General features: G+C 45.4%; 49 protein-coding genes (1 of these 49 running past the window's edge). 25 read left to right on the top strand and 24 right to left on the bottom strand.

The genetic code is table 11. From position 1 onward, the window contains the following. Window positions 1–246 precede the first annotated feature (246 nt). Together speB and OV592_RS01455 are read left to right on the top strand one after the other, a co-directional pair. Window positions 247–1,170, top strand: a complete 924-nt coding sequence (gene speB, locus OV592_RS01460) for an agmatinase (RefSeq protein ID WP_406610162.1) — start codon at window positions 247–249, stop codon at window positions 1,168–1,170. Window positions 1,171–1,286: 116 nt separating this feature from the next. Continuing rightward, window positions 1,287–1,490, top strand: a complete 204-nt coding sequence (locus tag OV592_RS01455) for a hypothetical protein (RefSeq protein WP_016399833.1) — start codon at window positions 1,287–1,289, stop codon at window positions 1,488–1,490. On the opposite strand, the gene OV592_RS01450 is transcribed toward OV592_RS01455, so the two are convergent. Further along, complete coding sequence (locus OV592_RS01450; protein WP_406610161.1) at window positions 1,468–2,985, bottom strand: aldehyde dehydrogenase; 1,518 nt, start codon at window positions 2,983–2,985, stop codon at window positions 1,468–1,470. The two genes, OV592_RS01455 and OV592_RS01450, sit on opposite strands and share 23 nt — an antisense overlap. A gap of 114 nt (window positions 2,986–3,099) precedes the next feature. Between OV592_RS01450 and OV592_RS01445 the strand changes: the two genes are divergently transcribed. The 4 genes from OV592_RS01445 to OV592_RS01430 all read left to right on the top strand — a co-directional run bounded on the left by OV592_RS01445 (window position 3,100) and on the right by OV592_RS01430 (window position 9,705). After that, on the top strand, window positions 3,100–3,822 hold the full coding sequence (locus tag OV592_RS01445; RefSeq protein ID WP_406610160.1) for a glutamine amidotransferase-related protein: 723 nt from the start codon (window positions 3,100–3,102) through the stop codon (window positions 3,820–3,822). Between the two features lie 113 nt (window positions 3,823–3,935). Next, window positions 3,936–5,333 carry an efflux transporter outer membrane subunit gene (locus OV592_RS01440; protein ID WP_406610159.1) on the top strand — a complete coding sequence of 466 codons (1,398 nt, stop codon included), beginning with the start codon at window positions 3,936–3,938 and terminating at the stop codon, window positions 5,331–5,333. A 17-nt stretch (window positions 5,334–5,350) separates the two neighbouring features. Next, window positions 5,351–6,514, top strand: a complete 1,164-nt coding sequence (locus OV592_RS01435; protein WP_406610158.1) for an efflux RND transporter periplasmic adaptor subunit — start codon at window positions 5,351–5,353, stop codon at window positions 6,512–6,514. A gap of 47 nt (window positions 6,515–6,561) precedes the next feature. Next, entirely contained in the window at window positions 6,562–9,705 is a 3,144-nt protein-coding gene (locus tag OV592_RS01430; protein WP_016399838.1) for an efflux RND transporter permease subunit, read from the top strand. Between the two features lie 84 nt (window positions 9,706–9,789). Here OV592_RS01430 and OV592_RS01425 read toward each other — a convergent pair whose 3' ends face one another. Then, entirely contained in the window at window positions 9,790–10,614 is an 825-nt protein-coding gene (locus OV592_RS01425; RefSeq protein WP_016399839.1) for an HDOD domain-containing protein, read from the bottom strand. 172 nt (window positions 10,615–10,786) lie between these two features. Here OV592_RS01425 and OV592_RS01420 point away from each other — a divergent pair, with 172 nt between their 5' ends. Beyond that, the gene (locus tag OV592_RS01420; RefSeq protein WP_016399840.1) at window positions 10,787–10,999 is read left to right on the top strand and encodes a hypothetical protein; all 213 of its coding nucleotides are present in this window, start codon (window positions 10,787–10,789) and stop codon (window positions 10,997–10,999) included. Here the strand turns inward: OV592_RS01420 and OV592_RS01415 are convergent. After that, entirely contained in the window at window positions 10,991–11,647 is a 657-nt protein-coding gene (locus OV592_RS01415) for a TetR/AcrR family transcriptional regulator (RefSeq protein WP_016399841.1), read from the bottom strand. The two genes, OV592_RS01420 and OV592_RS01415, sit on opposite strands and share 9 nt — an antisense overlap. Window positions 11,648–11,899: 252 nt before the next feature. Here OV592_RS01415 and argA point away from each other — a divergent pair, with 252 nt between their 5' ends. After that, a complete protein-coding gene (gene argA / locus OV592_RS01410; protein ID WP_016399842.1) occupies window positions 11,900–13,231 on the top strand; it encodes an amino-acid N-acetyltransferase in 1,332 nt (443 codons plus the stop codon). Window positions 13,232–13,354: 123 nt separating this feature from the next. On the opposite strand, the gene OV592_RS01405 is transcribed toward argA, so the two are convergent. The 6 genes from OV592_RS01405 to OV592_RS01380 form a co-directional block, all read right to left on the bottom strand. Beyond that, window positions 13,355–14,374 (bottom strand): porin, encoded by a 1,020-nt coding sequence (locus OV592_RS01405; RefSeq protein WP_406610157.1) that lies wholly within the window; start codon window positions 14,372–14,374, stop codon window positions 13,355–13,357. Between the two features lie 476 nt (window positions 14,375–14,850). After that, the gene (locus tag OV592_RS01400; protein WP_406610156.1) at window positions 14,851–15,444 is read right to left on the bottom strand and encodes a hypothetical protein; all 594 of its coding nucleotides are present in this window, start codon (window positions 15,442–15,444) and stop codon (window positions 14,851–14,853) included. A 58-nt stretch (window positions 15,445–15,502) separates the two neighbouring features. After that, on the bottom strand, window positions 15,503–15,697 hold the full coding sequence (locus tag OV592_RS01395) for a DUF4250 domain-containing protein (protein ID WP_016399845.1): 195 nt from the start codon (window positions 15,695–15,697) through the stop codon (window positions 15,503–15,505). A gap of 165 nt (window positions 15,698–15,862) precedes the next feature. After that, window positions 15,863–16,120 carry a GrxA family glutaredoxin gene (locus OV592_RS01390; protein ID WP_016399846.1) on the bottom strand — a complete coding sequence of 86 codons (258 nt, stop codon included), beginning with the start codon at window positions 16,118–16,120 and terminating at the stop codon, window positions 15,863–15,865. 140 nt (window positions 16,121–16,260) lie between these two features. Beyond that, window positions 16,261–17,559: a condensation domain-containing protein gene (locus OV592_RS01385; RefSeq protein ID WP_406610155.1), complete on the bottom strand. Its 1,299-nt coding sequence runs from the start codon at window positions 17,557–17,559 to the stop codon at window positions 16,261–16,263. 45 nt (window positions 17,560–17,604) lie between these two features. Continuing rightward, entirely contained in the window at window positions 17,605–18,804 is a 1,200-nt protein-coding gene (locus OV592_RS01380; RefSeq protein WP_406610154.1) for a multidrug effflux MFS transporter, read from the bottom strand. Window positions 18,805–18,904: 100 nt separating this feature from the next. Between OV592_RS01380 and OV592_RS01375 the strand changes: the two genes are divergently transcribed. Then, window positions 18,905–19,801, top strand: coding sequence for a LysR family transcriptional regulator (locus OV592_RS01375; RefSeq protein ID WP_406610153.1), 897 nt, complete (start codon window positions 18,905–18,907; stop codon window positions 19,799–19,801). 38 nt (window positions 19,802–19,839) lie between these two features. Here OV592_RS01375 and OV592_RS01370 read toward each other — a convergent pair whose 3' ends face one another. The 4 genes from OV592_RS01370 to OV592_RS01355 form a co-directional block, all read right to left on the bottom strand. Continuing rightward, a complete protein-coding gene (locus OV592_RS01370) occupies window positions 19,840–20,259 on the bottom strand; it encodes an Hsp20/alpha crystallin family protein (protein WP_406610152.1) in 420 nt (139 codons plus the stop codon). Between the two features lie 272 nt (window positions 20,260–20,531). Then, window positions 20,532–20,657 carry a hypothetical protein gene (locus OV592_RS01365; protein ID WP_016399851.1) on the bottom strand — a complete coding sequence of 42 codons (126 nt, stop codon included), beginning with the start codon at window positions 20,655–20,657 and terminating at the stop codon, window positions 20,532–20,534. Between the two features lie 521 nt (window positions 20,658–21,178). Next, entirely contained in the window at window positions 21,179–21,340 is a 162-nt protein-coding gene (locus tag OV592_RS01360; protein WP_016399852.1) for a hypothetical protein, read from the bottom strand. A 300-nt stretch (window positions 21,341–21,640) separates the two neighbouring features. Further along, window positions 21,641–22,084: a hypothetical protein gene (locus OV592_RS01355; RefSeq protein WP_406610151.1), complete on the bottom strand. Its 444-nt coding sequence runs from the start codon at window positions 22,082–22,084 to the stop codon at window positions 21,641–21,643. 412 nt (window positions 22,085–22,496) lie between these two features. Here OV592_RS01355 and OV592_RS01350 point away from each other — a divergent pair, with 412 nt between their 5' ends. The 3 genes from OV592_RS01350 (at window position 22,497) to OV592_RS01340 (ending at window position 27,224) form a co-directional block, all read left to right on the top strand. Then, window positions 22,497–24,056 carry a Re/Si-specific NAD(P)(+) transhydrogenase subunit alpha gene (locus tag OV592_RS01350; RefSeq protein WP_016399855.1) on the top strand — a complete coding sequence of 520 codons (1,560 nt, stop codon included), beginning with the start codon at window positions 22,497–22,499 and terminating at the stop codon, window positions 24,054–24,056. Window positions 24,057–24,070: 14 nt separating this feature from the next. Continuing rightward, window positions 24,071–25,471: a Re/Si-specific NAD(P)(+) transhydrogenase subunit beta gene (pntB, locus tag OV592_RS01345; protein WP_406610149.1), complete on the top strand. Its 1,401-nt coding sequence runs from the start codon at window positions 24,071–24,073 to the stop codon at window positions 25,469–25,471. An 838-nt stretch (window positions 25,472–26,309) separates the two neighbouring features. Continuing rightward, complete coding sequence (locus OV592_RS01340; RefSeq protein ID WP_406610148.1) at window positions 26,310–27,224, top strand: hypothetical protein; 915 nt, start codon at window positions 26,310–26,312, stop codon at window positions 27,222–27,224. Window positions 27,225–27,275: 51 nt separating this feature from the next. Here the strand turns inward: OV592_RS01340 and OV592_RS01335 are convergent, their stop codons facing one another. Together OV592_RS01335 and OV592_RS01330 are read right to left on the bottom strand one after the other, a co-directional pair. After that, entirely contained in the window at window positions 27,276–27,797 is a 522-nt protein-coding gene (locus OV592_RS01335) for a DUF2058 domain-containing protein (protein ID WP_221075631.1), read from the bottom strand. Between the two features lie 122 nt (window positions 27,798–27,919). Further along, window positions 27,920–28,447 carry a RodZ domain-containing protein gene (locus OV592_RS01330; RefSeq protein ID WP_016399861.1) on the bottom strand — a complete coding sequence of 176 codons (528 nt, stop codon included), beginning with the start codon at window positions 28,445–28,447 and terminating at the stop codon, window positions 27,920–27,922. 95 nt (window positions 28,448–28,542) lie between these two features. On the opposite strand from OV592_RS01330, the gene recG reads away from it, so the two are divergent. Next, the gene (gene recG / locus OV592_RS01325; RefSeq protein ID WP_406610147.1) at window positions 28,543–30,624 is read left to right on the top strand and encodes an ATP-dependent DNA helicase RecG; all 2,082 of its coding nucleotides are present in this window, start codon (window positions 28,543–28,545) and stop codon (window positions 30,622–30,624) included. Window positions 30,625–30,641: 17 nt separating this feature from the next. Here the strand turns inward: recG and OV592_RS01320 are convergent, their stop codons facing one another. Beyond that, window positions 30,642–31,583, bottom strand: a complete 942-nt coding sequence (locus tag OV592_RS01320) for a LysR family transcriptional regulator (RefSeq protein ID WP_016399863.1) — start codon at window positions 31,581–31,583, stop codon at window positions 30,642–30,644. 180 nt (window positions 31,584–31,763) lie between these two features. Next, window positions 31,764–33,278 (bottom strand): glycerol kinase GlpK, encoded by a 1,515-nt coding sequence (gene glpK / locus OV592_RS01315; protein WP_016399864.1) that lies wholly within the window; start codon window positions 33,276–33,278, stop codon window positions 31,764–31,766. Window positions 33,279–33,505: 227 nt separating this feature from the next. Between glpK and OV592_RS01310 the strand changes: the two genes are divergently transcribed. Next, window positions 33,506–34,285 carry a DeoR/GlpR family transcriptional regulator gene (locus tag OV592_RS01310; protein WP_406610146.1) on the top strand — a complete coding sequence of 260 codons (780 nt, stop codon included), beginning with the start codon at window positions 33,506–33,508 and terminating at the stop codon, window positions 34,283–34,285. Here OV592_RS01310 and OV592_RS01305 read toward each other — a convergent pair. After that, on the bottom strand, window positions 34,274–35,020 hold the full coding sequence (locus OV592_RS01305; RefSeq protein ID WP_406610145.1) for an MBL fold metallo-hydrolase: 747 nt from the start codon (window positions 35,018–35,020) through the stop codon (window positions 34,274–34,276). The two genes, OV592_RS01310 and OV592_RS01305, sit on opposite strands and share 12 nt — an antisense overlap. 192 nt (window positions 35,021–35,212) lie before the next feature. On the opposite strand from OV592_RS01305, the gene glpD reads away from it, so the two are divergent. Continuing rightward, on the top strand, window positions 35,213–36,745 hold the full coding sequence (gene glpD, locus OV592_RS01300) for a glycerol-3-phosphate dehydrogenase (protein WP_406610144.1): 1,533 nt from the start codon (window positions 35,213–35,215) through the stop codon (window positions 36,743–36,745). A gap of 64 nt (window positions 36,746–36,809) precedes the next feature. On the opposite strand, the gene OV592_RS01295 is transcribed toward glpD, so the two are convergent. Further along, entirely contained in the window at window positions 36,810–37,199 is a 390-nt protein-coding gene (locus OV592_RS01295; RefSeq protein ID WP_040306589.1) for a hypothetical protein, read from the bottom strand. A 288-nt stretch (window positions 37,200–37,487) separates the two neighbouring features. On the opposite strand from OV592_RS01295, the gene arnB reads away from it, so the two are divergent. The 8 genes from arnB (at window position 37,488) to OV592_RS01255 (ending at window position 47,422) form a co-directional block, all read left to right on the top strand. Then, the gene (gene arnB, locus OV592_RS01290) at window positions 37,488–38,663 is read left to right on the top strand and encodes a UDP-4-amino-4-deoxy-L-arabinose aminotransferase (RefSeq protein WP_406610143.1); all 1,176 of its coding nucleotides are present in this window, start codon (window positions 37,488–37,490) and stop codon (window positions 38,661–38,663) included. Beyond that, entirely contained in the window at window positions 38,653–39,657 is a 1,005-nt protein-coding gene (arnC, locus tag OV592_RS01285) for an undecaprenyl-phosphate 4-deoxy-4-formamido-L-arabinose transferase (protein WP_016399870.1), read from the top strand. The genes arnB and arnC overlap by 11 nt, the downstream gene beginning before the upstream one ends. A 28-nt stretch (window positions 39,658–39,685) precedes the next feature. Beyond that, window positions 39,686–41,662, top strand: a complete 1,977-nt coding sequence (gene arnA / locus OV592_RS01280) for a bifunctional UDP-4-amino-4-deoxy-L-arabinose formyltransferase/UDP-glucuronic acid oxidase ArnA (protein WP_406610142.1) — start codon at window positions 39,686–39,688, stop codon at window positions 41,660–41,662. A gap of 2 nt (window positions 41,663–41,664) precedes the next feature. Further along, entirely contained in the window at window positions 41,665–42,579 is a 915-nt protein-coding gene (gene arnD / locus OV592_RS01275) for a 4-deoxy-4-formamido-L-arabinose-phosphoundecaprenol deformylase (RefSeq protein WP_406610141.1), read from the top strand. A gap of 13 nt (window positions 42,580–42,592) precedes the next feature. Beyond that, window positions 42,593–44,242: a lipid IV(A) 4-amino-4-deoxy-L-arabinosyltransferase gene (gene arnT / locus OV592_RS01270; RefSeq protein WP_406610140.1), complete on the top strand. Its 1,650-nt coding sequence runs from the start codon at window positions 42,593–42,595 to the stop codon at window positions 44,240–44,242. Between the two features lie 3 nt (window positions 44,243–44,245). Then, complete coding sequence (locus OV592_RS01265; protein ID WP_016399874.1) at window positions 44,246–44,605, top strand: EamA family transporter; 360 nt, start codon at window positions 44,246–44,248, stop codon at window positions 44,603–44,605. Then, the gene (gene arnF, locus OV592_RS01260; RefSeq protein ID WP_406610139.1) at window positions 44,602–45,024 is read left to right on the top strand and encodes a 4-amino-4-deoxy-L-arabinose-phosphoundecaprenol flippase subunit ArnF; all 423 of its coding nucleotides are present in this window, start codon (window positions 44,602–44,604) and stop codon (window positions 45,022–45,024) included. Before OV592_RS01265 ends, arnF begins: the two co-directional genes overlap by 4 nt. A 124-nt stretch (window positions 45,025–45,148) precedes the next feature. Continuing rightward, the gene (locus tag OV592_RS01255; protein WP_406610138.1) at window positions 45,149–47,422 is read left to right on the top strand and encodes an AsmA-like C-terminal region-containing protein; all 2,274 of its coding nucleotides are present in this window, start codon (window positions 45,149–45,151) and stop codon (window positions 47,420–47,422) included. A gap of 376 nt (window positions 47,423–47,798) precedes the next feature. Here the strand turns inward: OV592_RS01255 and OV592_RS01250 are convergent, their stop codons facing one another. The 3 genes from OV592_RS01250 to OV592_RS01240 form a co-directional block, all read right to left on the bottom strand. Beyond that, window positions 47,799–48,713: a LysR substrate-binding domain-containing protein gene (locus OV592_RS01250; protein WP_406610137.1), complete on the bottom strand. Its 915-nt coding sequence runs from the start codon at window positions 48,711–48,713 to the stop codon at window positions 47,799–47,801. A gap of 93 nt (window positions 48,714–48,806) precedes the next feature. Next, window positions 48,807–49,724, bottom strand: a complete 918-nt coding sequence (locus OV592_RS01245) for a YiiD C-terminal domain-containing protein (protein WP_406610136.1) — start codon at window positions 49,722–49,724, stop codon at window positions 48,807–48,809. Between the two features lie 100 nt (window positions 49,725–49,824). Then, a complete protein-coding gene (locus OV592_RS01240; protein WP_406610135.1) occupies window positions 49,825–50,259 on the bottom strand; it encodes a hypothetical protein in 435 nt (144 codons plus the stop codon). 268 nt (window positions 50,260–50,527) lie between these two features. On the opposite strand from OV592_RS01240, the gene OV592_RS01235 reads away from it, so the two are divergent. Then, entirely contained in the window at window positions 50,528–51,799 is a 1,272-nt protein-coding gene (locus tag OV592_RS01235) for a hypothetical protein (RefSeq protein ID WP_406610134.1), read from the top strand. Between the two features lie 131 nt (window positions 51,800–51,930). Here OV592_RS01235 and OV592_RS01230 read toward each other — a convergent pair whose 3' ends face one another. Next, window positions 51,931–52,896, bottom strand: a complete 966-nt coding sequence (locus tag OV592_RS01230) for a MalM family protein (RefSeq protein ID WP_406610133.1) — start codon at window positions 52,894–52,896, stop codon at window positions 51,931–51,933. A gap of 87 nt (window positions 52,897–52,983) precedes the next feature. Continuing rightward, on the bottom strand, window positions 52,984–54,180 hold the full coding sequence (locus OV592_RS01225; RefSeq protein ID WP_152783754.1) for a carbohydrate porin: 1,197 nt from the start codon (window positions 54,178–54,180) through the stop codon (window positions 52,984–52,986). Window positions 54,181–55,060: 880 nt separating this feature from the next. Between OV592_RS01225 and OV592_RS01220 the strand changes: the two genes are divergently transcribed. Next, window positions 55,061–57,671: the 5' portion of a GH116 family glycosyl hydrolase gene (locus OV592_RS01220; protein ID WP_406610132.1), read on the top strand. The gene runs 620 nt beyond the window's last position; the window shows 2,611 of its 3,231 coding nt (coding positions 1–2,611); the start codon lies at window positions 55,061–55,063; its stop codon lies beyond the right edge, outside the window.

The following is a 57,671-nucleotide window of genomic DNA, read 5'->3' as shown; positions in this document are numbered from 1 at the left end:
AAGGGGTATGAGTAAAAAGGTGAATGAAAATAATGGCCTAGGCATATAAACGTCCGTGTAACTAAAAGTAGTGAGAGCTTCATTTAGTGTAGGAAGAGTGCTCTTTAGTGTCTAGTGTTTGCTTGCTCAATTAGCCCGCTATTTTCTACTAATAAGCTAGCTATGTCATTTTATACAAAACACTTGTAGTAATTAGAGAAGCAATTCACAATGAATTGTTAACTATTTTATAGCAAGGAATAAATAATGAGCACGCTTGCCGATCATCCTGATTACTCGCTGTACTCCAACGCAAATACCTTTCTACGGCAGCGCTTAGATCATCGTCCCGAACAAAGTGATGCCGACGTAATAATCACCGGTCTGCCTTTTGACTTAGCCACAACCGGGCGATCCGGTGCTCGATTGGGTCCTGATGCCATTCGCCGCGCCTCAGTCAACCTAGCTTGGGAAGAAAAGCGCTGGCCTTGGGATTTTAGTTTGCTTGAGCGAGTAAGCTTGGTTGATGCCGGTGACTTAGTTTTTGATTGTGGTGAGCAAGCACAGTTTGTAGAAAGACTCGAAGTCTACGCCAAGCAACTGCTGCAAGCAGGCAAAACCATGCTGAGCTTTGGTGGCGATCACTTTGTTACGCTGCCACTATTGCGCGCTCACGCACACCATCATGGAAAGTTAGCCTTAGTGCATTTTGATGCCCACACCGATACCTACAGCGAAGGTAGCCGCTACGACCACGGCACCATGTTTTACCATGCGCCCAAAGAGGGCTTAATCGACGCTGCGCAATCAGTACAGGTAGGTATTCGTACCGAGTATGAGCGAGTTGGCCACCCATTCACGGTCATCGATGCTGACCAAGCTAATAACTTAAGCATTGAGCAAGTGGTAGAAAGCATACGTAAGCAAGTGGCGGATTTGCCAGTTTATCTTAGCTTCGACATCGATTGTTTAGATCCCGCCTACGCGCCAGGCACCGGCACGCCAGTAGCTGGCGGTTTAAGCAGCAATCGAATACTGCAAATCCTGCGTGGCTTAAAGGGTTTAAACCTTGTCGGCATGGACGTAGTAGAAGTAGCACCTGCTTATGATAATAGCGAAGTGACAGCATTGGCCGCAGCGACCATTGCAGTGGAATTATTACACCTTTGGGCTGATAAAAACCGCCCCTAACTATCTCTCTAGCCAATACAGCTATACTTATAGTGACAAGCTAAGATAACTGGCAACATTTTATTGCCAGTGACATCTTGGCTTAGCCACCTCATTAGGATGTATAGGAGGATGCTATGAGTGATTGTTGTTTATTGCCCAAGGGCACCGATCTGATTAGAGCGGTTAAGTATATCGGCGAGCACCATTGTCATGATGCTCGCTCCTTAAACGATGTAGCGTTTCGCTTTGACTTGAACCCACTCGATCAACAGTTCATTTTAGAACACTTTATCGAGCAGCCCGATCCCATTAACGCTAAGTCAAATCAATCCAAGTAGACTTAAGCTCGGTGTATTTTTCTAGCGCGTGCAAGGATTTGTCGCGCCCATTGCCAGACTGCTTAAAACCACCAAAGGGCATGGTCATATCACCGCCATCCCAATTGTTCACAAATACCGTACCCGCGCGCAGGGCACGTGAAGTGCGCACCGCAGTATTAATATCACTGGTCCACACTCCGGCGGCGAGGCCATATTCGGTGTCGTTGGCTAAGGCAATGCCCTGCTCAAGCTCGTCAAACACTTGTATCACTAACACCGGACCAAATATTTCTTGTTTCACAATATCCAGCTTGGCATCTACATCATCAAAAATAGTTGGCTTGATGAAGTAGCCACCACTTTCCGGTAGAGCTTGCTCACCACCACATAACAGCTTGGCACCCTGCGCTTTTGCTTGCTCTATAAATGCCAATACTCGCTGCATTTGTACTTCATCAACCATTGCCCCCATGCTGGTGTTGGGGTCCAGTGGGTTGCCCGGTTGCCAGTTATCAACAAGAGCTAGCATTTTATCTACTAAAGCTTTATGCACGCTGCGGTGCACGATAAGCCGAGAGCCCGCAGTACACACTTCACCTTGATTATAAAAAATCGCTGCAACTGCAGTAGCAGCGGCTTTATTTAAATCGGCAACATCAGCACACACCAGGTTCGGGCTCTTGCCGCCACATTCCATAAAGGCACGCTTTAAGTTTGATTGCCCAGTAAACTCCACCAATTTTTTACCCACAGCAGTAGAGCCAGTAAAGGTAATGCAATCTACATCCATGTGCAGCGCCAACGCTTGCCCAGCGGTGTGTCCATACCCTGGCAGCACATTAAACACCCCGTCTGGAATACCCGCCTGTTTCGCCAGTTGCGCCAAATACAGTGCACTTAAGGGGGATTTTTCCGAAGGTTTTAAGATAACCGAGTTACCAGTGGCCAAGGCAGGTCCAATCTTCCACGAGGCCATCACTAAGGGAAAGTTCCACGGCACAATGGCTGCCACTACACCCAGCGCCTCTCGTGTGACTAATGCGAGAGCTTCGCTGGTAACTGGCGCGACTTCATCATAAACCTTATCTATCGCTTCACCATTCCAAGCAACACAGCGCGCGGCGGCAGGTGCATCGTAGGACAGAGCGTCACCAATAGGTTTACCCATGTCTAGGCTTTCTAACAAAGCGAGTTGAGTTTGATGCTGCTCAATCAGTTGAGCAAAGGATTGTAGCTTTTGCTTTCGCTCGGCTGGCGGAAGGTTTGACCACACTCCACTTTGATAGGCTGTTCGTGCTGCGCTAACCGCCAATTCAACATCGGCAGCATCACACTCAGCTACCTCGGCTAGCACTTGTCCGGTCGCGGGGTTAATGCTGCTAAAGGTTTTTCCTGATTGCGCATCCACAAACGCTCCGTTAATAAATGCCTTAGTGGGGAATTCCAATTCCCGCGCTTGTTGTTGCCAATAAGCTAGATCCTGCTGCGCCATGTTCCCTCCGGATGAATCCATCAACTGTTACCCAATAATGAACAAAACTACACAAATATTAAATTTTATTCCATACTTGATACAGTTTATTTAACAGCTTATGGTCAATATATAGCTATTCTTTAGGTTTTTACTATGCAAATTGCGATTCTAAATTGTGACCGAGTTGATAAGCAACTTGCTGAAATTCATGGTGAATATCCCGACATGTTCATCAAGCACCTGAGCGAGCAAGATTCACAACTACAGTTTGAAGTGTTCAATGTACTGAACAGTGAGCTGCCTAAACTCAATCAATTTGATGGTTTTTTAATTACCGGCAGCCGACATAATGCCTACGATCAACAGCCGTGGATTTTACAATTAGTGGCTTGGGTACAGCAGTGTGAACAATTGCAGCGCCCCTTGGCAGGAATTTGTTTTGGCCATCAGATCATTGCTCGTGCACTAGAGGGCAAGGTTGAAAAATCAAGTGCGGGTTGGGGTTTAGGCGTGGCTAAAAACACCCTTATTCAAGCGCCCACTTGGGCAGAGCCGACTGAGCAAGATAGCTTATCCATCTTAGTGAGCCACCAAGACCAAGTAAGCGCTCTTCCAGCACAAGCCCAGTTGCTAGCCAGCAGTGACTTTTGTCCTAACTTTATGTTCCAAATAGGCCAACATACCTTTGCTATTCAAGGACATCCCGAGTTTCCGCTTGCCTACGCAGAAGCCCTTATTGATAAACGGCAAATGATCTTATCGCCTACTCAGTTCGTTTTAGCTAAGACAAGTTTGGTACGTCCACTGGATGCAAAACTGGTCTTCTCTTGGATTTTGCAGCTTTATCGCTTGGGTCAAGCTAAACACCAGGTTTAGCCAAAGCAACTGTAAATAAAGGTAAAAGCTTTACTAGAAGACTCGACAATGCAATCCAAGAAACGTTAAATAACACTAATAGTAAGGATTGAATCATAGGACATGGAATGCACGTGGCTAGTTGGGCTTGGATAACGCTACTTGTTGTAAGTTTAAGCGCTTGCAGTATGAACGATACGCCTGCTCATGAACCGCATACTGTGGCCACAACCACCAGCTGGACCAGCGAATATCAGCAAGGTCAATTCAATCAACAGCGATTTGAGCAAGCCTTACCTAGTGACCTCCAAACCTTGATCACTGAAGCGCTAAGCAATAATCCCGCGTTACAACAACAAGGCTTCGCCCTTGACCAACAGCTTTACCAAGTAAAAATCCAAGATTCACAAAGCTGGCCAAATGTTGAAGCCTTTTTAACCGGCCAACGCAGTGGCAGCGATAGTAGCACCGCCACTCAACTGCGCGCAGGCCTAGATATTAGCTGGGAAATTGATTGGCTAGGAAAACTTGATGCCTTGCAACAAGCCGCAGTGTTAGATGCCAAAGTAAGCTTTGAACAATGGCAACAAGCGCAAATTCGTTTAGCCGCAAACACAGCGCAACAATGGTATAACGTGATTGAGGCTCAGCAGCAGCAACAGCTCATAGAAGAGCGTTACAACAACCTCAAAGCCAACCTGCAAATTATTGAAGAAAGCTATCAAAGTGGTTTAAACAGTGCCTTAGATGTTTACTTAGCGCGTGCTGACTTAAGTGCTTCTCAGGCCCAGCTAAACTCACGAAACAATCAACTTACTCAAGCACAGCGCGAACTAGAGCTACTACTCGGGCGCTACCCCGGCGGTGACATTAAAGTAGCCGGGCAACTTAACGTGCCATTAGATGCTATACCAGCAGGTTTACCCTCAGAGTTATTAATTCGACGCCACGATATTAAAGCAGCTCAATATCGGCTAGCCGCTGCCGACTTACGGGTGTATGCAGCTTATCGTGACCGCTTCCCTAGCCTTACCCTCACTGCCAGTGGCGGCACGCAAAGCAGCCAACTCAACCAATTACTTAATGGTGAATCATTGGTGTGGTCTTTGTTTGCCGGAGTCACCGCGCCAATTTTTGATGCCGCTCGTCGCGAGAATCAGCAACTTCAACAGTACGCGGTTGCTCAAGGTTTAAACTCGGCATATTTAGAGCAAGTATTGGCAAGTTTTGGCGAAGTGGAAGAAAGCCTCACCCTCGAGCCTAGCCTGTACCAAAACGCTCAGCTACTCGCCACCGCAGCCGAAGACTCAAAACAAGCTGAGTCCTTAGCCTTTGAAAATTACTTAGCCGGCTTAAATGAATATGTCACGGTATTGGAGTCGCAGCGCCGCGCCTTTGATGCCCAAAGCAGCGCCATTACTGCGCTTAACTTGCAGCTACAAAATCGTATCGAGCTTTACCTCGCCCTAGGTGGGCATCTCGAACAAGCACAAACCACTCGCGAGGCCTTTGCCTCCGAGCCATTATTTTAACTGGAGTGATGCCAATTATGGCCAAACTGATACGACTTAGCCTGCCTCTGTTGGTGATTATTGTTGGCCTACTCATTAGCCAATACATCAAGGCAAACAAACCACAGGCTCAACGTAAACCGCAAGCAGAACTCGCTAAACTCGCGGTGGAAGTGAGTCCGCTCAGTTTACAGAGTTATCAGGCCAGTGTTAGCTCCTTTGGAACCATTCGCCCACATACCGAAAGCAACCTAGTCGCCCAAGTAGCTGGCAGTATTACCTATGTGTCGGATAATTTTCGCGAGGGCGCTTTTTTTGAAAAAGGCGAAGTGCTACTTAAAATTGATGCCAGAGATTACCAAAATGCCATCACTATCGCCGAAGCAGAGTTACAAACTACCCAACTGCAATTAGCCGAAGAACAAGCCAAAGTAGAACAAGCCCTGCGTGACTGGAAACGCTTAGGCAAAGGCAAACCGGCCAACGACTTAGTCTTACGCAAACCCCAATTGGCCGCCCAAGAAGCCGCCATGGCCTCGGCCAAAGCCAAGTTAACTCGCGCTAAATTGGATTTGGAACGCACCGTGATCCGCGCCAGTTACGCCGGAAGAATTTTAGAAAAAAATGTCGAGTTGGGTGAATACGTTAGCAGTGGGAAAAACCTCGCCAGTAGCTATGCGATAGACTACTTAGAAGTGCGCCTACCTTTAAGTTTGAACGAGCAAAGCGTACTAAATATTCCCGAAAATTATCGTCGTAGCCAAAGCCCAACCAGTAAACCTCTAGTAGATTTAAGCACTAACTTTGGCGCTAAAGAATACCATTGGCAAGCCAAGGTAGAACGCAGTGAAGCAGCTCTAGATAGCGCCAGTAGACAACTCTTTGTAGTGGCAAAAATTGATGACCCATACGGCCCCGCCAACGAAAACAAACCGGCACTTAAAATTGGCCAGTTTGTCAGCGCACAAATTCAAGGAAAAACCTTAGAGCAGGTATTTATTATCCCTCGCAGCGCCCTCTATTCGGGGCAACAAGTGATTGTATTGGAAGATGGATTACTACAAAGAAAATCAGTCAATATTCTGTGGCAAGATCAGCAAAGTTATATTGTGAACGGCGGTATTGAAGCCGGCCAAATGTTAGTAACTACGCCCCTTGGCAGGGTAATTAGTGGTACCCCCGCTAAGCCCATAGGAGCTTAAACCATGCAGCAAATTATTCAATTAATCCCCTTAGGGAGAGGCCTATTATGCATGGCTTAATTGCTTGGTTCACTCGCAATCATGTTGCCGCTAACTTGCTAATGGTGCTAATCGTCGGCTTAGGTTTATATTCGGCCAAATTTCGATTGCCGCTAGAAGTTTTCCCTGAGTTTGAATTAGACATGGTGAATGTGAGCATCGCTTTGCCGGGATCCAGCCCAGAAGAAAGCGAAGAAAGCCTAGCCATTCGCATAGAAGAAGCGATTAGCGACATAGAAGGTATCGACCAAATATCTTCAGTCTCGCAAGAAGGCGCTGCTCGGGTGAGTGCCGAAATTAACTCACGCTACGATACTCGCGACGTAATGAGCGATATTAAGTCACGTATCGATGCGATTAATACCTTCCCTAGCGATGCTGAGCGCCCAGTGGTAAGCCTTACCCAGCGTAAGCGAGAAACCATTACCGTTGCCGTCTCCGGCGACTTAGCCCATAGCGAATTGCGCTTAGTAGCGGAGTCGATTCGTGATGAGTTGTTGCAGCTACCCGAGCTCACTCAGGTCGAGCTGGACTCAGTCGCCCCGTACGAGATCTCTATCGAAGTCTCCGAGCAAAAGCTGCGCGAATATGGCCTAGAGCTAAGTAAAGTTGCTCAAACCATTAGCCAAGCTTCGCTAGATTTATCTGCAGGTTCGGTGAAAACTCAGGGCGGTGAGATATTACTGCGCACCAAAGGCCAAGCTTATGTAGGTGATGAGTTTGCCAATCTACTAATTATTAGTCGCGCCGACGGCACCCGCATTCGCTTATCAGACATTGCTACGGTGGTCGATGGCTTTGAAGAAACTCCCATCGAGAACCGCTTCAATAACCAACCAGCAGTAATGATTGAGGTGTATCGAGTTGGCGATCAAAGTGCCATTGCCATCTCCGATGCGGTGAAACAATACATCAGCGATAAGCAGTCTTATTTGCCACAAGGCATCTCACTCAACTATTGGCGAGACAGTGCCAAAATCGTAAAAGCTCGTTTAAACACCTTAAAAAACAGTGCTATTCAAGGCTGTTTATTGGTGGCCTTGTTACTGGCAATCTTCCTACGGCCCGCGATTGCGGTTTGGGTATGCATTGGTATTCCCATTAGCTTTATGGGAGGCTTGCTGCTGATGCCAACCATGGATGTCACCATCAATATTATCTCTCTATTTGCCTTTATCATGGTGCTGGGGATCTTAGTAGATGATGCCATTGTCACCGGTGAGAATATATATACTCATCTAAAAGCAGGTGAAGAGCCCTTGCATGCCGCAATTAAAGGCACGCAAGAAGTGGCTGTACCGGTTACTTTTGGCGTACTCACCACCATTGCTGCTTTTATGCCATTAATGATGATTGAAGGCGTACGCGGCAAAATATTTGCACAAATTCCACTGATTGTTATTCCGGTACTGCTGTTTTCTTTGGTGGAATCAAAGTTGATTCTGCCCGCCCACTTAAAACACATCAAACCGGCAAGTAATAATCCGGGGCGTTTTAGCTATTGGCAAAACCGCTTTGCCAACGGCTTTGAAGCGGCTATTTTAAAGTTTTATAAGCCGCTGCTAAAAGCTGCTCTATCTCGACGACTACTAAGTGCGGCCATCGCCATTAGTATCTTTGTGGTAGTGTTGTCTTTGGCCACAGCTGGCTGGGTACGTTTTATTTTCTTCCCTCGAGTGCCTAGTGAAACCGCCCGTGCCACCTTAGTAATGCCGGCGGGCACCGCCTTTAATACCACCGACGATTACATTAATCGCATGCTCGGTGCCGCCCTAGAATTACAAGAAAAATACCGTGACCAAGAAACTGGCGATAGCGTTATTTTGAATATTTTGGCCACCAGTGGTTCTAGCGGTGGCTCGGGTAGTGGCCAAAGTAATAAAGGCCGAGTGGTATTTGAAATAGAGCCGCCCGAGTCACGCACTAACCCAATTAGCAGTGGCGATTTAGTCAGAGAATGGCGACAACTCATCGGTAGCCTGCCTGGCGCAGAAAGCCTAACCTTTAGGGCAGAAATAGGCCGCGGTGGCTCGCCCTTAGATGTGCAATTCAGCAGTAACGATTTTGCAGCGATGGCGCAGGTTGCCGACCTTACCAAGCAAAAACTACAAGAATACCCAGCGGTATTTGATGTTGAAGACAGCCTGGCCGACGGCAAACTAGAGCTACAACTAAATATTAAACCACAAGCCCAAGCGCTAGGTTTGAGCTTAAATGATTTAGCCCAGCAAGTAAGAAGTGCATTTTTTGGTTATCAAGTGCAGCGCATTCAACGTGGCCGTGAAGATGTAAAAGTATACGTTCGCTATCCCGCCAGTGAACGTCGCTCTCAGTACAATCTCAATAACATGCTTATTCGTACCCCCGATGGGGCCGAACTACCTTTTAGTGAAGTGGCCAGCGTTACCCCTTCACAAAGCCCAGCAACGATTACTCGCATAGACCGCTTACGCACCCAAAATATCCGGGCTGACGTGAATAAAGAGCAAGCCAATATTGAGGTGATCAAAACTGAACTGCAACAGTGGCTCAGCCAAACCTTGGTGGCCTACCCACAGGTAAATGCTAGCTTAGAAGGCGAAGCCAAAGAACAACGAGAATCCTTTAGCAGTTTAGGCTTTGGCTTGTTGTTTGTACTGTTTGTTATCTACGGCTTATTGGCGATTCCATTTGGCTCTTACTGGCAACCCTTAGTAGTTATGTCGATCATCCCCTATGGCGCAGTGGGTGCAGTATTAGGTCACATGATTATGGGCATGCCATTAACCATTATGAGCATGATGGGCATGCTGGCACTGACCGGGGTGGTGGTAAACGACAGCCTAGTATTGGTGGACTACATTAATCGCCAACGTAAAAAAGGGGTGGACTTAATGAGCGCTGTAGCCAATGCCGGCGTGGCCCGTTTTAGAGCAGTAATTCTCACCTCGCTCACCACTTTTGCAGGTTTAATGCCGCTGATTTTCGAGAAAAGTACCCAAGCACAATTTTTGATCCCCATGGCGGTATCATTAGGCTTTGGCATTATCTTCGCCACCATGATCACGTTGTTGATTGTGCCAGTTAACTACCTGTTGTTAGAAGACGCCCAACGAGCACTGAAACAAGCCAAGCAGTGGTGGCTACGAGGGTTTGAATCTCCCACTAACTAAACCAAATGCCTAACTCAAACAAGCCACTCAAACAAAAAAGGGATTAGCTTAGCTAATCCCTTTTTAGTCTAAACAGACTTATGTTTAAGCTACGCTGGTAGCAACCATTTGCTCGCCTTGCTCTACTGCGTCGGCAATAAATTCGGTCACCTTCTGTTTATCAACCCCCACCACTTCACACAAAGGAGCAGGTAAGTTGTTGGCCACCGTTTCACTACTTAAACCGGCGTTAAGCGCATGGTGAGCAAAAATGGCCAAGCGGATTAGTACAGCTGGCTTAGACACTTCTTCAAAATCCATAGGATTAAGCTGCTGCTCAATGGCATCGGTGATTACTGGAGAAAAGTTCCAACGGCGCGCTAGTTCTCCACCAATTTGCGCATAATCTAAACCTAGGGTTTGACGTTGCGCCGACACCCGCGTTTCCCCAGTTTCTAAACTCAACTCAATTAAGCCCGCTTCTTCAGGTGTTGCACTGGCTATTAGTAATTCACCAAAGTTGTGTAACATGCCGCAGGTAAACGCCATTTCCGGTTCAATGTCGGTGCTTTTTGCTAAAGCCTGCGCTAGCAACGCCACATACATGGCTTGGCTCCAGAACTGCTGTTGGTCGAAGTTTTTGCTTGGCATCATGCCATTTAAACCCGCAGCAACCACCAATGAACGAACCCGCTTTAAACCAAGGCGAATAGCTGCGGCTTCAATAGAGTCAATTTGTTTAATGCCGCGAAACGCCGCCGAGTTGGCCATTTTTAGTACATTGGCACCCAAAGATTGATCAGTAGCGAGCTTTTTACCCAACTGATGTAAATCGACATTCTCATCGTTAATGCTGGTCAGCAATTCCTGCATAATTTGCGGCATCACTGGCAGTTTTTTTACCTGCTGGAAAAAGGCTTCCAGTTCCATGGATTACTCCCTAAAAAAATAATGTGAAGCACTGCATGCTTTCACTTACCAATTGGTCAAAAATTGAGCGCCATTTCACATTGGTGTAACAAGCTGACTTGTTTATCACCAAATTGACCCACACTGAATCTTATATGCAGAATAGTTTGACCTTATAGGCGCGGAAAATACAGTGACGATCGCACAAAATGGCAGGAAAACTTGGCCAAGCTGTAAACCTATTACTCAAGGTTTGTCAGAACAGGTACTAAAAGAATTAATTTTAGGAAACAAAACCTTAGATTACGGTTCGTGGTTACATTGCTTAGGTGCAGAACGCTTGGTTGACGAGCAAGAATACCCCAGTGCCAGCCAAGCGCATATTGTCAGTGACGCCTTAGCGTAAAAACTGCTCAGGCACTTCGCCTAACAACACCATCTCACGCACTTCATTTAACATCACTTGAAACCAAGTAAATTGATGTTGATGTTCTTCAGCGCTAAAACCGATTGTTCCCGCCATAAAGTTTCGAGTGAAACCATACAAATACAAACAAACACTGGTTAGGGCTTCATCATCCCACTTTGAGCCATTTTCAATAAACGAACGTTTACTGTGGAGTATCACAATCTCGCGGTGCCAATACTCTAAGGCTTTAAAATCTTGATCATGAGTGAACAGTTCATGAAAACTCACCAACATAACATCGGTTTCTGGTAGCTGATTAATCAGAAACTGGGTGCTGTCTTTATACTCTACGATGTTACCAACAACTTGTTGAAAGTTGTGCTCTGCAACAACTAGCTGGACCTTTTCAAACCAACGCTTAGCGAGGGCAAAAAAGATCGCATCTTTGTTCTTAAAGAAACGGTATAGAGAAGCAATGTCGATTTCGGCATATTGAGCAATAAGGTTGGTATTTACCGATGCCATGCCTTGCTCTTTGATAAGAGACAATGTGCTATCTAGGATGTGCTCCACTAGTCGCCTGGTTCGCTCTTGGCTAGGCTGCTTACGCATCGCCAGATGCTCAGGTACGACATAGTTTTCCATATTCACCCTCTCATTGATAAAAATATCATCTAAATTCCATCAGCTAATCCAGATTAAATGAAGCTTAGCTGAGATAATACAGCAGCTTATACTCCACATAGCTTAACTAAACAACTCTTGCATAAGATAACTGTGTATAAGTTTTGTCATGAAGAAAAACATATTGCTCGACAATGCTAAGGAATATGCAACAATACACAAATATCTGACTCATTAGTCAGATCTAGTAGCTAGTTATTCACGGAGAAGAATTTGGACCGCTCGGCCGAAGATTTAGTCAACTGGTTTCGTCAGTCGGCGCCTTATATTAATGCCCACCGAGGCAAAACCTTTGTTGTAATGCTTAGTGGCGAAGCCAGCAGCAGCGGCAATTTTAGCAATATCATCCAAGATATCGCGCTACTTAAAACCCTTGGGGTTAAAATAGTATTGGTATGCGGCGCTCGACCACAAATCGATGGTCTGATTGCAGCACATCAACATAGTTGTTTGTTTGCCGGTGAACAGCGTATCACCGACGAGCGTAGCCTTAACATCATTAAGCAAGCCGTTGGCCAAATCCAAATGGATATTGAAGCCCAGCTATCTATGGGTTTGGTGAATTCACCTTTGCATCAAGCCCACATTAACGTGGTGCGTGGCAACTTTGTGGTAGCCCAGCCCATTGGCGTAGAAGATGGCATCGACTTTTTGCACACTGGCAAGGTACGACGCATTAACCATCAGAGCATTAAGCGCCAGTTGGACCATGGCGAAATCGTCATGGTGTCACCATTAGGCGTTTCCGTAACTGGCGAACTGTTTAATATCTGTTCAGAAGACATTACCACCGAAATAGCAGTTTCTTTAAAAGCTGACAAAGTGATTTACTTCTGCCCCGAGCAAGGCATTCATAACGATAAAGGTCAATTGGTAAGCGAACTATTGCCCGACACCGCTAATCAGCTGATGCGCTCTGAGCCCTTTCTTCGAGAAACCGACAAAGACACGCTTCGCTACTTACGCGCGGCTATCCAATGTAGTGATAGAGGCATTGATCGTTGCCACTTAGTGAGCTATCAACAAGATGGCGCGCTACTGCAAGAGCTCTATACCCGCGATGGCAGTGGAACCCAGCTAGTTCAATACAGTTACGAGCGGGTGCGCGAAGCAAGGCTTGATGACATTAATGGCATTATCGAGTTAATAAGACCATTAGAAGAAGAAGGCATACTAGTGCGTCGCTCACGCGAATTGCTGGAGATGGAAATTGAACGATTTACCATTGTAGAGCGCGACGGCATGATCATTGGCTGTGCTGCACTTTATGCCTTTGAACAAGAAAACATTGGCGAACTGGCCTGTTTAGTTAGCCACCCGCAATATCGTCAAGCTAGCCGTGGCGATCGCTTATTGCAAGCGATTGTAAAACGCGCTCGACAACAAGGCTTAAGCAAGTTGTTTGTGCTAACCACTAAAAGCATTCATTGGTTTAGAGAGCGCGGCTTTGCACCTGCCGATTTTGAAGATCTTCCTACCGAAAAGCAGGCTATCTACAACCTGCAACGACGCTCTAAGATCTTAATGATGGATATCACTCACTAAGCCTTATTGCTGAGTAGCCAAATACAAAAAACCAGCTCTAGATAGAGCTGGTAAAAAGACAAACATACACAAGATAATAAGGAAACACGCTAAGTAGGCGCTTAGCGTGTTGACTACATTTCCTTAGAAGTCGTAGCGTGCTGCGAAGTGGAATTCGTTTTCAGCGTCGTCGATGTTGTTGATTTGGTAAGCAGCTACAATGCGTAGTTGCTTAGTCAGGTCGTAACGACCTTCGATAGTGTAGTAATCAACAGCGTCGTATTTAGCTTGGCCTTCGTTTTCAACTTCAGCTTTGTTCCACATTGCTTGCGCCCGGAAAGCTTTAGTGAACTTGTAACCAGCAACTAACTCGTAACCTGTGTGCTCGTTCTTAGCGTCAGAACCGTGCAATTTAAAGGCTTTGTTGTTTTCGCCCATTGAGTAGTTAAGTGCAGCGTAAACACCGTTAGCGTCGTAGTTAACACCAACTAGTGCCATTGTGCTGTCTTTAGCATCGCCATTGTTAGCAATGTTGTAACCAGCACCTAGGCCTAAACCAAAGTCGAAGCTGTAAGCTAAAGCGATACCATAAGCAGAGTTGTCTTGGCTAGCACCAGTAGTCTCGTCTTTTTGGTTATCGTTAAACTTGTAAGAAGCGTGGATGTCGAAGTTGTTGAACTCGCCAGCGTACTTAAGAACGCTGTCTGAACGGCCAATACCTTCTTCACGGCTAGAGCTGATACCAATCGCAGAGTTACCGTAAGGGTTAACGTAGCTTGAATCAGTCCAATCGGCTACTAGCTCTAAAGCACCGTAGTTACGACCGAAAGTTACTTCACCAAAGTCGCCACCGAAGCCAGCGTAAGCTAAACGTGCTTTAGTAGCTGAAGTGTTGTCACCTTCGCCGTTGTTTTCCATTTGTAGCTCGTAGCGACCAAGAGCGTAGCTTGACTCACCAAACTGAGATTTAACTTTAGCGCCAAAACGAACGTATTGGTCAGCACCAAAGTTGTCAGATTTACCAGCATCGTCACCAGCAGTGTAACCAGCGTATACACGGCCATATAGGTCAACAGCGTGTTTTTCATCTTCGTAAACTTTAGCAGCGTTAGCTGAACCAGAAGCAGCGGCAACCGCCAGAGCGATAATAGTAAGCTTTTTCATTTTAATCCCTAAAAAAGTGTGAAGTACATCAAGTAAAAGTTGAACAAATCTTAGGGTTGAAAAATGACAGCTAGGTGACTGAAGTATTAAAGATTAATGACAGCGGAACTTTATTGAATAGTTTGTAAGAGTTTATTTTTTAAGCAGTTTATTTAGGGGCTGTTGATCGTTCGAGCTGATTTTTGCAGCCATTTGTGGCTTATTTATACAAGGCAGAAGCTTTAATGTGTAGTTAGTCTACATGAGAAGCTGATAACGCAGTAGAAATAAGCCACAAACGCTGCCCGAAGGGTTCGGCTAAAATCGTTTTATGCTTTGTTAAGGCGTGTTTACCTAGAATGCTAGGCGACACACGCCTTTCCGCGCCTAAAACGATTTTTCCGCGAACAAAATTTAACTGCGAAAGATTAACAGCCCCTAGTAAGTGCTGATATTTTTCAGCACTTACCAGAAGATTATGTTGTTAGTGCATGAGGTTAAAATCGGTAATTTAGCCCCAAATTTAAGCCCAATTGGGACCAGTAACTACCCACAAAAGTAACTTGGCAACCAGGGCCACACTCTATCTTAGTACCTTCGTTTACAAAGGTGCCATATAGGCGGCCTTCTAGTTTTAAATCGAGATTTTCAGTGAGGTGATAAAAGTAACCGCCCCCCAAGCTAATAGAAAAGCGTTGGGTATCACTACCTGGGCTGGCAGCAAAATGGGTAACACCAGCGCCACCGCTGGCAAAGGTTTCAAATTTTTCGTATTGCCATCGGCGTGATGCTGTTAAATGAGCATATACTACGTCTACATCGGTAGTGGCGGAGTCGTCCATCTCGGTGTTTTGCCAAGAAACCAGCGCTCCCACGTAGTTTTCGTAAGTCTCACGTTTGCGGTTTTCACCACGACTAGTAGCAAAATCAAAGGCGGCCATATAAGAAGGAGCCGAACGAACCGAATAGGTCTGTTCAGTGTCCAAGTCGGTCATTTCACCGCCAAAGGTATAGCCAGCACCAATGCTTACATCCGCGAGTGCGGGCAGCGAAACACAGCACGCCAATAATAATCCTATTTTTCTTAGCATCGGTCACCTCCTGTTAGACACATCAACAGTGTCTAACATTCAGTAACTTAAGCCAAGTTTAAATCGCCTTAAATTGATTGGTTATCACATCGTAATGGTAACCAATGGTTTCTAAACGGCGCGCTAAAGAGCGCTCTTCAAAACCAAAGGTTAAGGCTAGGTCTTCTAGGCTATTACACTCTAAGCGCAGTTTCTCGTTCACAATACCTAATAAGATGTTGGCTTCGAGGTTCAACATATAGCTCGCATCCATAATCAACTCCTCATCTATTGGCTACATCGAGTTAATTTGAGCTTAGTTAAACAATCCTCACTTTTGTAGCTAAGCGCTAGCAACAATGCTGTACTTTTTTGTTTACTTAAGTAGTGGACGACAAAAAGCCCGGCGAGTGCCGGGCTTTAATGAGGTAATCTTGTATTAGATATCAAACTGTTCGCGCATTAGTGCTTCATACTCGGTACACCCGCCAACGTGTTTCTCGTCAACAAAAATCTGCGGTACAGTTTCAACCGGCTTACCTACAGTTTTTTCAAGATCGGCTTTTGAGATGCCTTCAGCATGAATATCAACATAACGGTAGTTATAGTCTTCGTGTGCTTCGCTTAATTGCTCGGCGATCTGCTTGGCACGAACACAATAAGGGCAACCAGGACGACCAAAAATTACTGCAAACATCTTAAACTCCAAAACCAATGTGAATTAGCCCTACTATAGCGGCTAGCTACTAAATAAAAAAATCGAATATTTCACTGTTAGCGATAGGTACTAGCTATCAAACCTTATAGACCTCGTCTGTTAGCGTTATCTTTCATCACTCAACGCTCTTCAATTAAGCCTAACAAACCTTGTTTAAGCAAACAGCTAAAGTCGTTACGCATTGCTTGATCAACCATCGGTTCAACACAATTAATCGTAAGACTTAATGCGCCAGCGACACTTTGCGCCCCAAGCCAAAATATGGCCCCTACCAAATGCTGAGCGGCAGTAAAATAGTATTGCTGGGGAACTAAACCAGAATCTTCCAAAGAGTCAAACACCGGCTCTAAAGGCCCAAGATTAGATAGGTGTAAACAATTGAACCTGCCAGCAACTTGCTGCATTTCATCATCGGCTCGGCGTGGTGCCTGCGCCTCCCACCAATTGTCGTTGCACGCCACCAAGTGCAGACCAGAGTCGACCTTCTCTTTATAGGCCTGTTTAATTTTCTGAGCGCGTTGCCAAAAGCCTTGCGATGAATCGCTAGCTACTTCAAACGAGAACATAGAAACATAACAAGCTAGTTCTTGCTGATTTACCGGTGGTTCAACTATTGGTCGAACATTGGCATTACCGCCTGCACTTACTTTACTCACTGGTGAGCGAGCAATCTTTGTGGCTACTTCAATCGCTGCGCAATAAAGCGTAATGGTAAGGCTCACTTGATGCTTACGGCTTATCGCCAATAAACGCTGAGATTGTTGCTGGCTAAAATTCAACAGCTCCAGTTTATTCTGTTGGTTTTGCCTTAAACCAGCTTGGTTTAGCCATACTCCTGCCTGAGCCGGACTAATCGGAGTGGCAAAAGGGTTATCGTCAGGCGAGTACTCATCCATGGCCAAGGCTTGGTGAACGCCAGCGCGAATACTTAAGCGCTGAATATCTGGCACTTTTTGTTGAGCTACTTGCTGGTGCCGCTCTAACCACTCAGCTAATAAAGAAGCCGCCGACAAGCCATCACAAATACTGTGATGCATGCTAATCACCAGAGCCGATTGCTGCTGATCTAACAAAACCGATACCCGCCAAAGCGGGCCGCCAACGTTAAGCGGGGTATTAGTTTGTTGCTGCATGGTGTCTCGCAATGCTTGGGAAAATGGCAGCTTGCTTTCATCAATTTCTGCCACTTCAAGTTCTGGCTGGCTAGAACACTCTTGCCACTGCCATTGCTGCGCCACTTGTTTTAAACACAGTGACAAAAACGGGTGGCGAAGTTGCAATAACTGATGGATTCGCGGAATAAAGTGAGTGTTTATCTTACCTGTCACTGTCACCGCATTCACCACCAACATGGCACCCGTGCTGGTTAATTCGGCAAACAAAGACTCAGTTTTTCCCAATTGGCGAATCGTCATCATAACCCCCTAAAGCAAGTAAACTGCAGATAACTCAATAAGCAGCAATCATTGCATAGTTGGCGCTTTCACTTTCACTATCTGGATCACCATGTTGAGTATTAAAGCTAAAGCCATCACGCTAAATATGATCGCCATCGCACTTGGGCTAGGCATAAAGGCGGTTGTTAAGCCACCAACGGCTAAGGCGGTAAGGGTCATCTGCGTTGTGCCACTTAAGGCAGACACCGTGCCAGCTTGCCCCGAAAAGTGGCCAAACAAACCAGATTGAGAAATAGGATAAATAGCCCCTACGCTAATGCTGATCAAACTCATCGCTATTATCACCCAAATTAACGTGCTTGAATGGGTGAGCAATATAAACGCTGCAATAAAAGGTAGCAGCGACGCTAGCAGCAAAATGTGTTGCTCTGGCCAGCGACCGTTAAAGCGGCGAGTAAAAGCACTGCCCAAAGCCAAACCTGCTGCCGGGATTATCATCACTAAACCAAAATCATCAGCCGACAAACCAAAGCCATGCTGCAATACAAAAGGTGCGCTACTAATCATGTACATCAAACCAATGCTGGCGATCCAAGCAAAGCTAGAGTAATGAATAAAGTGGCGATCGAAGGCCAAGCTTAAGTAGTCGTTTGCCACACGGTTCAAGTTTAGCGGCGGGCCAACTTCTGTTTGGGTTTCTGGTAATAGCTTGGCAGCAATAATTAGTAAACTTGCGCCAGCAATACCAATGATCACAAATAGATAGTGCCAGCCCCAGTAAGCTGTCACTATGCCACCAATAACCGGACCTAAAACGGGAATAACCGACGCAGCCATGCCCAACCAAGCAAAACCATGCTTTAGCTCTTTACCGCGATAACTGTCACTAATTAAGCAGCGGGCCAGTATCTGGTTACTGCCTGCACCTAAACCTTGAATTAGTACGCCGGCTAATAACAAATCAAGATGATTAAAGCCCAAAAACGTGAGTAGGTTACCCACCAGGAAAACTGCCTGCCCCATCCAAAATACCCGTCGCCTGCCATAACTATCGGCTAGCGGGCCATAAAATAGTTGGGATATGCCTAAGCCTAAAATAAACACCACAATAAGGCGCTGCACTAAATGCTCTTCTACCGCAAAATGCGTGGCCATTTCTGGTAAGGCAGGCGCCAGCAACCCATTGGTTAATTGGGAACAAGCAATAAAGGCAATAGAAAAAAACAGCGGGACTCGCGAATAGCTCACTAATAAACTCCAATACATCAGCGTTCTTCATTGTAAAACAAAGCCAAAAGCGGATAATCATTCATCAAAGACATGATTTATTTCCCGCCAGGAAATAATTAATCAAAAGAGGCCGAATATGGATTGGTTGAACGCGGTGCAAACTTACGTAGCAGTGGTAGAAAGCAGCAGCTTTGTGCAAGCAGCGCAGCAACTTAACATTACTACCTCAGCCTGTAGCAAACGCATCTCTTGGTTAGAGTCTCAATTGCATTGCCAATTGTTATTACGTACGACTCGCAGGGTGCGCACCACCGAGCAAGGCCAGCAGTTTTATTTGCAAAGTTGCGATTGGTTAAGCCAGTTCAATAATATGCGCCAACAACTTGGCCCCTCTAGTCTTGGCTTAACTGGCAGCCTCACGATTGGCGCTCCTGCGGTGTCGGGCAGTTTATTTGTGACGCCCTTAATTGCTTCTTTTTTGCCAAAGCATCCGCACCTTAATATTGAGTTATTAGAAGTAGAGCCAGGGGAAATTCCAGATTTATCGCTCGACATTGTAGTAACACGCCAACTAGACAATTTTGATAGCACTAGCTATCGCATGCTGCATCTATTTAATTACGCAGTGAAGTGTTTTGCCAGCCCTACATTTTTAGCGGATTGCGGCCCAATACAAAGCGCAAAGCAACTGCAAGCTCTACCGCTATTGTTGGTGCAAGGGCAAATCAAAGCAGGCGGCGTAAAACTAAATGAGGGCACTGTGCTTAACCAAGCTTGTCGCTTTGTTACTCACGACCCTATGGCTGCCATTCAAGCAGCTGTTCACCATATGGGTGTAGTCTTGGTATCGGAAGATCTGGTACAACAACATCTATTAGACGGGAAGTTAGTTGAAGTGCTGCCTGGCTTATTGTCTGAGCAACGCAGCGTATGCGCCTATTATCCAGCTCAGCGTTTTGAAAACCCCAATATAAGCGCCTTTTTACAGCACTTACGTGAACAAAGCCAAGCCGCCAGTAATAACCATCAATAACTGGCAGCTTGTGTTAATCAGCCAGGGCGGTACTCCGCTTAACTAATTTCTATTTGCTGCTTTTCACTCACCTTAGCAACAGCTTTGGGCGCTTTAAGCATTAACAGGCCGTTGACTAATTCAGCACTAATATCCTCAGCTTGAATTGCTTTACCAACATTAATGTTTCTGCGGAAAAAGCCACTACGGCGTTCTTTACGCAGTACACTGTCACCCTGCTGTTGATGTTGCTGCTCAATTTTGGCTTGAATGCTCAACACACCATCGTGCAACTGCACACCAATATCTTCCTTAGCCACACCAGGCAACTCGGCAACAAATAGGTAGCTATCTTCTTTGTCGATGATATCGACACGCGGTTGGAAAAACCCATCATCACGCATGGCAAACTGTGGGCTAAAAAGCTGCTCCCATAAATGGTCTTCTCCAAACCAATGATCTCTAGGTAACATGTTCATAATAAGCTCCTTAGTTAGAACCAACACTAAACAACAGCTTACTCAATTTAATTTTAGTAGAGACAAACTGGCCTAACAGGAAGTTGAGGCCAAAATAACCAGCGAGTTTGACCTAAAGCAAACTCATCGATAACTATTATTTTGAGGCTAAGAAAAGGTACAAATTATGCGGTAGGAGACGGGCATAAAAAAACCGCTAGCCAAAGCTAGCGGTTTAGGATGTAACAAGCGTTAGTTCGAGTCACGAGTTAAAAAGGCAACTACGGGGTAGTTTACTCGGCCGCTTCAACATCTGATTCGCATTCTTTTGCTTCAATATCTTCACTGATTGGAAGGCGCACAAAAAAACCTTTACCAGTTGCAAAACAACGCATCGTTTGTTGTTGGTCTTGTTCCATTTAGATAAATCTCCTAAGTTGTTGCAAGGGTGAAAAAGTTAAATGTTATGTTTAATTTCTCGTTATATTTTGCTTATTGCCACTTGCGTAAGTAAGGCTAGCTAGTGAATAAAAATTGCACAAGAAATAATCAGTAAAAATTCCATTTAGCCAAACATTTCTTGATCTAGCTCAGTCTTGCGGGAGGTAATCTATAGGCTTTTGCTAGAAATGTGAAGTACTAATTTACCACTTTGGGGATGCAAGCCAAATTCACCAAAAATAATATCCATAAAAAACAACAACTTAAAAATAAGGCAAAATATAAGAAAATATTACTTATAGCTTTTTGGCATGTAGAAAATGTGTTTTATATCTGTTTGGCTATATTCGGGTTAAGCCGAGAAAATAACAATAGATGAATCAGTTACTTACACCGAGCTATCATTCAAATAAAGCCTAGTGAATAATTATTCAAAATAGTAACTAATGACATAAAAGACAGTTGCAAAACTAGAGCGCAGGCCGCTCACAGGCTAGGCTTAGCGCTTTTTGATTTTTACGAAATCGAAGAAAAGCCATAATGCAATAATGGTTGCCGACACCACCACGCCATATTCTAGATAAAGGTGGATATAACCGAGAAAAAAGCTTACTGCGGGTAAAACTAATACAAGCATTAAGGCCAACAACAAATAGCCCAAGATAGTCTCCTCTTTTTTATTAGATTATATCCTGAGAAATTCCCGCCAAGCTACTGCAAAATAGGTAATTTAGAGCGATTTCACTGAGATGTTAACTAGGGCAAGAAATAGCAAAATAAAAACGTAATTCGGTAATGCAAAAACCTTTAGCGAATAAAGTAGATAAGCATATTAGATATTTTGTGGCGCTGATGGTAGTTACTGTGAAAGCAGCGCTGTAACACGGGCAACGGTGGAATAAACCAGAGTATCAATCACCAATAAACAAGAGCTTATTGGCATCCTCTACTCAGCGCTGGGTTATTCAAAGTAAGATTTAAGTTGCAGTTGTACGTGGCCATCTTTCCATACTGTGGTGTCAATTTGCGTTTTGCAAATTGCACACAGCGTTTTGTTCGACAAGGTTAAGTGGCCCGACAAACGGTTACCTTTGGCACGAAACAACAAATTATTTTGCGCTTGCCAGCGCACGCCACCACGCCAATTAGCACGCCATTGCGGCACTTGCTGGTAACGTAAAAACTCAGATTGCTCTGTGGTATTAGTAGGAAGCTGATTACTGCTAGCGCTGCGAGCACTAAAATGTTGCTCTTGTAACCAATTAATATCATTAAATAAATCACTAGCAGCTTGAGGTTGTTCGAGCTCGTTTTCAACACTAAAGTCGAGCGCCAGTTTAGGCTTTGCCTGAACCATGTTTGCCCACACCAATACTGCAATCATTAACGATAATGCAATACCCATAACAACCTCCAACGCACCGTTAGTTTAGTTAACTACTTCCTCTTATGGTTTGGTTTACATCTCGCACCTTGCCAAGCTTGGTAAGGTGCTTTTATTAAAGAGTAGTAGACGCAATGGGTTCTTGCTATTTCCATGCCACTACTAAGCTTTTACACAGGTGCGCGTTACATTCTGCTAACTTTATTCAACCTAGGCATAACCTATCACACCGATAAACTTTACAAATTGGTTTGACCAATGGAAATAAGCGATACTTTTGTGCGAAGTTACTTGACTGTTAGGCCGTAGTTTTCTTTCATACACACCAAATGCGAAAAATTAGCTAACATGCAGTAGCTAACAAACATTTAATATGCAGCGACGTGTTGCCAACACAGCAACTCAACATAACAACCATTAGCAGGAACACACTATGCAAATCGGAATACCTAAGGAGATCTTCGACCAGGAGAGCCGGGTAGCCGCCACCCCAAAAACCGTAGAGCAGTTGCTTAAACTAGGCTTCTCTGTGGCAGTGGAAAGCGGTGCAGGAACAGCAGCCAGCTTTAATGATGATGCTTATAGCGAAGCAGGCGCAGAAATTGTAAGCAAAGAGCAAGCATTTCAAGCTGACCTCATCTTTAAGGTTAACGCTCCACTAGACGGAAGCGACAACACCACCGACGAACTTTCTCTTATAAAGGAAGGCGCAACGGTAGCCAGTTTTGCATGGCCTGCACAAAATCCAGAATTGCTTGAAAAATTTAAAGCAGCCAAGGTTAACTTATTAGCCATGGACATGGTGCCGCGGATTTCTCGCGCTCAATCTTTAGACGCACGTAGCTCGCTAGCCAACGTAGACGGCTACCGCGCAGTGGTAGAAGCAGCTAACCACTTCGGCCGCTTCTTTACCGGTCAAATTACTGCTGCGGGTAAAGTACCACCTGCTAAAGTATTGGTAATTGGTGCAGGTGTAGCCGGTTTGGCTGCCATTGGTACCGCTGGTAGCTTGGGCGCTATTGTTCGCGCCTTTGATACTCGCCCAGAAGTAAAAGAGCAAATTAACTCTATGGGCGCCGAGTTCCTAGAGCTTGATTACGAAGAAGAAGATACTGGCAGCGGTGACGGCTACGCAAAAGAAATGAGCGCAGCCTTTATTGAAGCCGAAATGGCCTTGTTCCGCGAACAAGCCAAAGATGTAGACATCATTATTACCACCGCATTAATTCCAGGCCGCCCAGCACCTAAGCTGATTTTGGCCGACATGGTTGAATTAATGAAGCCAGGTAGCGTAATTGTTGATTTAGCAGCAGCCACTGGCGGTAACTGTGAGTTAACCGAGCCTGGTGAAATTGCCGTTAAGCACGATGTAACCATTGTCGGCTTAACCGATATTTCTCGCCGTTTACCTGCTCAAGCTAGCCAACTTTACGGCACCAACTTAGTAAACCTACTTAAGTTACTTAGCCCAGAGAAAAATGGCGAAATCAACATCGACTTCGAAGACGAAGTTTTACGTGGCGTAGCCTCGGTTAAAGATGGCGAAATCACTTTCCCACCACCAGCAATTCAAGTAAGTGCTCAGCCTCAAGCCGAAGCACCTGCTGCAGAGCCGGCTCCAGTGGAAGAAGAAAAACCAAGCAAGCCTTGGCTAAAACCTGTGCTAGCAGCAGCCGGTGCAGCCGCTTTTGCTTGGGTAGCCGACGCAGCACCAGCAGACTTTGTACAACACTTCACTGTGTTCTTGCTGGCTTGTGTAGTGGGTTACTACGTAGTTTGGAACGTAACACATGCCTTGCACACTCCATTAATGAGTGTAACCAACGCCATTAGCGGCATTATTATTGTGGGCGCCTTAGTGCAGATGAAAGCCGACACCTCCTGGGTAGTACTACTGCTCTCGGGGATCGCCGTGCTTATCGCCACCATTAATATCGCCGGTGGTTTTACTGTGACTCAGCGGATGCTGAAAATGTTCCGTAAAGACGACTAAGGAGAAATAGTCACATGTCTCAAGGTATAGTTTCTGCAGCGTATTTAATCGCTGCCCTATTGTTTATCTTCAGCCTAGCCGGCCTAAGTAAACAAGAAACCGCTCAGCGCGGTAACATCTTTGGCATCATCGGTATGGTTATCGCCGTACTCGCCACATTAGCTAGCACCCAAGTAACCGGCGGTAGCTGGATTATTACCCTAGCCATGGGTATTGGTGCCGCTATTGGTATCCGTTTAGCACTTAAAGTTGAAATGACCGAAATGCCAGAGCTGGTTGCTATTTTGCACAGTTTTGTAGGTATGGCAGCAGTATTGGTTGGTTTCTCAAGTGCTATCGACCACGGCTCGTTAATTGATTCAGTTACTGGCTTAATTGACCCAGTAGCAAAATCTATTCACGACGTAGAAGTATTCCTAGGTATCTTTATTGGTGCAGTAACCTTCACCGGTTCAGTAGTCGCCTTTGGTAAACTTCGCGGCCTTATTAGCAGTGCCCCTAAAGCCCTACCAGGCGCTCACTGGTTAAACTTAGGCATGATTGTAGTATCAATCTACCTAGGCAGTGTATTCATGGACAGCGGCTCTATGTGGCCACTGGTTATCATGACATTTATCGCTTTTGTATTTGGTTACAACCTAGTATCTGCAATCGGCGGCGCCGATATGCCAGTAGTTGTATCTATGCTTAACTCATACTCTGGTTGGGCTGCAGCAGCGGCAGGTTTCATGCTAGGCAACGACTTGCTAATTGTAACCGGTGCACTAGTAGGTAGCTCGGGTGCGATTCTGTCTTACATCATGTGTAAAGCAATGAACCGCTCGTTCATCAGCGTAATCTTAGGTGGTTTTGGTAGCGAAGGTGGCACGGTAGTAGCCAGCGATGCAGACCAAGGTGAACATACCGAAGTACAGGCTGAAGAAGTTGCCGAGATGCTAAAAGATGCTAACGAAGTAATTATCGCCCCTGGTTACGGCATGGCGGTTGCGCAAGCCCAGTACCCAGTAGCCGAAATTACCAAAAAGCTGCGTGATAAAGGCGTGAACGTACGTTTTGCTATTCACCCAGTAGCAGGTCGCTTACCAGGCCACATGAACGTATTGTTAGCCGAAGCCAAAGTACCTTACGACATCGTAATGGAAATGGACGAAATTAACGAAGACTTCGCCTCTACCGACGTAGTATTAGTAATTGGTGCTAACGACACGGTTAACCCTGCAGCTAAAGAGCCAGGCAGCCCAATTGCTGGTATGCCAGTACTTGAAGTATGGGATGCGAAGAAGGTAGTAGTATTTAAACGTTCAATGGCCACTGGTTATGCCGGTGTTCAAAACCCATTGTTCTTTAAAGAGAATACAGACATGTTGTTCGGTGATGCTAAAGAAACGGTTCAGAAGATCCTTTCTCATATCTAAGCAGATAGCTTGTTAAATATGAAAGCCGCTCATTGAGCGGCTTTTTTGTTCTTCTTGAAAGCTACTTTTGTTAATCAAAATACCTTACTCTACATTTCGGTATTTTGACGCTAATAGTTTATCTTAAACAATTAACGTTGGTGTTCGCTTCACTTACGGATTTCGCCCTGACGGCGACTTCCTTTTTCTTTGAACAGCCAAAGAAAAACTAAGGAAAAAGAAAGGCTGCCCCAGCATCATCTTCTTCCTGCGTTGCTCACTCACTGCGGCGTCAAAACAACTCGCTTCGCTCAAACAAGTTTTGCCTTTACCCGCCCCTCGCTTGCGCTACTCGGCGATGATGAGGGGGAAGGAAGATCAAGAGCCCAGCTAGCTAGATAAACAGAAAAAACTTAACACTCCCACTCTTTGCTCTTTGCTCTTTGCTCTTTGCTCTTTGCTCTTTGCTCTTTGCTCTTTGCTCTTTGCTCTTTGCTCTTTGCTCTTTGCTCTTCAGAACCATCATCTCCGCCGAGTAGCGAAGTAAACAAGGGATTAAACCGAGGACTGTTTGAGCGTAGCGAGTTTCCGAAGGTGCCCTTGTTAACGAGCAACGGAGGATTTAAGGAGATGCGGGCTGCCTTTCTTTTGTGTACTTTTCTTTGGCAGAGCAAAGAAAAGTACATCGCCGTCAAGGCGAAACTTAAACGAACAACATTTGAGGAATAGAAATACTCAACTGAGCTTACAGTGAGCATTAAAGACGAATTAAATAGAAAGTGCACTGATCAAAACAATCATACCTTTGCAAATGGTAGTATTAACAAAGGACTCATAAAAAATAGAGCTATAACCCAAAGTGAAACAGAGCTTTCTATATAAAAACTTTCGTTTATGGTTCGGTACTTTCTTCGTTTGGAGCCTAATACTTGGGGTTTTATTTGGACACCTACCACTAGAAATAGCTAGAACTCTAACAACTCTCACAGGAACACTATTCATTGCTCTTTTAGCTGGTATGGTTGCGATACACCACCTAGATATCAACGAACAGAGAAAGCTAGCTCGTGAGCAGTATCAATCTTATGCGACACTGTTATATCAGCTGCATCAAAGATATCACTCACTCGAAACAATCCACCAAACGACTTCAGAGTTAGTTAAAATTGACTGGTATTTAAGAGGGTTACGTATTCCTCACTTAATAACAGTTCCGGCTCAAGACTTAATAGACTTCTCACAATTAGCTTTTTTCATTAAAGGCCGGAATAAAAGTGAAGCGCAAAGAAACCAAGAGTTAGACTGTTTTAACGTTCCTTATATCTCAGGTCTAGATAATCAATATCATACATTGATGGCAGCAATTACAAGGCGAAATGAGCTACTACTAAAAACATTCATGCCCGTTATGGATACTAATTACCAGGGGGCAGGGGTAAGCAATGCGACTAGTGCTAACTTCAAAAAAGCCAATATAAGTTACGCTGAGTTTACAAAGTTTTTGCATCTGTCAGAAACCATAGCTGGAAGCACTGAAGAGTACCTAATTCAAATCATAGACCTTATGGATAACCTAGGAAAACATGCTAAAAAAGTGCTCTCTGAAGATATATGCGATGAATTTGGAGGATTTTTTAAGCTTGAGATTCCTGTTTCAGTAAAGGAAAGAATTGAAGCATTTAAATACAAACCATTAAGTAAGCAGGAGACAGACAAATTTCATCAAGCTGATTATCCGGCGGAAAAAAATGATTATGAGCAAATATGGTATTAGCAAACACAAAAAAGCCGCTTAATAGCGGCTTCTTCTAAAACTAACATCCCATTACCACATCAAATCATCTGGGATTTGATAATCAGCATACGGGTCATCTTCATCAATCACATCTTGGCTTGGGTCGTTAATTAGCACTACTACGCTTTCATCACGTTGAGCGATCTTTTCCGCCACAATCGTAGGGACGACTTCATAAGCTTCGCCCAGAGTAACAATGGCTAAGCGGCCGTTACTAAGCTGCTTGCGCAGTTCTTCGGTAACATAAATCTTTTTAATTAGGCCTTCATGGGTGAAGTTGTAAGCTTCTTCGCCACGCTTTCTGTCTAACATGTTCATCTCAATCAATTGCTTGATTTGAGCGGCAACGGCTTTTTTGGCTTTCTCAGCATTTTGTTGCTGAGCTAACTCGGCGTCACGTTGTTGTTGGTCAAGCTTAGCTTGCTCGGCAGCTGCTTTTACTTCCTTGGCCAAGGTGCGTGATTTTTTATTGGTTTTGCCTACTTTTTTGGCTTTTTTCTTGTCAACTAAACCAGCTTTAAGCATCTGCTCTTGCAGCGATAACTTGGCCATAGCAAATCTATACCTTTGAATTCGATGGGTGGATTTATAATGCAGCACTACGGCCACTAAAGGCCTAGATAATACGTGAAGCGGCTACAAATTTGAACCTATAGCGAACAAGTTAACCTGGCCTACTCTGCTTGTGGCGCTAGGGTTAACGACAAGGGTTGATCTTGCGGATAGCCCGACAAATCAATCTCGCTGCCATTAAGTTTTAAGCTAAAACCCTCGATTTGAGAAAAGTACAAGGATGCTGGGTGCATTACCTGCCAAGTGCGCAGATCACCCATGCCTAACCAGCCATCAAATACCACTTTATCGCGGCCATCAATAAGCAGTAATTCGGCTCGGTCGTCGGCTTCAATTTCTAGCTCTATAACTTGCTCTGGCTTTAAGGCTTCTGGTTGCCACAAATCGCTAGGAGCGACCCAATAGTAGGTTCTAGCACCTTGCCAACGATGGGGTAACTGAGCAGGTGGACGAATTGGGTAAATAGGTCGAATTGGGCGTTCAATAGGATGGCTAGGAATTGGGCGCTCTATGGGTTGCTCGGGTTTGTGTAGCTGCGCTGGGCGAGCGGCCTGTTCCGCCATACAGGCTTCGATAACGCCAATCGCTAACAGCAAAGCCAAACCTATATTACAAAGAAACCTTAGCATTTCTCGCCCCAACCACAGTTAAACCCTTGATTAGTAATAATAGCTGAAAAATTCATATATACTCTTGGTACATGATCATATTTACAGTGGTTTAAGTGGAATTAAGCAGCCTGCCCATCACCGCACTTAAAGGAGTGGGTGACAAACTTGCCGAAAAACTCCTACGCCTACATATTCGAAATGTTGGCGACTTGCTGCTGCACCTCCCCCTGCGTTATGAAGACCGCACTCGCGTATGGCCAATTAACGACTTACTGCACGGCGCGCATGTTTCGGTGCATGGCGAAATTACCAAGGTGGAAACCATTCACGCCCGTCGCCGTATGCTAACGTGTCGCATCAGCGATGGCAGCGGCAGTATTACCCTGCGCTTTTTCAACTTTAATAACGGCCAAAAGGCTGCCATGCAACAGGGTAAGTGGATGCGTTGCTTTGGCGAAGCTAAGCGCGGTAAGCATGGTTGGGAAATGATCCACCCGGAATACAGCATTGTTGCCGATCCTAGTGCACCGTTAATGGATGAAAAGCTTACCCCGGTTTATCCCACTACCGAGGGCTTAAAGCAGCTCAATTTGCGTAAACTCAGCGAGCAAGCTTTTAAGTTACTAGAGCAATACCCCTTGGTAGATTGGCTGCCGCCTGCATTACGCCCCCATGGTTTAGATCTTAACCAAGCCTTAATGCAGCTGCATCGCCCCGATCCAGATACCGAGCTCAGCCTATTAGAAGAAGGCCGACACCCTGCCCAGCAGCGTTTGGTATTAGAGGAATTAGCCGCCCACCAGCTCAGCATGTTAAAGCTACGCCAAGAGCAACAGCACCAAGCGGCCATTGCTTTACCGCTTGCCAGTGACTTAGAACAGCAATTTTTAGCCCAGCTCCCCTTTAAACCAACCAATGCCCAACAACGGGTGGTGGCCGAAATTAAAAGCGATACTCAGCAGCCACATGCCATGATGCGTTTGGTACAAGGCGATGTAGGCAGTGGCAAAACCTTAGTAGCAGCAATGGCGGCTTTGCAGGCCTTAGCTAATGGTTATCAAGTGGCACTGATGGCTCCCACCGAAATATTGGCCGAGCAGCATGCGCTTAACTTTGCCAAATGGTTCGAGCCCCTGGGTATTAAAGTTGATTGGCTTGCTGGCAAACAAAAAGGCAAAGCTCGCAACGAGGCTATGGAGCGCATAGCCAGCGGCGAAGCGCAAATGGTAGTGGGCACTCATGCCATTTTCCAAGAGCAAGTGCAGTTTGCCAAACTCGCCTTAGTGATTATCGACGAACAACACCGCTTTGGGGTGCACCAACGTATGGCCTTGCGGGAGAAAGGCGCCGCTGTAGATGGCAGCTCTACTTTACCCCATCAGTTAATTATGACGGCTACCCCTATCCCTCGCACCTTGGCGATGACGGCCTATGCCGATTTAGAGCTGTCGATTATTGATGAGCTGCCACCGGGCAGAACCCCAATTAAAACCGTGGCCCTGCCCGATACTCGTCGTGAGCAAGTGATCGAACGGGTGTATCAGGCTTGTCACAATGACGGGCGCCAAGCTTATTGGGTTTGTACCTTAATTGAAGAATCAGAAGTTCTGCAGTGCCAAGCAGCCGAAGACACCGCCGATACTTTACAAAAGCAATTACCCGATTTACGCATTGGTTTAGTGCATGGCCGCATGAAACCGCAAGAAAAACAGTGGGTAATGGAGCAGTTTAAAAACCATCAACTTGATTTACTGGTGGCTACCACCGTAATCGAGGTGGGTGTAGATGTACCTAACTCCAGTTTAATGATTATAGAAAACCCCGAACGTTTAGGTTTAGCGCAGCTCCACCAGCTACGTGGCAGGGTCGGTCGTGGCCAAGTGGAAAGCCACTGCGTATTGATGTACCACAGCCCCTTATCTAAAACCGCCAGTTCACGTTTAAGTGTATTACGCGACAGCACCGACGGTTTTGTAATTGCCCAACGCGACATGGAAATTAGAGGCCCCGGCGAACTACTTGGCACCAAGCAAACCGGTTTAGCAGAATTTAAAATTGCCGACTTAGTACGAGACCAAGCAATAATAGGTGAAGCGCAGCGCCTGGCTAAACAACTTCTTCAGCAAACACCGGTTGCTATTGAACCTTTAATTGACCGTTGGTTAGCCGGCCGCGAACAATTCGCTCAAGCTTAGCAGCGCGAGAAACTCTGTTAGTTGATGCTAAAGATCTCATCGCGGCATTTTTCCACCAAAATCTCCTGTAACCATAGGTACAAAGGATTTTGCCGATTTCTGTAGTGGAACACATAACCGGTATCATACTTCAATGCCAAACCTTTAAACTCTTCACTTAGCTGCAACTGCCTAATGCCAGGAATATCTTCTGGCGGGTAATAGGTCACGCTGGGGTAAACTAAATCACTCACCCGCAATACATCCATAATCGATCCCGGCAGTTCAGAACGAAAACCAATAGTCACCTCTACGCCATGAGCTGCCAAAAACTTTTCTGCTTCGGTGCGCGCCGCGCTCCAACCCGGAACATGAATGAGCGCAGTTGCGTAGCTTTCAAAATCTTGCGGGGTGACAATGTCGTCACCGATTGGATGAGCATCGCGCGCATAAACATAAATAGGCTGGCGCCATAAACGTCGTTGCACTAGCTCTTTCGAGCCTTCAACTGGCAATAAACACAAACCAAAATCAATTTGCCCACGCTGAATCAACTCACAAGTATCGGCTCCCCAAGTAGCCACTTGCAGGCGAAGATCCGGCGCATGCTGCTGCAATGCCACAAACAAACGCTTAGCGACCGACGCTAATAACATTGGGTGCATAGCAACTTTTAGTACGCCTTCTAACTTAGCTGGGTCAAAGTCATTATGGTGGTCAACAACGTTGGCAAGCTCGGCTAAGATGCTTGGCAAGCTAAGCGATAGCTGTTCGGCTTTTGGGGTGGCAATAAGCCCATGTTGAGCACGTACAAAAAGCTCATCTGCAAAATGCTCGCGCAGTTTTTGCAAGCTGCGACTAATCGCTGGCTGACTAACATTCATACGTTCGGCTGTGCGGCGAGTATTAAGCTCTTGCGCCAACACCACAAACACTTTTAGTAGATTTAAATCTAGCGTCTCAAAGGAACTATTGGTCACCTACTTCCTCCAGCATTATTCTCCAGTAAACCCCTTAAACATTAGCAATGAATCGCGCTAAGCTCATCATTTTTCGAAGAAGCTAGGCATTTACTGAGAATCAACACATAAACTGTGGCGGCAGGCACAAAAAAGCCGCTACTGCTTAGCGGCTTTTACGAATATAAACTCTATAACTGGTTAGTCATCTAGGTCTTTGTCGTACCAACCTCGGCTGCAATCAACCGCCCGCTTCCAACCTTTGTATAAACGTTCTCGTTTCGCCTCATCGCCATCAGGAGAGAAGCAACGATCTGGAGTATTGCTCTCGGCCAAGCTTTCTACGCTATCCCAGTAACCCACCGCCAAGCCAGCTAAGTAAGCAGCGCCTAAGGCGGTAGACTCGATCAGCGAAGGGCGTACTACTTCAGTGCCCAGCGCATCAGCCTGAAACTGTAACAAGAAATCATTGGCTACTGCGCCGCCGTCTACTCGCAATTGTTTTAGCGAAATCCCAGCATCGGCTTGCATAGCTTCTAATAAGTCTCGGCTTTGATAAGCAATCGATTCAAGTGCAGCCCGAATAATGTGGTTACGGTTAGCGCCTCGGGTTAACCCTACAATGGTACCGCGTGCATAAGGGTCCCAGTAGGGAGCACCTAAACCCACAAAAGCAGGCACTAAGTATACCCCGTTGGTATCGTCTACCTTAGAGGCAAAATATTGGGTATCGGAGGCATCGCGAATTAAACCCATCTCGTCGCGCAACCATTGAATGGTAGCACCGCCCATAAATACACTACCTTCTAGGGCGTAATTAACCTTGCCATCTAAAGAAAAAGCGATAGTGGTGAGCAAACCATGGGTTGATTTAACCGGTACTTCGCCAGTATTCATCAATAAAAAGCAGCCAGTGCCGTAGGTGTTTTTTGCCATGCCTTTGCGATAACACTGCTGACCAAATAGCGCCGCTTGTTGGTCACCAGCGATACCGGCGATAGGAATACGCGTTCCACCTTTACCGCCAATATTGGTTTGGCCGTAGATTTCCGAACAGGCTTTCACCTCTGGCAGCATTTGTTTAGGCACACCCAGCATATCTAACAACTTGTCATCCCATTGCAAGGTATGAATGTTAAACATCATGGTGCGAGAGGCATTGGTATAGTCGGTAACATGCACTCGCCCGTTAGTTAGCTTCCAAACTAACCAGCTATCAACCGTGCCAAACAGCAAGTCACCCGCTTCGGCTTTTTCGCGAGCACCTTCTACATTATCTAAAATCCACTTTAGCTTTGAGCCAGAAAAGTAGGCATCTAAGATTAGCCCTGTAGTATCTTGAATATACTCTTCCCAGCCTTGCTCTTTTAGCTCTTCACATAATTTGGTGGTGCGGCGACATTGCCAGACAATGGCATTATAAATAGGTTGGCCGGTGTTTTTGTCCCAAACAATGGTAGTTTCTCGCTGGTTGGTAATGCCAATCGCAGCAATTTGATCACTACGGATACCGGTTTTTGCCAAAACCTCGGTTAAAGATGCACTTTGGCTAGCCCATATCTCCATGGGATTATGCTCTACCCAACCTGATTTTGGGAAAAACTGGCTAAATTCGCGTTGTACGCTGCCAACAATTTCAGAGTCTTGGTTAAAAATAATCGCTCTTGAGCTTGTTGTGCCCTGATCAAGGGCAACTATATATCGTGCGGTGTCCATTGATATTACGGTTCCAGATTAGCATTTATGTCTATTATGCTCGAAAACGAACATTTTAGAACATTTTTTTAACCAAAGCGTGACAAAACTTTAATTTCATTTCAGCAATTTCTCTAGAAAGCTGCGATGCACTTTGCGGTATCGCTTTGTTAACCGTGACAAAAACTGCATTTTAAGTAGACTTATGACTGCGCTATAAAATGTATACCAATAAGAGAAACCCAGTTGTGAAGCAGACTCAACGCCATCAACAAATCTTGCAGGTGATAAAAACCCAAGGCTTTGTGGCTACCGAAGAATTAGTAGAATCACTTAATGTAAGCCCGCAAACCATTCGCCGCGACCTTAATGTATTGGCCGAACAGAAGCTGATTCACCGCCACCATGGTGGCGCTTCGTTACTATCAAGTAGCGTAGTGAACGACTCTTATTCCAGTCGAAAGATCAAACAACATCTTGAAAAAGAAAGCATTGCTCAGAAAATTGCCGAGCAAATTCCTAATGGCGCATCGCTGTTTTTAGATATTGGTACCACCGCTGAAACGATTGCAAGAGCCTTATTGGAACACCGCGATTTACGCATTATCACCAACAATATTCATGTTGCATCACTACTAATGGTTAAAGACGACTTTAATGTGATTATGGCCGGCGGCGCGTTGCGTAATAAAGATGGCGGCATAGTGGGTGAAGCCACCATCGACTTCATAAAACAATTTCGCTTAGATTATGGGGTAGTTACGGTTAGCGGCATTGATTTAGATGGTTCGCTACTAGATTTTGATTACCATGAAGTAAGGGTGACTCAGGCCATTATTGCCAGTTCTCGCAACGTTATTCTTGCCGCAGACCACAGTAAGTTTGGCCGTAATGCGATGATTAACATTGGCAATATCGCGCAAATTGACCAATTATATACCGACCGGCCTGTGCCACAAGACATCAGCGAAATCCTTAAACAACAAGATGTACAGTTAACACTTTGCCCTACTCAGTTAAGCAGTTAAGCGCTTGCGCAGCAGTTCACCAAGAAAACCTTTATAGCTGGTAGCCTGTTCGGGGCATAGTTGCTGCAACTGTTGGAGTTCTGCTTGGCTAATCTTGCCGCCCTCGCCATGAGCCAATAAGTAATTATCAACTTGTAGCTGGCTAAACCTTTCAATTGAGCTTCGATATTGACGAGGACTGCTGATCGGAAAGGGACAAATCAGCTTTCCTTTAACCCGCAATATACAGTCGGCCACATACAAGGTCTTAGTCGCTGAGTGATAAAGCGATAAGTCACGGTCGGTATGGCCCGGAGTGAACAACACTTGCCAGTCTTCAAAGCCTGGTAGGGTTTGGCCGTCTTTTAGTCGATGCGTAAACTTGAGTGTTGGCGAATACCATAAGTTAGCTTTAGCGCGCTGATGACGCCTAGCCACATAATGAGCCAAGGCTAAATCCATTAAGTGATTACACCTTCCAGCAATACCTTGATACCACTCGCCGGGGTGCTCTGCACCTGCAATAGAAAGCTGGTAGCGACGCTGCAAATAACTGGCACCGCCGGCATGATCTGGATGCATATGGGTTACCATCACCAGTTCTAGTTGGCTGAGTGGTCGTGCTAACTGTTCACAGATAAAACGCTTAAGCATTTCAACATCAGCGCGGCAACAGCCATCCAGCAAGAGCAATTTGTTCGGATACTCAATCAAAAAAATATTCTGAATATAGCCTTCCAACTGATGGATCTTCATAGCTTACCGCAAACAATTGTTAACAAGATGTAACAGTTTAGAGCAAATACTCCACGCAGACAAATCTAGCCGACAAGCTAAAAAGCGCGTTTTGCACATTTTTTTTACATCGGTAATTGTTTTTTGATCACAAAATGCTCTATTATGCTCGATAACGAAACAAAACGAACTTTATTGAAAGGATCGCTCAACATGGCACAAACAAATGACCCGCATAACTTCGACCTAATAGTCATTGGTGGTGGTATCAACGGCGTGGGCATAGCGGCAGATGCTGCTGGCCGAGGGCAACGCGTTGCTTTGTTCGAGCAAAACGACCTAGCCAGCGCAACCTCTTCTGCTAGCTCGAAACTGATCCATGGTGGCCTGCGTTATTTAGAGCATTATGAGTTTCGTTTAGTGAGCGAAGCCCTTAAAGAGCGTGAAGTATTGCTAAATATGGCTCCTCACCTTGTTGAGCCGATGCGTTTTCGTTTGCCACATCGCCCCCACCTACGCCCTTGGGTATTGATACGCATGGGGCTTTTTCTGTACGACAACCTAGCTAAACGCGGCACACTTCCTGGTTGCAAGGGCCTAAGCTTCGCTCAAAGTGATGTACTAAAAAGTGATATTACCAAAGGCTTTGAATACTCTGATTGTTGGGTGGATGATGCTCGACTGGTGATTAGTAATGCCTTGTTAGCAGCTAAACACGGCGCGTTCATTGCGCCACGCCAACAAGTAGTAGCAGCCAAACGCGAAGCCAAGCATTGGTTGGTAGATGTAAAAGACATGCAAACAGGTATGCAACAACAGTATCGCTGCAACACGCTAGTTAACGCAGCTGGTCCTTGGGTTCAGCAGTTCATTGAAGAGAACATGCAACAAACACCACCACGCACCATTCGCCTAGTAAAAGGCAGCCATATAGTGGTGCCGAAAATTCACGACGAGCCGCAATCCTACATCTTACAGAACACTGATAAACGCATTGTGTTTGTGATCCCTTATCAGCAGCAATACTCGTTAATTGGCACTACCGATGTGGAATATCAAGGCAACCCCTCAGAGGTGGCTATTTCCGACAAAGAAGTGAGTTACTTGTGTGATGTAGTAAACCAGCACTTTACTAAGCAAATAGCGCCAAGTGATGTAATTCATACTTTTTCTGGAGTACGGCCACTTTGCCAAGATGAGTCAAACGATCCTTCGGCAGTTACTCGTGACTACACCTTAGAATTAAGTGATGAAGTAGAAGGGGCTCCACTGTTATCGGTATTTGGCGGCAAGTTAACCACTTATCGAAAACTGGCCGAAGCGGCCTTAGAAATGTTGGCTCCCCGCATTAACGATCTAGGTCCAGCGTGGACTAAAGCCTCTTTCTTACCTGGCGGCGCCATTGGCGGAGATATTCACTCTTATATTAAGCGGCAACAAGCCAACAGCGATTTACCCACAGGGCTAGTAGCCCGCTGGTGCATGCACTACGGTAGCCAAGCCGAACAATTAATACACAATGCTAAGCAGCAGGGCTTAGGTGAGCTATTTGGCGGAAACTTGTATCAATTAGAAGTCGACTACCTGTGTGAGCAAGAATGGGCCTACCGAAAAGAAGACATTTTGTGGCGCAGAACCAAACAAGGTTTAGCATTTACCGATGAACAGCAGCAGCGTTTGCAAGATTATTTGCATAACAAGCATCTTCAGCAGGAATCGTTAGAAAACACCGCTCAAGCAAGCTAGTTGGCATTAACCATACCAAGCCTGATTGCTCCGCTCTCAGGCTTGCTTGTCTAAACAAAAGCGCTTAACTTACACTTTTTAGCACTTCGTCAATATTGCACTGGTTATTCTGATAAACCGTTTCGGCTAAAGCTAGCGCTTCTTGTTTGCCACTTTCCTGCTCGACAGCATGTAAACCCATAGATGCCTCACCCAAACCGTAACCAAGTACCGTTAGAAATGCTGATGATTCCCGACTTATTTGCTCATCTGGCATGTGCGCAACAATTTGCGCTAAGGCTTGTCGTTCATCTTTATCATGAATATAAGCATGCGCCGCCAAACAGCGCGCACTGCTATTGGCCATATCAACCGCCAGTTGCTTTTGCTCATTGCTTAATTGCCCAGCCGAAGCCGGTAAGGCCAGTACCAAGCTAGCGCTTGCAGCAGTCACCAATGTTAGAATCTTATTCATCACTAATACCCTATACGTTTATGAATTAAGCAGCGGAATCAAATTCAACTGCGTAAGGCTAAAGGCCTTAATGCAGGCATTGTTACACAACAGCGAGTATTGATTAGCTAGCGAAAATGGTTTGCATCGTTGCATAAATTGGAACAAGTAGACTAATTCAAGAAAGCACTTACAAAAAACACCGATATTTACCTAATCAACACACAAGACCGACGTTTGAGCCTTTCAATAAACCCGCAGCACGGTTAGACTTCATCCACTTTGGTATAGATATGCTGACCGAGAGTCATGGAACAAACATTTTTACCCCTAAGTCGCCCAGCGATTGAACAACAAGAAATCGACGCAGTGGTTGAGGTACTTAAATCCGGTTGGATTACTACCGGACCAAAAAACGCTGAGTTAGAAAACGCCATAAAAAGCTATACCGGTGCCGAGCACGCCGTAGCGCTAAGTAGCGCCACCGCTGGTTTGCACCTCACTCTGGTAGCTTTAGGCATTGGCCCTGGCGATGAAGTGATTACCCCTTCAATGACTTGGGTTTCAACGGTTAACCTCATCACCTTAATGGGTGCAAAGCCGGTATTTGTTGATGTTGATGCAGATACATTAATGACCACGGCAGAGCGCATTGAAGCGCAAATCACCAATAAAACCAAACTGATCATTCCGGTTCACTATGCCGGCGCCCCACTCGATTTAGATGCCATTTACGCCCTTGCGGAACAATACAATATTCCCGTGGTCGAAGATGCTGCACATGCTATTGGCTGCGAATATAAAGGTCGACCCATTGGCCAAACCGGTCACTGTATTTTCTCCTTGCACGCAATAAAAAATGTAACCACAGCAGAGGGCGGCATTTTTACCACTAATGACGCCGAATTAGCTGAGCGGATTCGTCGCCTTAAGTTTCATGGCTTAGGCGTAGATGCCTTTGATAGAGAAACTCAGGGGCGAGCGCCGCAAGCTGAAGTGATAGAGCCAGGCTACAAATACAACATGCCAGACATTTGTGCCGTGTTAGGTTTAGGTCAAATGCAGCGCTTAGCCAGCATCACAGCTCAGCGCCAAGCCTTAGTTGCTCATTATCGAGAGTTACTAAACGATGTAGCGGGCATTACGCCAATGAGCGTGCCCAGCTATACTCATAAGCATTGCTGGCACTTAATGATAGTGAGAGTAGAGCCGAGTATTTGTGGCTTTGACCGCGACCAGCTCATTAGCATGTTAAAACAACAGGGCATTGGCGCTGGCATTCATTTTAAAGCCTGCCATAGTCAAAAGTATTATCGAGAGAATTATCAAACTAGGTTTGGTGAGATTAACCCAGATTTAAGTAATACCGAATTTAACAGCCAACGCATTTGTTCGCTGCCATTGTTTCCAGGCATGCAACTAAGTGATGTTGAGCGCGTAGTTACTGCAATCAAACAAAATATTGGACCTTCTCATGAGGCATAAGCAAGACATCAATTTTGTATCCATTGTGATACCGGTTTACAACGAAGCCGATAGCTTACAAGAGCTAATCACTCGCACTTGTGCAGCTGCTGACACCATGGGTAAAGACTATGAGTTGCTGCTGGTTGACGATGGCAGTAAAGATAACAGCGCAGATCAAATTGAAGCAGCTGCAGCCCAAGAAGGCAGCCATGTGGTAGGCATTATTCTTAACCGCAATTATGGCCAGCATAACGCGATTATGGCCGGCTTTGAACATGTACGCGGCGACTTGATTGTGACCCTCGATGCCGATTTACAAAATCCACCAGAAGAAATCCCTAATTTGGTGGCGAAAGCCGAAGAGGGTTACGACTCGGTTGGTACGGTGCGCAAAAATCGCCAAGACAGCCGTTTACGCCGTTACCCTTCAATGCTGATCAACAAGATTGTAAAACGCTCCACGGGCGTAGAGATGAATGACTACGGCTGTATGTTACGAGCTTATCGTCGCCACGTAGTGGACGCGATGTTGCAGTGCCATGAGCGCAGTACCTTTATTCCTATTTTGGCTAATGGCTTTGCTCGCCACACCGTTGAAATAGATGTGGAACATAGCGAGCGCCAACAAGGCGAATCAAAATACAACATCATGGGTTTAATTAACCTAATGTTTGATTTACTGACCAGCATGACTACTGCCCCATTAAGAATGCTTAGCATCATGGGTGGTGCAATTGCCGCACTAGGTGGCCTATTTGGTTTAGTGTTACTTTTCATGCGCCTAATCTATGGCGCGGAATGGGGTGTTGACGGGGTATTCCCGCTATTTGCTCTATTGTTTATCTTTATTGGTGCTCAATTTGTTGGCCTAGGTTTATTAGGCGAATATATTGGCCGAATATACTCCGACGTAAGGGCAAGGCCACGCTACTACGTACAAGATGTGCTGGTTGGCGAAGCAACCAAACAGGCCCGTGACAACGACGTTAACGCTGATAACAACGATAACTAATTTACCTATTACAGTTAAGGAATAAGCCATGAAAGCAGTGGTGTTTGCCTATCACAACATTGGTTGTGCTGGTATTAAAAGTCTTCTCGATGCAGGTGTAGAAATCGCCGCAGTGTTTACCCATTTAGACGATGGCAACGAAAATGTCTTTTTTGAATCTGTAGCTAAGCTAGCGGCACGTAACGGTATTCCAGTATTTGCACCGGAAGACGTAAATCATCCATTGTGGATAGAAAAAATTAAGGCGATACAGCCTGAGGTATTCTTCTCATTCTACTACCGCTCAATGATCAGCCAAGCAGTACTAGAGCTAGCACCAAAAGGCGGCTTTAACCTACATGGTTCACTATTACCACGCTACCGTGGTCGCGCACCGGTAAATTGGGCGCTATTAAACGGCGAAACGGAAACTGGCGTAACCTTACATGCCATGACCAGCAAGGCCGACGCTGGTGACATTGTTGCTCAAGAAAAGCTTAGCATTAATGCTGACGACACTGCAGCCACCTTGCATAGCCGCTTAACCGAGCTAAGCAGCCAGCTATTGGCAACTACCCTACCGCAATTAATCGCTGGTACTCACAGCTTAAGTGCACAAGATGAGAGCCAAGCCACAGTATTTGGTCGCCGCACTCCTGCAGACGGTGAAATAAAATGGGCCGACAATGCGCAAACTATTTTCAACTTATGTCGCGCAGTGACCGAACCCTTCCCTGGTGCCTTTACCTTTTTAGGTGAGCGCAAGGTGATTTTTTGGAGCACCAGTGCCAGCGAACAAGAGTTTGATGCAACGCCAGGTACCATTGTAGCCACCGCGCCATTAACCATTGCTTGTACTCAAGGTTCTCTGATTGTAAATGCAGGTCAAACCGAAAATGGTTTGTACTTAAATGGCGAACAACTAGCAGCTGAAATGCACTTAGTTGCCGGCATGCGCTTTGGTCCACAAGCCAGCGCTGTTATTGCTGCAAAACGCCGCCAAAAAGTGCTTATTTTGGGTGCTAACGGCTTTATTGGTAACCACTTAACCAAGCGTTTATTAGACGACGGTAAATACGAAATTTACGCCATGGACATGAGTGCTAACCAAATTGAACAGCACTTAAGCCACCCAGATTTCCACTTTGTAGAAGGTGATATCACCATTCATAACGAATGGATCGAATACCACATTAAGAAGTGTGACATTGTATTGCCACTGGTAGCGATTGCGACTCCGATTGAATACACCCGTAATCCGTTACGTGTATTTGAATTAGATTTTGAAGAGAACTTAAAAATTGTTCGTGAGTGTGTAAAGTACAACAAGCGCATCATCTTCCCGTCTACCTCTGAAGTATACGGCATGTGTACCGATGATGAGTTTAATGAAGACACTTCACCGCTAATTACAGGTCCAATTAACCGTCAGCGCTGGATTTACTCGACCTCTAAACAGTTATTAGACCGAGTTATTTGGGCTTACGGCAAGAAAGACGGCCTTAAGTTTACCTTGTTCCGTCCATTTAACTGGATGGGCCCACGCTTAGACAGCTTGAACTCAGCACGAGTTGGCTCTAGTCGCGCGATTACTCAGCTAATTTTGAACCTAGTTGAAGGCACACCCATCAAGTTGATTGATGGCGGCGAGCAAAAACGTTGTTTCACTGATATTTCTGAGGCCATTGAAGCCTTGTTCCGGATTATTGAGAACAAAGACGACTTATGTGATGGACAGATCATCAACATTGGCTCGCCAGACAACGAAGCCAGTATCAAGCAAATGGCTGAAACTTTGGTTGAGAAGTTTGATGCTCACCCACTGCGTGAAAAATTCCCACCGTTTGCCGGCTACCATTTGGTAGAGAGCAAAACCTTCTACGGTGACGGCTACCAAGACGTGCAGCATCGTCGCCCAAGCATTCGCAACGCCAAGCGTTTACTTGATTGGGAACCAAGCATTATGATGGAAGACACCATCGAGGAAACCCTCGACTTCTTCTTAAAAACAGCTGTTGATGAGTAATAATGAGTTCGAAAGACACCATTAAAGTTGGCCTTCGTATAGATGTTGATACTTTTCGTGGCACGCGCTTAGGCGTGCCCAAGTTATTAGACATCTTTCAACGCCACAATATTAAGTCGTCGTTCTTCTTCACCGTTGGACCCGACAACATGGGGCGCCATATTTGGCGCCTTTTGCGTCCTGCTTTCTTGAAGAAAATGCTCCGTTCAAAAGCGGCCAGCTTATACGGTTGGGATATTATCTTTCGAGGCACCTTTTGGCCTGGCCCTGTGATCGGCAAAAAACTTGCCTCGGTGATTAAAGATACCGACCAAGCAGGTCATGAAATTGGCTTGCACGCTTGGGATCACCACAAGTGGCAGATGAAAACCGACAGCATGTCGCAAGCCGAACTCGGTAAGGAAATCCGTAAGGGTTATCAACTGCTTGAAGAAATCACCGGAAAAGACGTGCAATGCAGCGCAGTAGCCGGTTGGCGCTGTACCGAAACCACCCTAGATGAAAAAGAAGCCTTTCCATTTCGCTACAACAGCGATTGCCGAGGTGAATCTATTTTTGTTCCCAAACCAGGAATGGCACCACAAATTCCAGTTACTTTGCCGACTTACGATGAATTAATTGGCCAAGACGGCGTAGACGAAAGCAACTACAACCAAGCCATTCTTGATCGAATTAAAGCTGATGCCTTAAATGTTTACACCATTCATGCAGAGGTTGAAGGCATTGTTTGCGCAGAGATGTTTGAGCAGCTGATTATTAGTGCTAAACAGCAAGGCATAGAGTTTGTACCGCTATGTGAGTTGTTAGATCAAGATTATGTAACTTGGCCACAAGACAGCATTTTAAATATAGAAATGGATGGGCGCGAAGGCTGGTTAAGTCATCAAGCCTCGGTCGTTCGCCCTCATACCAGTTAAACCAGGAAGTACCATGCGCCACTTACGAATTAACCTAGCTACTTGGGTGCCGATATTCTTTATCATTTTGTACCTATTACCTTTGGGTCTGCGTGATCTTTGGTCTCCCGATGAACTGCGTTACGCTGAAATCTCCCGAGAAATGGTAAGTAGTGGCGATTGGGTAGTTCCTCGCTTTAACGACTTACGCTACTTCGAAAAGCCAGTAATGGGCTACTGGATGAACGCGGTCTCACAACTTGTTTTTGGCGAAACTAACTTTGCGGTGCGTGCCGCTTCAGCCTTTAGCGCTTTAGGGGCAGCTTTTTGCATATTTTTGCTGCTCGCGCGCTTTGCCTCTCGCCCGGTTGCTTGGTTAAGCTCCGGCATTTATTTGAGCATGTTTATGGTGTCTGGTGTGGGCACCTACAGCGTATTAGACAGCATGCTTAACCTTTGGCTAACCGCCAGCTTTACCGCCTTTTACTTTGCCATTCGCAGCGAAGAGCTGCGGCAACGGGCCAAATATTATGGTTTGGCCGGTTTTTATTGTGGCTGCGCAGTACTTACCAAAGGCTTTTTAGCACTAGCTTTACCTGTGTTAGTGGTTGTTCCCTATATGCTTTGGGATAAGCAATTTAAAACCATTTTGAAATGGGGTTGGTGGGTAATGCTGCTGGCCGTTTTAGTTTGTCTGCCATGGGGCTTAGCCATTCATGCAGCAGAACCAGACTACTGGCACTACTTCTTTTGGATTGAGCATATTCAGCGCTTTGCGGCAGACAACGCTCAGCACTCGGCGCCTGTTTGGTACTACCTGCCATTTTTAGCGGCTGGCGTTTTACCTTGGTTATTTTGGTCGCCCAGTGCAATTGGTCACTTAAAAGGCCAAATGCACTCGCCATTGTTACGCTACGCCTTATTGTGGGCGATATTGCCGCTGCTATTCTTCTCCATGGCTAAGGGCAAACTCGCTACCTATATTTTGCCAATAATGGCACCGCTGGCGATCTTGTTTGCCTTTGGTATTCAACAGGCTTTTGCCAAATCCTGTAAGGGTTTAACCTGGGGAAGCTGGTTAAATGCCATTCTATTTGCACTACTTGCCGTTACCACCTTGGTGCTGCATTACGCAGGTAAACTGCCCTTAGATGCCGAAGAAGCTTACCGCCCATGGTTGCTATTTAGCATCTTTGCCTTTTGGTCGGCCATGGCCTTTTTGGCCATTAAAGCCACCAGCTTAAACGGCAAAGTTGCCAGCTACATGCTAATGCCTTTGGGTCTATTCATGCTAGCTTGGGCAACCTTCCCAAATGTAAGTATCTACTCAAAAATGCCGGCTAAGTTTATGCAGCAAATCTCGCATTTAGTAGAACCCAATACGGTGTTAGTAGCCGATTATCCCGATACCATGTCAGCGTTTAACTGGTATTTTAAGCGTGAAGACGTCTACCTAGTCGGTCAAAAAGGCGAAGTGCGTTATGGCTTAGAATACCCAGATGCCCAACATCGCTTTATCGAAACTAGGCACTTAGCTGAATTTATTGAGCAGCAACGCCAGCATGCGCCAGTAATGGTTTATTATCGCGATAAGCCGGATATGGATGGCACCTTACCTGAGACCACCGAGCGTATCGACAAAGGCCGCTATACCATCCTTTATTATCAAGCAGCAGCTGACTAAATTATGCTTAATATAATGCTGATCGTGGCGTCTATTGGCTGTAGCTCGTTAAGTCAGTATTGGCAGAAACGTGCGGCCTTGCTGTTTGCCGCTCAACCAAATTTAAGCACGCTCGAGAAACTACTGTCTAAGCCTTTATTATTAGGCATTATTTTCTTGGGCTTGGGCGCTATTTTTTGGCTAGGAGTATTAAGCCAGTGGGACGTATCGGTTGCTTATCCGCTGTTAAGCAGCAATTTTGTCATCATGTTGCTTATCTCCAAGTTTGCATTTAATGAAACGGTTACTCCGCGTCAGTGGTGTGGCGTGGGGCTGATTGTATTAGGTGTCGCCTTTCTTGGTGGCGTGGAACAGTTTTTATGAAAAGCCATCCGCAAAGTGTGGTGCTAGCCTTACTAAGTGTCGTCTTTATTTCGCTGGCTCAGTTAGCTATGAAATGGGGCATGACCCAATTAAGCCTGCAATTTCCAAGCTTGCAGGAGCTTTGGTATGCAGCGCAATATAGTGCTTTAGTCACGGATTATTTGCCTTACTACATTAGCGTAGTAGCTGGTTTAAGCTTTTATGCCTTATCAATGCTGTGCTGGGTAATGGCATTAAAACACCTGCCTCTTTCACTTGCTTACCCCATGCTTAGCTTAAGCTATGTTATCGTGTATGTAGCAGCCATTAGTTTACCTTGGATAGGCGAAGCATTTAGCTGGCCAAAGGCTCTAGGCATAGTGCTGATACTAGCAGGGATCTTTTTGGTATTTCCGAGCAAAAAGGCCAAGCAAAATTAAGCGCGGTGTTTGTTGCGCCTTTATGTAAAAGGGGTGAAGCCTGCGCTGTTAAATATGTGAATACTCAAGTATTGTTGGATAGATACGATAAGTTATTAATAAGTCGCATGGAGTTTGCGCCAATATGAAACGCTTTTTCGACCTGCTTGCCATTGTTTTTTTACTGTTGCTGGCAACTTCGGTCTTTTTCTTATTCTCTTTCCATCCTGATCGCTATAAAAGCGATTTTTTGCATTGGTTCAATCAGCAAAGCGACTGGCAACTTAACTACAACAATACACAATGGTCACTCAACAAGCCTCTCAGTATAGAGGTATTTGACTTAGAGCTCGCCAAATCTGGCCAAGCAGCCATGCTCACTAAACAAGCTAAGTTAAACTTTGCCTTGATGCCTTTGCTGCAGGGTAAAATTCAGATAGATAGCCTGCTACTAGAACAACCACAACTAGCGCTTACCCAACAACTGTTTAGCCAAACAGCAGACAGCAGCGAGCCCACCGAAGCCAACAACATCAGCTGGTTAAACGCAGTTAAGATCAATCAGCTATTGCTCAAAGACGGCGACTTACTATGGCAAGATCAGCAACAGTCTTACCGACTAGAACGCTTTGAATTAGCTATAGAAGACTGGCAGATTGATCTTAACGAACCCGCGCTAAGCCATTGGCAATTCACCTTGCATAGCTCAGCACAGCGACTTACAACCCCGTGGCAAGACATCATGTTGCCACAGCTAAGCCTTGCCTACGGCCAGCAGCAGTTAGTGATAGAGCACATCGGTGCCGATCTATTACAAGGTTCGGTTTATGCGTCAGCCGAACTGAGCAATAAGCAACTCACCATACGCGAGCTCGCTTTAAACAACTTTAGACTAGAGCACTTTGCTCCAGAACCTAGTGCTCAAGAAAATCAAGCTGCAGCCCCATCAACCAGTGAGCAAGATTGGTTAAATAACTTACCTGAGCTTGCTTGGTTAAGCAGTATTCAAATTGACAATTTATTACTAAACCAACTTAGCTTAGCCACTCAGTTACAAGGCCACAATGTGGTGCTGAACAAACTAACGGCAGAGCTAGAAAACATAGCCAGCCCTTGGCCTTACCAAGCCAACAAACTGCGCGGCGAATATGCTTTTATTGCCGATGAGTTAGGTATTGACCACATTCAATTCAGCGATCTTACCGCTAGCGGACAAATAAGCGATGGCCTATTTGCCGTAGATGCCTTACGTAGCCAGCTATTTAAAGGGCAGCTAGGTTTGTCGTTAAGTTATCAATGGCAACAGCAAGCGCTGACTCTCCATCAATTGCTGCTAAGCAATAATGAAATTCCGATCCAACCCAATTGGTTACCTGTAAGTGACAGCACTACAACAAGCAACCAAGAAAAAAGCGCTACTAAAGCCCCTGCACCACTACAACAGCTAAACATTGAACAACTTGAGTTGCAGCAAGTGAAGCTGCTGTCTTACGCTGATCAACTTCCCTTTTCAGCTACCGGTTTAAATGTTGAACTGCGTCAACTGCAAGTAATTCAAGATGGTCAGTGGCAAAGCATTGACCAACTTTGGCAGCCACAAAGCCAAGTGTTTATTGAAGCTCCAGAGCTGGCTTATCGCGGTATGCTACTCAGCCATGTCAGCTTCGACTTGGGTGCAGACCAAGAGATTGGTTATTTTAACTTGTATGGTGAGCTACCCTTAGGCCAATTTGAGTTACAGGGACAAGCCTTGTTAGATCAAGAGCACAAACCTTGGCAAGCTGAAATCTCAGGCCTATTGCTCGATATTAGCCCACTGGCGCGCTTAGCCAATAATCGCCAATTTAACTTAGTGGGAGACTTAGAGCTTGCGGGAAAGTTAAGGGGTAAGCTCAATGACTTTGGCTCAAGTATTGATGGCTCGATTGATTTTCACAGTCAGTTAATTCAACTGCCAGGTGCCGATTTAGAAGTGACCCTCGACCAAATTATTGAAAGCCCGCGGCAGTATTATGAAAAACCCAATCCTTTTATAGCCAGTGGCTGGCCGGTGTTTTGGCAAGATCCGCAAAGCTTGCCTAAAGGCATCACCCAATTTACTAACTTGGCGCTACGCGCAGAGTTAGAGCAAGGCAAACTAAGATTAGCTCCTCAAGAATTATCCGGACTACGTTATGGACTCACCCTAGCGGGTGAAATTGACCTAGCGAAGCAACGCTACAATCAACTAAAGCTTGTAGTAGCCGACCAACCTTGCTGGCGTTTAGTTCACACGGTACATGGTGCTTGGAGCAAGCCCCAAGTAAGTTTTGATCACTACCTTTCGCCTCGCCGCTTCTCAGTTGATCAGCAAGACTTTACCCGAGCTCCCAGCATACCGCAGTGTCGTTACCCGTTAACAGAAGAAAGCTTGCAGTAACAACGATTCACTCGCTTAACGTTGCCAAAGCCAGTGACATAGCATGTTCGATAAAGCAGTCGCGCAGCGGATTTTGACTGCTATCTTTGCGCCATACAAAGTTAAAGCTTCTGCGCATATCTAGATCTGGTGTATTTAGAGCAATCAGCTCGCCCGCTTATATCGCTTGCTCCACACTATGTTTACGATTTACTCGTTTAGTGTTGCCAAAGCTAGTGACATAGCATGTTCGATAAAGCAGTCGCGCAGCGGATTTTGACTGCTATCTTTGCGCCAAACAAAGTTAAAGCTTCGACGCATATCTAAGCTATATAAGGTGTATTTAGAGCAATCAGCTCACCCGCTTTTATCGCCTGCTCCACACTATGGTTACGATTTACTCGCTTAACGTTGCCAAAGCTAGTGACATAGCATGTTCGATAAAGCAGTCGCGCAGCGGATTTTGACTGCTGTCTTTGCGCCAAACAAAGTTAAAGCTTCTGCGCATATCTAAATCTGGTGTATTTAAAGCAATCAGCTCGCCCGCGTTTATCGCCTGCTCCACACTACGTAAAGGTAAGCAACTCAGGTAAGCCCCGTCGGCCACTAAAGCCACTAAACTAGGCACATGGCTATATTCTCGCCATACTTTGAGCTTGGTGATTTTGCCATGAATGGCGCCGTTAAATATGTCTCTGGTCCCAGAGCCTGTCTCACGCAGTACCCAACGCGCTCGGCTTAACCGTGATAGATTTACTTGCTCTAACTCAGCTAAAGGATGCTGCTTACCCGCAACTACGACCAGCTGGTCTTCACACCATACTTGCTGGGTAATCCGGCTATCTGAACAATGTCCTTCAATAATGCCAAGTTGCAAACGGTAGTCGAGTAAGCCTGCTATCACCGCTTCGGTATTACTGATTTGAGGGCTAATCGCTAAGTCGGGATAAGTTTTATCTAAACCGGCGATGATTTGCGCCAAATAATACTCGGCAATGGTTTGGCTAGCGCCAACACTGAGTTCGCCACTGATCACTTGCTGGCCGGCAAAGCCTTGCATAATGTGCTGACTTTCCATCAACACGCGCTTGGCTCGCGGGCGTAACCAATGCCCCCAGTGATTGAGGCGAAGACGCTTACCTTGACGCTCAAATAGCTTTTGGCCTAAGCCTGTCTCTAGCTGATTTAAGGCCATGCTGGCAGCAGATTGGGTCATCGCCAGTTGCTGAGCAGCAATACTTACACTGTGAGTTTCGGCAATAGATACAAACACCGATAACTGCTTAAGGCTAAAGCGATAAAGATGTTGCATATAAGTTTTCCTGATTGTGCGGGCCAAGTATATTCACATACTAAATATACTTGGATTTACACACAAGGATAGCTGGAGGATGTATCTAAACGCTTAACTATCGAGTTCAGCCTGAGGCTTAGGTAGGATGACATAGAAACCTTTGAACTCAGCTGCCACTTCTTTGTTATGGCACACCTGAACAGTCACGGTCATTTTGCATTTCTTGCCTTCAATGAGCGGCAGTAAACTGCCTTTCATTTGGCTCTTCTTCACCTTGGCTAAAGCATCTTGGTCAATCGCTTTACGATGTTTAATTTCCCCTTTAGCCAATACTATGTCACCAGCAAATCCATGCTCTTCTAACATCAACCAAATCATTCCCCAACCCGACAAAACCGCCTGGCTGTAAATGCTGCCAGCAAACATGGTGGAATGCGGGTTGCCGTTTCCGGCAATAGGTAATTTAGTGGTCAACTCGTTACCGGTGTATTGATGTAAACGCACACCCATTTTTTCGCTTAGAGGAATTTGTTGGTTAAACATCTGTTGTAGCTGAGTACATAGCTTGGGTTGCCTTACAAAGCGGTGCTCTGGCGACAACTCTTTAACCATTTGCTGTACTTTAATTTTCACTTTATCGAAGGTAGGATTGCCGGCAGGTTCAAAACCGCAACTGGTAAAAAAGGCTTGCGCATCGCCACGTGCGTTTACCACAATACGTTCTACTCCTTCATCGTGAGCCGCTTCTTCCAAGGCCATCATCAATAAGGTGCCTAAACCTAGTTTTCGCTGCTCAGGACACACCGCTACATGGCGAATCAGTGCCTCTTTATTATCACTTAAAAACAAACGCCCAACCGCTAAAGGTTCACCTTGGCGGTCACGAATCATGCGGTGAATACTGTGGTCATCATAGGCATCTCGTTCACTGCCTAGCGGCAGCTGCAAAGGCTTGTTCAATACTTCCCAGCGAAATCGATAATACTTATCCATTTCACCCGATGCATCCGGACAAATTACCTTAAACATGGCGGTTCCCTTCTTGCTTTGCTAGCAGACCTGCTGAAGCTCTCCAGTGTCTTACTATGACACTTATCATTAACAATAATTCACTCAGCATAGCCTACATTTATTTTGTAGCTGCTTTGCCAACTTTACATATTGCACTTAATTGCAACAATAAACCAACACTTAACATGGTAGTTAGCATGTCCATCACACTGTGGTAGTTCAAAAACCACATCAGCCATAAATAAACAAAGTAAGCCAACCAAGAAACTAAGCGTTGTTTTGGCAAGACCCTATGAATAGCCAGCTGTAGACTAAAGGCAACAGCGGTATGGGTGCTGTAATCTAAGGCTAAACGCTGCCACCATTGCCAGTAGTTATCAGCAAACATCAACGAATAGCTAATCAAAATACTCAGCAATAAAAAGCCACTAATTTGCTTAAGCTGCTGCCGAGAGTCACTGCCATCAAAAAGTCGCCATCCCAGCCAAAGCAACACAACCACTTGCAAGGGCGTGTATAGATCAGCCAATAAGGCTAAAAGTTGGTTTAACAAAAAATACTCCAGGTGCATCAAGCAAGCCGACAAGCTTATACCAATCACACTAAGTACGGGATCAGAAATATCGCAGGAAAAATATTCGAGAATAAGGCAGGATTTTTCGATAAGTAGTTATTCTACAATCAAAAATTCTAACGCAGTTATCGAGTATTTTAACCAGATAGAATGAACCGTTACTTAATACGATTGGTATTACTATTGCTTAGCATTTACATATAGAATGCTTATTCGATAACACGATATTAAAGTAGGTTGCTGCTCAATGTTCAAAAAAAGCGTAGTTTTCTTAACCGTGCTAATGGTTAGTGCTGTTGGAGGTCAATTCTTTAGCCAATACCAGTATCAGCGTCAGGTAGAGCAGCTAACCACCAAGCTCAATCAGCAACACGCTTGGTCTTACCAACAAAGCCTAATAAGTAAAGACTGGTTCACTCGCCAAGAGCAATGGCAAATAGAGGGTAACTTTGCAGACCTTGGTTTAGAGCCACAAGCTTTCACCATCATGCTGCAGCATAAAATCAGCTTTTGGCCCTTATGGCTTAGTGGCGAATGGCAAGTGGATGAGCAACAAGGCGATTACCAACAATGGCTGCAAACCAATCAATTAAGCAGTATTCCCCATCTTGGTCAGTGGCAGGCCAACTTACTTACCCAAAATTTAAAGCAATCGCTAAGTATCGATAACTTCGAGCACAACTATTCGCAGGTAGACTTAACCTTTCATCCCTTGCTGATTACGTCAAATAGCGACCTAGATTTTGCTAAAGGCACTGCCAGCCTAAACTGGCAAGGTATGGAACTAGACGATAGTTCACAAAATGGCGACCATATTCATCTACAGCAAGTGAGCGCTAGTGAGCAGTTTAGCCAACGCCAAGGTTGGACACTTGTAGAAAGCGCCAACTGGTCAATAGAGCAACTAACCCTACAGCTAGAGCAAGGCAACACCTTGTTAGATTTGCAAAACTTGGTAGTGAGTAACCAGTTTAGCGAACAGCAACAGCGGGCATTTATGAGTGTAGATAGCTCATTAGAGCAATTTAATTTTAAAGAAGCTCAACAAAGATTCACCTTGAATGAACTTGTTTTAACTTCCAAGATCGGCGGCGTTCCAATGCAAAGCTTGATTGCTCTTGCGGGGGCGAATCAACAGCAGCGCTCAGAGCAAGACTTAGATGCCTTGGTGCAAGAACTTATTTCAGAAGGCATAGAGTGGCAGCTAGAACAATTAGCATTAAAGATTAATTCGAATTTTCAAGATCTTGCCATGGTTGGAGATATAAAGCTCTCGGGCAATGCAAAACTTCTGCCCTTTGAGCTAAATGCCGTAAACAGCCCACTGCAGCTACTCCGCTATTTAGATCTGAATGTAGAGCTAGATGCCAATGACAGCTTGTTTAACTACAGCCCCTTATCGGCTTACATTATGGCGCTGCGCAACGCAGGTTACTTGGTTCATCAAGATGGCCGCGACCAGAGTAAACTCATATTTAATGACAGCGAATTTACAATGAATAGCCTACCGGTGAACTAATACGGACTTAACCAAGCAAACACAGCCAGCCTAGTGAAATTTCGCACCAAATCGTGAACTGCTAGCAAAAAAAACGGCGCACTAGGCGCCGTATAAACAGGGATTAGAAAAAAACACACTTGTGTACTGCACTACTGTTGCTGCTGTTTCTTCAACTGCTCCATAAAATGGGATTGCGCTTTTGAAGATCCGGCACGCTCTGCCTCCTCAACTAGGTTTAAGGCCCTAGAGAGGTCATTCTTTTCTACCGCTTTGCTAATCTGCTCAAGATAAAAGTTCTCAGTATCGCTGAGCATCTCTTCTTTAGTTTGGCTAGCCACTACTGCTGTAGTTGCTGTTGCTGCCGCGGCAGTGCTCGCTGACTCAGCTTTTACTGGCGCTGGCTCAACGGGCGTAACATTCTGTTGGGTTGTGCTTGCTGGTGTAGTAACAAAAGACGAACTAAACAACACGTCTGCAAAGCGAATATCTAAGTTACCAATAGGCGAATGCTTAGAGTAATATTTAAAGGTAGCTGGTAATCCTCCACCCGTTTTTTCTTCATAAACAGTTTTAGGGTCAATCAATTCGGTTCTTCCAGCAAAGTCAGTTGCCTTGCTATAAACCAGCAAGTAACGAGCACGCTTAGCTTGCTCTGGCAGCAATTCCTGCTTCATGCTGAGGAAGCCTTCCGCATTTAAGGTACTGTTTTCAATTCGAAGCACTTCTTTTAGTCTTTCATCATAGAAAATAACAGTAGGTACAAATACCGTTCTGCCAACAATGCTATCTAAGTAAAAGGTAAACTGGGTGATGTTTTCAGGAATCAACAATGCTGCGGTGTAAGAGTTTCCTTCAGGAAAACGCACTACCGGTGATTGTTCAGTAACATCAATCCGATTTGTTCTATCTAAGGCTAATAACTGGTATTGCAGTTGCGAAGGAAGTAATGGTGAAACATTATTTGACTGCAGATTGGCAGCAATTTTTGCCTCATCTACATATTGGGTGTTCCAAGTGCGAAACGGGTCAGTGACTTCAAAAGGCTTCTCATCACTAGAGCTTGAACAGCCGCTAGCTAATATACAGCCCACAATTACCGTTAATACTTTTTTCAAATTTCCACCTCTTAATTGTGGGCGCTAAACGCTTAGCGCCCACTCCTTGGTTGAGTACCTAATAAACTGTACTCAGCTTAGCTGGGTTTACCACCAAGCTTCAACCATGGCACCAATTTTTGTTAAGTCGTACTTATCGGCACCATCTGTTTTAATCTCACCCGTTACCGCGTAGAAGCGAACTACAGGACGAGACCACATGAAGTGACCCACTTGGAAGTTTTGAGACAAAGTAACTTTCCATGCATCACTACCTTTGCCGTCTTGCTCAGTAGCTTGGAAACCAGCTTCTACAGCAGTGGCCATGAACTCATTCCAGTGGTGTTGTGGACGAACCGCAACGCTGTACTCATTGTTTTCTTTAAAGTTACAGGCTTGACGGCCATCTTCACACTCAATGCGTAACCAGTTGGCGTTGTATTCCATAGCAGTCATTTCGCCGAAGTTAACTGCGCCATCTAAAAATACACCGTAGCTGTCTGCGTTAACATCACGAACATTCGACCAGTTGTGCCCCGCTGAATTGGAGATGGTTAAAGCGGCAGCATCCGTCTCGTAACGACCGGCTAGTTGGAACCAACCATTGCTTAAACCTTGACGGTATGAAGCAAAGAATTGGTGGGCAGAATCATTATCGAAACCGTCTTTTTGCGCACCGGTAGCAAAGGCATAGTTATAGCGGAACTTCAATGCACCTTGCTCACTTACTTTGATGTCGTGCCAGTTAAGCATTAACTGGTTCACTTGACCGTCGGCAGTATCAGGGGCACCAGCACCAGAACCCGCTTGAGTCCAACCTAAATCTAGTTGACCTAAACCAACATTCAGATTATCAACACCAGCACCCGAACCATCGGCACTCATCATGAAGTAATCACTTAAACCGCCTTGCTCACGACCATAGAAGCGTTTACCCGCCCATACGTAAGCATCTGGTTGAGAAGCAAAGATACCTTTACCGCCACCGTAGAACTGAGCTAGACCAATGGTATCGCCCCAAGTTGGCGAGTAACCAGGAGTGTTTAACATTACATTCATGTCAAACTGAGCGTCGCCATTCTCAAAACCTTGAGTAAGCATGAACTCCATCCAGTTACCTTCGTTACCTAGACGGCCAACACCATTAATTACACCGTAATCACCTTTGATAATTCTGATTTCATCGTCAGAAGTTTCTTGAGCATAACGGCCGTAACCAGAGAAATTAGGGGTACCAGCGAATGAGCTAAGTGAGGTTGCCGCGGACGCGACTGCAATTGCAATTGTAAGCGCTTTCATTTTCATTTTGTTCAACTCCGTGTGAATCTTGAAATTTTATTGGAAGCTTTTTTTATATATGGCCAACTAGCCATGGTTTAGCAGTATAGAGCTCAAAATAAGATAAATAAGTGACCTTCATCACTAATGAAAACGCTTGCAAATAGCTGCGATCACAAAATATACAAATTTCATACTTTCTGTTTCATGAAATATCCTTCAAATCATAGTTATTTAAAGAAAGCACTTACACAAATAAATCACTGATTTAAAAGCAAAAAATAGCCTAACAATAAAGATATGAAACAGCCATGAAACAAATGATGTTTTTTCACATCAAGAAGTTCATTACAAAAATCGAACTATGTGAGGCATATCAAACAATTTTTCCCAAGTAAACATATGCACATTTTTGAACGCTACCATTAGCGTTAACAAGCTATGTTAACTAGGCATTTCAAGGCTCTCAGTTATTTTCATTTGACCTTTTACTCTAAAATTTAAACAAGAAAGAGTGAAACAGATGTTAGCGCACACCTCTATTCGATAAGAGTTCAAACCTCATTGCAGTAAGTTTCCCGCTCCTTCAATTAAGACGAAACTCAACTAATGTTTTTTTGGATGAGCGATAGCCATGCCAAGCTAAGAAACTTGTCACGCATGCACTTGTATTAAAAGAAATAGCGAGCAAAGGCCGCACTACATATAGCTTACAGCCAGTTAGCAAGTGGGAAGAAACAACACTATCTAACGAAAAATGACAGCTTCTTTCATGGCTTTCCTATTACGAAATCTTTTATTGAAGCGGATCACTTTTTCGAATTGAGGCGCTAAACAAGCAAAGCTCAACTGTTAACATGCCATGTGAAAGCGCTTACACATCAAGGTATTTAGAGAGGTTGAACCAATGTTGCATCGTTATACCGCACAATCCAGTTATCACGGCCAAGTAAACGACTTGATGAGCCCAGGATTAGCGGATGAGTTTATTCAACCTTGGTACGTACCGCTAAGTACAACTCCAGCAGATACAGGAATTGCTTTAGGTGGTATTGGCAGCGCTTATACCTTTACGCCAGCGGGTACAACGCCGCTATTACATATGCTTCCCGGCCTGCATTTAAGTGACCAACAGCGTGATAGCCTGCGTTTAGAAGACTTCTATTTAAGCCAAACTCCGGCCGACCAGCAACAGCTGGTAATTGTTAATCTCAGTGATTTTCAGCAAAAGCAAAAATTCTTTGCCCTAAGCAAGGCTGAGCAAGTACCGCTATTTACGCCTGACATGAATGTTGAGCAACAACTTGCAGCGCTTCAACTGCTGCTTAGTGAACCAGAGTTCTATCAGTGGAATGCTGCAAACTTAGAGCGATGGAAAGTAGAACTATCCAGCAAGACTCAACAACTGGTTACAGCCGCTAAGCAAACCACCCAGCTGAATATAAGTTGGCTATTAGACTTTTACGATGGAGCCTTAGGTCTGCAGCAACAATCACAGCAGGCCTTAATTGGCGATTGGGAGTCAGAACAATACAACGATGTAGCGGCTTGGCCTTGTGAACAAATAGACTACAGCGCACTGTATCCTGTGGCTAAACAACAGTTTAGCGGCCAACAAGCGATTCAAGTGAGCAAGTACCACTACAGTCCGGTTATTCCAAACCATGAAGATTGGGCAGCGTTACCAATAAGTTATACCCGAGTGGTATTACACAACACCAGTAACCAGCCCCAAAGCTTTAGCCTAGTGAGATGCCTAGAAAACCTCTCAGGCTTTCAGGCAATTAAACAGCGCCCCGGGGTTCAAGATGCAGCATGTAGTTTGGTAAGAGCAGCCAATGCTCAGCAAGCCCATGCCACCAGCTGGCAAACAGAAGACAACCATCACTACGCCATAGAAATGAGCGGTAAAGCTAGCCCTGGCGTGGACTTTGATGGCCAAAGCTGTATCTCGGTATCGGCGCCAACACAGTGTTGCGTGAGTGCAAAACCTTATTTTTATAGCGACTCCAGTGCCCTACAGATTGCCGGTGCACTCGCCAGTGGCCGCTTTGCACAAGCGGTTGACCGCGGCATTTATAGCGGGCGCGAACTAAGCTCAAGCGCCTTATGTGTTAGCGGCGAGCTAGCCCCAGGCGAAAGTGTTGAGATCTTATTCTCGCTGGTTCTCGACTTCCCGCATATTCAATTACCCGGCTTAAGCAGCCAGAAAAAATACCGCCAGTTCTACCCTGAGTCGCAAGGCCGCGCCTTAGCCATTTGTAAGCGCGCCATTGAAATAGAACCGCAAGTGCAAGCAGCCCTAACGACGGTTAATCAACAATTAATGCCCGATGCATGCTTGGATACGCTGCCCATGTCCACCAGCGGCAAGGCCGAAACCCGCACGCTAGCGCTAAACACCTTGTCATTTTTGGCGGAAGCTACAGTATGGGATGAACAAGATCGATTCTTAGTACGAGAGTGTGCCGACTATCCATTTTTCAATTCCTTAGATGTTTACTTTTACGGTTCATTCTCGCTGTTACAGTGCTTCCCACGCTTAGATGGGGCAGTAATGCGCCACTTCTCACAGGCAGTATTGGCGGAAAACAACATTGTTCGTCGCCACCACGAATATGTAGGCCTGCTGCATGCGGACCTACCCAACAGCAAAACCGAAGGTCCTCGGGCAGTGCGCGGCGCGGTGATTCATGATCTCGGCAGCCCCTTTGATGCTAAACCCGATGCCTATGATTGGCACAACGTTAAAGAGTGGAAAGATTTAGCCCCTAAATACATCTTAATGCTATTGCGCCATTACCGCTTTCATGGCGATAAGGCTTTGCTGCAAGATTGCTGGGAAGCTTGCCAAGCAGCCATGCATTACCTACAAGCAATGGTTGAGCCTGGGCAGTGTTTCCCATTAACCCGTGGCACCGACGACACCTTTGATAACCTGTCTTCACACGGCATTTCGGTATATTGCGGTTCTTTGTGGATAGCCAGCTTAGAAGCTTACGCCTGCATTGCAGAACAGCTAAACAAAGCCAGTATTCCACAGGAATACCGCTACCTTGCGAGTCGCGCTCGTAAGCAATTTCAGGCCAGTTTATGGGATGAAAAAGCCGGCTACTTCCACTTTTATGTTACGCCTTTGCAAATTGGTGACGTAACAGAAAAACGGCGCGAGCAATTGATCACCAGCTTACTCAACAGCCCATTTTCTCAGCAGTTAAAGCTAAAGCAAGACAGTTGCTCTGTGGAACTGGTGGAAGCGCTTAACCGCTGGTTATCTACTCCTGAACTGTTAGAACTTGGTGAGCTAACAACAAGCGTTGAGCGCTTGTGGGCTAAGTACCATAGCAGCCAAACTTGGCCGATTGACGCCGAAAATCCAAAATTATGCCGCCAACTTCGTAAATTGGCGCTAGTTGCCTTGGGCGATTTTTGGCAACCCTCATGGTTAGATAAGATAAGCCTAGACAGTGATGACAGCTTTGCCGATCAGCTATTGGCCGATAGCTACTGCCGGATGT

Source organism: Agarivorans sp. JK6, from assembly GCF_045277145.1.
GTDB classification, from domain to species: Bacteria; Pseudomonadota; Gammaproteobacteria; order Enterobacterales; family Celerinatantimonadaceae; genus Agarivorans; species Agarivorans albus.
This window is presented reverse-complemented; position numbering and strand designations above follow the sequence as displayed.

Coding starts and splice junctions, on each gene's coding strand:
- OV592_RS01375 (WP_406610153.1), top strand. CDS start 18,905: ATGGATTGGTTGAACGCGGTGCAAACTTACGTAGCAGTGGTAGAAAGC.
- arnA (WP_406610142.1), top strand. CDS start 39,686: ATGAAAGCAGTGGTGTTTGCCTATCACAACATTGGTTGTGCTGGTATT.
- OV592_RS01400 (WP_406610156.1), bottom strand. CDS start 15,444: ATGCTAAGAAAAATAGGATTATTATTGGCGTGCTGTGTTTCGCTGCCC.
- glpK (WP_016399864.1), bottom strand. CDS start 33,278: ATGGACACCGCACGATATATAGTTGCCCTTGATCAGGGCACAACAAGC.
- OV592_RS01425 (WP_016399839.1), bottom strand. CDS start 10,614: ATGGAACTGGAAGCCTTTTTCCAGCAGGTAAAAAAACTGCCAGTGATG.
- OV592_RS01225 (WP_152783754.1), bottom strand. CDS start 54,180: ATGAAAATGAAAGCGCTTACAATTGCAATTGCAGTCGCGTCCGCGGCA.
- arnT (WP_406610140.1), top strand. CDS start 42,593: ATGCGCCACTTACGAATTAACCTAGCTACTTGGGTGCCGATATTCTTT.
- OV592_RS01385 (WP_406610155.1), bottom strand. CDS start 17,559: ATGATGACGATTCGCCAATTGGGAAAAACTGAGTCTTTGTTTGCCGAA.
- arnC (WP_016399870.1), top strand. CDS start 38,653: ATGAGGCATAAGCAAGACATCAATTTTGTATCCATTGTGATACCGGTT.
- OV592_RS01355 (WP_406610151.1), bottom strand. CDS start 22,084: ATGGGTATTGCATTATCGTTAATGATTGCAGTATTGGTGTGGGCAAAC.
- OV592_RS01390 (WP_016399846.1), bottom strand. CDS start 16,120: ATGTTTGCAGTAATTTTTGGTCGTCCTGGTTGCCCTTATTGTGTTCGT.
- OV592_RS01380 (WP_406610154.1), bottom strand. CDS start 18,804: ATGTATTGGAGTTTATTAGTGAGCTATTCGCGAGTCCCGCTGTTTTTT.
- OV592_RS01295 (WP_040306589.1), bottom strand. CDS start 37,199: ATGAATAAGATTCTAACATTGGTGACTGCTGCAAGCGCTAGCTTGGTA.
- OV592_RS01250 (WP_406610137.1), bottom strand. CDS start 48,713: ATGCAACATCTTTATCGCTTTAGCCTTAAGCAGTTATCGGTGTTTGTA.
- OV592_RS01455 (WP_016399833.1), top strand. CDS start 1,287: ATGAGTGATTGTTGTTTATTGCCCAAGGGCACCGATCTGATTAGAGCG.
- OV592_RS01445 (WP_406610160.1), top strand. CDS start 3,100: ATGCAAATTGCGATTCTAAATTGTGACCGAGTTGATAAGCAACTTGCT.
- OV592_RS01335 (WP_221075631.1), bottom strand. CDS start 27,797: ATGGCCAAGTTATCGCTGCAAGAGCAGATGCTTAAAGCTGGTTTAGTT.
- speB (WP_406610162.1), top strand. CDS start 247: ATGAGCACGCTTGCCGATCATCCTGATTACTCGCTGTACTCCAACGCA.
- OV592_RS01405 (WP_406610157.1), bottom strand. CDS start 14,374: ATGAAAAAGCTTACTATTATCGCTCTGGCGGTTGCCGCTGCTTCTGGT.
- glpD (WP_406610144.1), top strand. CDS start 35,213: ATGGCACAAACAAATGACCCGCATAACTTCGACCTAATAGTCATTGGT.
- OV592_RS01395 (WP_016399845.1), bottom strand. CDS start 15,697: ATGGATGCGAGCTATATGTTGAACCTCGAAGCCAACATCTTATTAGGT.
- arnD (WP_406610141.1), top strand. CDS start 41,665: ATGAGTTCGAAAGACACCATTAAAGTTGGCCTTCGTATAGATGTTGAT.
- OV592_RS01435 (WP_406610158.1), top strand. CDS start 5,351: ATGGCCAAACTGATACGACTTAGCCTGCCTCTGTTGGTGATTATTGTT.
- OV592_RS01255 (WP_406610138.1), top strand. CDS start 45,149: ATGAAACGCTTTTTCGACCTGCTTGCCATTGTTTTTTTACTGTTGCTG.
- OV592_RS01235 (WP_406610134.1), top strand. CDS start 50,528: ATGTTCAAAAAAAGCGTAGTTTTCTTAACCGTGCTAATGGTTAGTGCT.
- pntB (WP_406610149.1), top strand. CDS start 24,071: ATGTCTCAAGGTATAGTTTCTGCAGCGTATTTAATCGCTGCCCTATTG.
- OV592_RS01265 (WP_016399874.1), top strand. CDS start 44,246: ATGCTTAATATAATGCTGATCGTGGCGTCTATTGGCTGTAGCTCGTTA.
- OV592_RS01415 (WP_016399841.1), bottom strand. CDS start 11,647: ATGGAAAACTATGTCGTACCTGAGCATCTGGCGATGCGTAAGCAGCCT.
- OV592_RS01330 (WP_016399861.1), bottom strand. CDS start 28,447: ATGCTAAGGTTTCTTTGTAATATAGGTTTGGCTTTGCTGTTAGCGATT.
- arnF (WP_406610139.1), top strand. CDS start 44,602: ATGAAAAGCCATCCGCAAAGTGTGGTGCTAGCCTTACTAAGTGTCGTC.
- OV592_RS01450 (WP_406610161.1), bottom strand. CDS start 2,985: ATGGATTCATCCGGAGGGAACATGGCGCAGCAGGATCTAGCTTATTGG.
- OV592_RS01370 (WP_406610152.1), bottom strand. CDS start 20,259: ATGAACATGTTACCTAGAGATCATTGGTTTGGAGAAGACCATTTATGG.
- OV592_RS01305 (WP_406610145.1), bottom strand. CDS start 35,020: ATGAAGATCCATCAGTTGGAAGGCTATATTCAGAATATTTTTTTGATT.
- OV592_RS01350 (WP_016399855.1), top strand. CDS start 22,497: ATGCAAATCGGAATACCTAAGGAGATCTTCGACCAGGAGAGCCGGGTA.
- OV592_RS01430 (WP_016399838.1), top strand. CDS start 6,562: ATGCATGGCTTAATTGCTTGGTTCACTCGCAATCATGTTGCCGCTAAC.
- arnB (WP_406610143.1), top strand. CDS start 37,488: ATGGAACAAACATTTTTACCCCTAAGTCGCCCAGCGATTGAACAACAA.
- OV592_RS01245 (WP_406610136.1), bottom strand. CDS start 49,724: ATGTTTAAGGTAATTTGTCCGGATGCATCGGGTGAAATGGATAAGTAT.
- OV592_RS01365 (WP_016399851.1), bottom strand. CDS start 20,657: ATGGAACAAGACCAACAACAAACGATGCGTTGTTTTGCAACTGGTAAA.